Origin of the sequence: Paenibacillus sp. 2TAB26 (assembly GCF_052115145.1) — a bacterium.
Lineage (GTDB): Bacteria > Bacillota > Bacilli > Paenibacillales > Paenibacillaceae > Pristimantibacillus.
The window spans coordinates 230,686-278,033 of the sequence record NZ_JBFRGC010000008.1 but is presented as its reverse complement, the minus strand read 5'-3'; the positions used below and the strand labels follow the sequence as shown (position 1 = coordinate 278,033).

Annotated in this window: 38 protein-coding genes and 1 pseudogene (1 of these 39 running past the window's edge); 28 read left to right on the top strand and 11 right to left on the bottom strand. The window is 45.5% G+C overall.

The features are described from left to right. The first annotated feature begins 406 nt into the window (after window positions 1–406). The 5 genes from AB4Z50_RS11295 to AB4Z50_RS11275 all read left to right on the top strand — a co-directional run bounded on the left by AB4Z50_RS11295 (window position 407) and on the right by AB4Z50_RS11275 (window position 5,934). The gene (locus AB4Z50_RS11295; protein WP_441878861.1) at window positions 407–1,078 is read left to right on the top strand and encodes a hypothetical protein; all 672 of its coding nucleotides are present in this window, start codon (window positions 407–409) and stop codon (window positions 1,076–1,078) included. Window positions 1,079–1,316: 238 nt separating this feature from the next. Beyond that, window positions 1,317–2,243, top strand: coding sequence for a hypothetical protein (locus AB4Z50_RS11290; RefSeq protein WP_441878859.1), 927 nt, complete (start codon window positions 1,317–1,319; stop codon window positions 2,241–2,243). 90 nt (window positions 2,244–2,333) lie between these two features. Next, window positions 2,334–2,696 carry a BlaI/MecI/CopY family transcriptional regulator gene (locus tag AB4Z50_RS11285; protein ID WP_441878857.1) on the top strand — a complete coding sequence of 121 codons (363 nt, stop codon included), beginning with the start codon at window positions 2,334–2,336 and terminating at the stop codon, window positions 2,694–2,696. A 2-nt stretch (window positions 2,697–2,698) separates the two neighbouring features. Further along, window positions 2,699–4,651, top strand: a complete 1,953-nt coding sequence (locus AB4Z50_RS11280) for a M56 family metallopeptidase (RefSeq protein ID WP_441878855.1) — start codon at window positions 2,699–2,701, stop codon at window positions 4,649–4,651. A gap of 572 nt (window positions 4,652–5,223) precedes the next feature. Next, entirely contained in the window at window positions 5,224–5,934 is a 711-nt protein-coding gene (locus tag AB4Z50_RS11275) for a lysoplasmalogenase (RefSeq protein WP_441878853.1), read from the top strand. Between the two features lie 94 nt (window positions 5,935–6,028). Here the strand turns inward: AB4Z50_RS11275 and AB4Z50_RS11270 are convergent. Continuing rightward, a pseudogene (locus AB4Z50_RS11270) lies at window positions 6,029–6,238 on the bottom strand (carbonate dehydratase); the annotation flags it as partial. A gap of 233 nt (window positions 6,239–6,471) precedes the next feature. Here AB4Z50_RS11270 and AB4Z50_RS11265 point away from each other — a divergent pair. Beyond that, window positions 6,472–6,942, top strand: a complete 471-nt coding sequence (locus AB4Z50_RS11265) for a hypothetical protein (RefSeq protein ID WP_441878851.1) — start codon at window positions 6,472–6,474, stop codon at window positions 6,940–6,942. Between the two features lie 222 nt (window positions 6,943–7,164). On the opposite strand, the gene AB4Z50_RS11260 is transcribed toward AB4Z50_RS11265, so the two are convergent. Next, the gene (locus AB4Z50_RS11260) at window positions 7,165–7,488 is read right to left on the bottom strand and encodes a 2Fe-2S iron-sulfur cluster-binding protein (RefSeq protein WP_076268675.1); all 324 of its coding nucleotides are present in this window, start codon (window positions 7,486–7,488) and stop codon (window positions 7,165–7,167) included. Window positions 7,489–7,855: 367 nt separating this feature from the next. Between AB4Z50_RS11260 and AB4Z50_RS11255 the strand changes: the two genes are divergently transcribed. The 8 genes from AB4Z50_RS11255 (at window position 7,856) to AB4Z50_RS11220 (ending at window position 19,751) form a co-directional block, all read left to right on the top strand. Next, a complete protein-coding gene (locus AB4Z50_RS11255) occupies window positions 7,856–8,782 on the top strand; it encodes an AraC family transcriptional regulator (RefSeq protein ID WP_441878849.1) in 927 nt (308 codons plus the stop codon). Between the two features lie 77 nt (window positions 8,783–8,859). Continuing rightward, window positions 8,860–10,656, top strand: a complete 1,797-nt coding sequence (locus AB4Z50_RS11250) for a sensor histidine kinase (RefSeq protein ID WP_441878847.1) — start codon at window positions 8,860–8,862, stop codon at window positions 10,654–10,656. Window positions 10,657–10,659: 3 nt separating this feature from the next. Then, window positions 10,660–12,300, top strand: coding sequence for a response regulator (locus AB4Z50_RS11245; protein WP_441878845.1), 1,641 nt, complete (start codon window positions 10,660–10,662; stop codon window positions 12,298–12,300). A gap of 124 nt (window positions 12,301–12,424) precedes the next feature. After that, window positions 12,425–14,011, top strand: a complete 1,587-nt coding sequence (locus AB4Z50_RS11240; protein WP_441878843.1) for an extracellular solute-binding protein — start codon at window positions 12,425–12,427, stop codon at window positions 14,009–14,011. A gap of 33 nt (window positions 14,012–14,044) precedes the next feature. Next, the gene (locus AB4Z50_RS11235) at window positions 14,045–15,001 is read left to right on the top strand and encodes an ABC transporter permease (protein WP_441878841.1); all 957 of its coding nucleotides are present in this window, start codon (window positions 14,045–14,047) and stop codon (window positions 14,999–15,001) included. A gap of 16 nt (window positions 15,002–15,017) precedes the next feature. After that, entirely contained in the window at window positions 15,018–15,914 is an 897-nt protein-coding gene (locus AB4Z50_RS11230; RefSeq protein ID WP_441878839.1) for a carbohydrate ABC transporter permease, read from the top strand. 38 nt (window positions 15,915–15,952) lie between these two features. Continuing rightward, entirely contained in the window at window positions 15,953–17,974 is a 2,022-nt protein-coding gene (locus AB4Z50_RS11225; protein WP_441878837.1) for an alpha-L-arabinofuranosidase C-terminal domain-containing protein, read from the top strand. A 10-nt stretch (window positions 17,975–17,984) separates the two neighbouring features. Next, window positions 17,985–19,751, top strand: coding sequence for a glycoside hydrolase family 2 protein (locus AB4Z50_RS11220; protein WP_441878835.1), 1,767 nt, complete (start codon window positions 17,985–17,987; stop codon window positions 19,749–19,751). A gap of 147 nt (window positions 19,752–19,898) precedes the next feature. On the opposite strand, the gene AB4Z50_RS11215 is transcribed toward AB4Z50_RS11220, so the two are convergent. Beyond that, window positions 19,899–20,744, bottom strand: a complete 846-nt coding sequence (locus tag AB4Z50_RS11215) for an AraC family transcriptional regulator (RefSeq protein WP_441878833.1) — start codon at window positions 20,742–20,744, stop codon at window positions 19,899–19,901. Between the two features lie 177 nt (window positions 20,745–20,921). After that, window positions 20,922–22,457: a sulfatase family protein gene (locus AB4Z50_RS11210; RefSeq protein WP_441878831.1), complete on the bottom strand. Its 1,536-nt coding sequence runs from the start codon at window positions 22,455–22,457 to the stop codon at window positions 20,922–20,924. 258 nt (window positions 22,458–22,715) lie between these two features. Here AB4Z50_RS11210 and AB4Z50_RS11205 point away from each other — a divergent pair, with 258 nt between their 5' ends. Genes AB4Z50_RS11205 through AB4Z50_RS11195 form a run of 3 tightly spaced genes read left to right on the top strand, consistent with a single transcriptional unit; the run spans window position 22,716 to window position 24,890 of the window. Continuing rightward, window positions 22,716–23,333 (top strand): chromate transporter, encoded by a 618-nt coding sequence (locus AB4Z50_RS11205; protein WP_441878829.1) that lies wholly within the window; start codon window positions 22,716–22,718, stop codon window positions 23,331–23,333. 24 nt (window positions 23,334–23,357) lie between these two features. Continuing rightward, window positions 23,358–23,888, top strand: a complete 531-nt coding sequence (locus tag AB4Z50_RS11200) for a chromate transporter (protein WP_441878827.1) — start codon at window positions 23,358–23,360, stop codon at window positions 23,886–23,888. Between the two features lie 27 nt (window positions 23,889–23,915). After that, window positions 23,916–24,890 carry a formylglycine-generating enzyme family protein gene (locus AB4Z50_RS11195; protein WP_441878825.1) on the top strand — a complete coding sequence of 325 codons (975 nt, stop codon included), beginning with the start codon at window positions 23,916–23,918 and terminating at the stop codon, window positions 24,888–24,890. A 132-nt stretch (window positions 24,891–25,022) separates the two neighbouring features. Here AB4Z50_RS11195 and AB4Z50_RS11190 read toward each other — a convergent pair whose 3' ends face one another. Then, window positions 25,023–26,759: an ABC transporter ATP-binding protein gene (locus AB4Z50_RS11190; RefSeq protein WP_441878823.1), complete on the bottom strand. Its 1,737-nt coding sequence runs from the start codon at window positions 26,757–26,759 to the stop codon at window positions 25,023–25,025. A gap of 217 nt (window positions 26,760–26,976) precedes the next feature. Here AB4Z50_RS11190 and AB4Z50_RS11185 point away from each other — a divergent pair, with 217 nt between their 5' ends. The 4 genes from AB4Z50_RS11185 to AB4Z50_RS11170 all read left to right on the top strand — a co-directional run bounded on the left by AB4Z50_RS11185 (window position 26,977) and on the right by AB4Z50_RS11170 (window position 32,554). Next, window positions 26,977–28,419 (top strand): ABC transporter permease, encoded by a 1,443-nt coding sequence (locus AB4Z50_RS11185; protein ID WP_441878821.1) that lies wholly within the window; start codon window positions 26,977–26,979, stop codon window positions 28,417–28,419. A 14-nt stretch (window positions 28,420–28,433) separates the two neighbouring features. Then, complete coding sequence (locus AB4Z50_RS11180) at window positions 28,434–29,942, top strand: ABC transporter permease (RefSeq protein ID WP_441878819.1); 1,509 nt, start codon at window positions 28,434–28,436, stop codon at window positions 29,940–29,942. Between the two features lie 222 nt (window positions 29,943–30,164). Further along, the gene (locus AB4Z50_RS11175; RefSeq protein WP_076268688.1) at window positions 30,165–31,997 is read left to right on the top strand and encodes an ABC transporter substrate-binding protein; all 1,833 of its coding nucleotides are present in this window, start codon (window positions 30,165–30,167) and stop codon (window positions 31,995–31,997) included. A 101-nt stretch (window positions 31,998–32,098) separates the two neighbouring features. Then, a complete protein-coding gene (locus AB4Z50_RS11170) occupies window positions 32,099–32,554 on the top strand; it encodes a hypothetical protein (RefSeq protein ID WP_441878817.1) in 456 nt (151 codons plus the stop codon). 175 nt (window positions 32,555–32,729) lie between these two features. Here AB4Z50_RS11170 and AB4Z50_RS11165 read toward each other — a convergent pair whose 3' ends face one another. Then, window positions 32,730–33,935, bottom strand: coding sequence for an S-layer homology domain-containing protein (locus AB4Z50_RS11165; RefSeq protein WP_441878815.1), 1,206 nt, complete (start codon window positions 33,933–33,935; stop codon window positions 32,730–32,732). A gap of 386 nt (window positions 33,936–34,321) precedes the next feature. Between AB4Z50_RS11165 and AB4Z50_RS11160 the strand changes: the two genes are divergently transcribed. Beyond that, window positions 34,322–34,648 (top strand): ArsR/SmtB family transcription factor, encoded by a 327-nt coding sequence (locus AB4Z50_RS11160; protein ID WP_441878813.1) that lies wholly within the window; start codon window positions 34,322–34,324, stop codon window positions 34,646–34,648. A gap of 62 nt (window positions 34,649–34,710) precedes the next feature. Next, window positions 34,711–35,244, top strand: coding sequence for an SRPBCC domain-containing protein (locus AB4Z50_RS11155; protein ID WP_441878811.1), 534 nt, complete (start codon window positions 34,711–34,713; stop codon window positions 35,242–35,244). A 178-nt stretch (window positions 35,245–35,422) separates the two neighbouring features. On the opposite strand, the gene AB4Z50_RS11150 is transcribed toward AB4Z50_RS11155, so the two are convergent. After that, window positions 35,423–38,890: a discoidin domain-containing protein gene (locus tag AB4Z50_RS11150; protein ID WP_441878809.1), complete on the bottom strand. Its 3,468-nt coding sequence runs from the start codon at window positions 38,888–38,890 to the stop codon at window positions 35,423–35,425. A 751-nt stretch (window positions 38,891–39,641) separates the two neighbouring features. Here AB4Z50_RS11150 and AB4Z50_RS11145 point away from each other — a divergent pair. The 3 genes from AB4Z50_RS11145 (at window position 39,642) to AB4Z50_RS11135 (ending at window position 42,422) form a co-directional block, all read left to right on the top strand. Further along, window positions 39,642–39,830 carry a CsbD family protein gene (locus AB4Z50_RS11145; protein ID WP_339209488.1) on the top strand — a complete coding sequence of 63 codons (189 nt, stop codon included), beginning with the start codon at window positions 39,642–39,644 and terminating at the stop codon, window positions 39,828–39,830. Window positions 39,831–40,114: 284 nt separating this feature from the next. Then, entirely contained in the window at window positions 40,115–40,831 is a 717-nt protein-coding gene (locus AB4Z50_RS11140; protein ID WP_441878807.1) for an ABC transporter ATP-binding protein, read from the top strand. Next, a complete protein-coding gene (locus tag AB4Z50_RS11135; protein ID WP_441878805.1) occupies window positions 40,815–42,422 on the top strand; it encodes a hypothetical protein in 1,608 nt (535 codons plus the stop codon). The genes AB4Z50_RS11140 and AB4Z50_RS11135 overlap by 17 nt, the downstream gene beginning before the upstream one ends. 120 nt (window positions 42,423–42,542) lie before the next feature. Here the strand turns inward: AB4Z50_RS11135 and AB4Z50_RS11130 are convergent, their stop codons facing one another. Next, window positions 42,543–42,746: a DUF378 domain-containing protein gene (locus tag AB4Z50_RS11130; RefSeq protein ID WP_339206614.1), complete on the bottom strand. Its 204-nt coding sequence runs from the start codon at window positions 42,744–42,746 to the stop codon at window positions 42,543–42,545. Window positions 42,747–43,098: 352 nt separating this feature from the next. Here AB4Z50_RS11130 and AB4Z50_RS11125 point away from each other — a divergent pair, with 352 nt between their 5' ends. Continuing rightward, window positions 43,099–43,854, top strand: a complete 756-nt coding sequence (locus AB4Z50_RS11125) for a YheC/YheD family protein (RefSeq protein WP_441878803.1) — start codon at window positions 43,099–43,101, stop codon at window positions 43,852–43,854. A gap of 52 nt (window positions 43,855–43,906) precedes the next feature. Here AB4Z50_RS11125 and AB4Z50_RS11120 read toward each other — a convergent pair whose 3' ends face one another. The 3 genes from AB4Z50_RS11120 to AB4Z50_RS11110 form a co-directional block, all read right to left on the bottom strand. After that, a complete protein-coding gene (locus AB4Z50_RS11120) occupies window positions 43,907–45,019 on the bottom strand; it encodes a LysM peptidoglycan-binding domain-containing protein (RefSeq protein ID WP_441878801.1) in 1,113 nt (370 codons plus the stop codon). A gap of 353 nt (window positions 45,020–45,372) precedes the next feature. Continuing rightward, on the bottom strand, window positions 45,373–46,347 hold the full coding sequence (locus AB4Z50_RS11115) for a hypothetical protein (RefSeq protein ID WP_441878799.1): 975 nt from the start codon (window positions 46,345–46,347) through the stop codon (window positions 45,373–45,375). Next, complete coding sequence (locus AB4Z50_RS11110; protein WP_441878797.1) at window positions 46,308–46,862, bottom strand: RNA polymerase sigma factor; 555 nt, start codon at window positions 46,860–46,862, stop codon at window positions 46,308–46,310. The genes AB4Z50_RS11115 and AB4Z50_RS11110 overlap by 40 nt, the downstream gene beginning before the upstream one ends. Window positions 46,863–47,215: 353 nt before the next feature. Between AB4Z50_RS11110 and AB4Z50_RS11105 the strand changes: the two genes are divergently transcribed. Beyond that, a protein-coding gene (locus tag AB4Z50_RS11105) for an ABC transporter substrate-binding protein (protein ID WP_441878795.1) crosses the window boundary here: on the top strand, window positions 47,216–47,348 show its 5' portion. Its footprint extends 860 nt past the window's final position; only the first 133 of its 993 coding nucleotides appear in the window; its start codon is at window positions 47,216–47,218; its stop codon lies off the right edge, out of view.

The following is a 47,348-nucleotide window of genomic DNA, read 5'->3' as shown; positions in this document are numbered from 1 at the left end:
ATTCAATGGCTTTCATTTTTGTTTCCACTGGGTAACTTACTCTTGTTGCCAACGTAAAAACACCTCCAAGGTTGTCTCCATATCTTACGACATGGTTGCATTTTCTTGAAGGTGTTTTAATTTGTCTCACGCTAAGGGGTCAGTCCCAACTCATGCGAGTTGCTTCCCGGCTTTTTGTTTTGTATGTCCACACTAGATTGAATGTTTATAACAACCGAAGTGTCTAAGACCTTCGCTAGCGGTTGTCCATTTAATCATTCAATGGAAATAGCGTTGACACCTGGGTCAACGGTTGTATGATGAGAGGGTGTATTTGAGTGGGAATGGTGCATCAACTGCTGGTGATGATCTTGGAGCAAGAAGAATCAGATCGTCGTAGATACTTCACTCATTTGGAGGTGGACGTATGAAGAAGGAATGGGAATGGAATGTTAATGTTCGCTCTGTAGAACGGGAAGAAATCTGCTTTGCCTCAAATACTGCTTGGCAGGTGCAGGCGCAAGGCTATCGGCTATATGTTAATACGGATCTGTCAGCAGAGCTACGTGCGCAGGATCAGGTTCGAATGACTGTTGGTGATTTAGGTAAACCCGACTGGGCTGCTTTTATCGGAACGGTTGTGGATTGCAGTTCTGATTCCATCCTGCTTTATACGAGTCCCCAATATGAGTCAAGTCTAATGAACACAAGGCAGCTTGAACGCCTATTCTCACCGCTCACTTCTATAGAGGGAGCTCAAAATGTAATTGATAAGCTCGGTTTCTTCCCCCCGTTTCATTACGATATAATAACGAAGGTCCGTATGGAAGCTGCAGGACTGTGTGGCAATCAGAAAAACTTGTATGTAACGATCAGCCATACATCCGCAGGTGGGCTGGAGCAGCCTATTGCTTTGTATTTCGAAGACATCCAGCATGAGAAAATAAGCCCAGCCGAGGAGTGCAATATCTGTTTGCAGCTGAGTCTCGCCTATGAAGGCGATCAGATTCGCGTCGAATGGGATGCCGTGTCTGGGTTTGAAGCATCGTTTCTATGCCGAAAAATGATTGTTCAATTTCACGATGAGAGTAAGAGCTGAGAAACCTCATAGGTCAGACACTGAAAATACAGTGCATAATGGATCAGTAATTCATATGCGCTGTATTTTTTGATGCCTAAAAAACAAACCTTGCTAAGGTCAGGTTTACATGACCTCATTTAACACATTTTCCTTTGCCATACTTTCGCCATGTTCAGGAGCGTTCTGCTCAGACATAATTCAGTTAGTAAGTACAGAAGTTAGTTTGTTTTATAGCTGTCTTTAAGGAGGAATGGGCATGTTTAATAAAACGGTGGCGCTTCAACCTTTTGCTGATATTTCTGCGTATACGGAGGGTTTCAAGATTGTCTCGGCACAAATTGGCTCCGATGGCTGCATGTATGTTTTGCTCATTAACCAGATCCCAATACGGGAACGAGGTATGTTCGTCCCATCGACTCTAAAGAAACCATATACCTACAAGGTGCTGCTCGTAGAAAAAGATTATGTTGATGAAGTAGTGTTTGCGGATCAACATTTCAATTATCATTATGTTCAGCCGATTCATAATCGTCTACTGTTAGTCGGAGCGCGCTGCTCTTACTATGGCGTAGGCAAGTATGATCTGAACGCTAAAGTGTGTGATTTTAAAGGGAATACGATCCGAGAGTTTTTGCTTGGAGACGGCATTCAAAGTGTTCAGGTGACGGAGAAAGGGATCATTTGGACCAGTTATTTCGACGAAGGCGTGTTTGGAAACAACGGGTGGGATAAACCTATAGGTGCGCAAGGTCTTCTGGCTTGGGATGAGAACGGCAACAAATTGTATGAGGACCAAGTGTCGGATATCGCCGATTGTTATGCGTTGAATGCAGCTAGCGATGAGGAAGTTTGGTTTTATTATTATACGGACTTTTTGATGGGCTGTATTTCCGGCGGAATCGAGCAGCCCAAGGTCACCTTTATAAATCCTGAGATTTCCGGCTCTTCGGGGTTTTGTACGGATGGTTATCACTTTCTGTTCGATGGCGGTTACGGAAAACACGGAACTTATATTCTTAAGAAAAATGAAAAACCGGGGAGTTTATCCGCAGGGTGCCGGATCCATTTTCTGAATGAAAAAGCCGAGCCGCTTGTCCCGTTAACACAGGATTTTCGAGAGAATCGAGTGCTTTTCAGTGAAGGAAGCTTATTGTACCTGGTGTCGGTTGAAGAAGTGGTTTAGCCTTACTCTCCTATTTTCATTGACTATTCTGGTTTATAGTTATAAACTCGTTACATGGGTTTATGATTATAAACCGGATAGGAGGTTATTATGAGTAACTTGAAGCTGTGTGAAAGTGATTATCGATTTATGCTTGTTGTGTGGGAGAGTGAGCCGGTGGCATCCGGGAGGCTGGTAACTTTGTGTTCAGAGAAGCTCGGATGGAAGAAGCCAACCACCTATACTGTGCTTCGGAAAATGTGTGAAAAAGGACTTCTTAAAAATGAGGATACAATTGTAAGCTCCATTATTCCAAAAGAGCAGATCCAGGCGTACGAAAGCGAGCATTTTATTGAACGGACTTTTGAGGGCTCGCTGCCCCAGTTTCTCGTTTCTTTTTTCGGCAATAAAGCTCTCTCCAATAAGGAAGCTGATGAGCTAAAGTGTCTAATTGATGAGCATAAGGAGGGTTGAGTATGGAAACGTTGTTTCTAAAAATACTCAATATGTCCCTGACTGCGTCTTATGTCATTATCGCCTTGCTTCTCATCCGTCTGCTGTTGAAACGGGCACCAAAGAAATATTCCTATTTGCTATGGGCGATTGTACTGTTCCGCTTAGTTTGTCCGGTGTCTATTTCCTCTGAGCTCAGCCTCTTTAATGCTCCCCCCTTTGATATGACCGCAGCGCAAAAGAGCGGCGAAGCGGCACTGAGCTACGTCCCAGCGGACATCGGCTATATGGAGAAGCCGGGGATGACGGTAGGCATACCGACCGTAAATGTCATGATAAGCGACACGCTGCCGCAAGCGGACCCGACTACTAGCGTAAATCCATTGCAAATATGGATACAGATCGGTACAGTTCTTTGGTGTTTAGGTGTTCTTGCGCTGCTTGTTTACAGCTTGGTGACCTATTTCCGATTGAAACGCCGCATGGCTACAGCGGTCCTACTGGATAAACATATATTCGAGTCCGACAACATCCGGTCGCCATTTATTCTCGGCTTTATTAAACCGCGAATTTATATTCCCTTTGGGCTTCAGGAGCAAGAACGAGTCTATATTCTGAAGCATGAAGCCTACCATTTAAAGAGGAAAGATCACTTAATCAAGCCGCTCGCCTTTGTGGTTCTTGCTTTTCACTGGTTTAATCCGCTTGTTTGGCTTGCCTTTATATTAATGGCCAAAGACATGGAGATGAGCTGCGATGAAAAGGTGCTATCGGAGACGGGTTCGGGAATCGCGAAGGATTATTGCACGTCATTGCTCTCCTTTGCGGCAAACCGCCGCTTACCGTCTGCTAGTCCGCTAGCCTTTGGAGAGACAGGCATCCGTGAGCGCGTCAAAAATATACTACGCTTTAAGACGCCAAAAAAACGGGTGATCGTATTCTCAGCCGCTGCTTGTATTATTGCTGTTGCCGTCTGTGCAACAAATCCAATCGTGAATGGGGCGCTGCAAGAGACTGGAGAACCGTATGGCAGCTATCGCTTTGAGGAACAGGTGTATATGAATTTACTGAGCTCGTTTGTAGCTGTCGATGGGTTTAAGGAGTACTATACATTTACCGAAAACTCGCTTATTATAACCGACGGAGCCGGCAATCAACAGAAAATGAAGGCTGTTTATGAACGGAAAGCTTTAGATGTGCAAAAGTTTAATGAAAGCTTTATGCCTAGCATTAATGTTCCTAATATTTTAGGTTATAAAGAAAGATATGAGTATGTACTAACCGATTCGGCCGCTGATCCTGAATATCGTCTTTTTCTACTAGATGATGAGGTGTGGCTGGCAAAAACACATAAGGATAACGTCAATACTCTAAAGAGCGAATACATTTGGAGCATCTACAAAATTTCGAAGCTAGACGAGGAAATAGTAGAATCAGAATCTATAGTGGGAACTCAGGACGGTGTTGATGCTTTTTTAGCTTTGCAAAAGGATTTTAATTCAGGCTACGACACAGATAAGTGTTATAACATCACACCACAATTTATTAGTGAAAACTCTGAGTATAGTATTTTCAAATATGATAAATCTGCCGCATCATTTTTGTTATATAAAGGAGTGGTCTATCCGCTTGGCGAGTGGTTTGGCGGGTTTGGCGTAACAAGTATGGCTCTGGCCGATATAGACAACGATGGGGATTCGGAATTGTATTTTACATATTCATGGGGTTCTGGCCTTCATCGCTCTCATGCAGCTTATTTTAGCCCATCTGCCAAAGAAATTGTTACCTTACCCTACACAAATATAAATAAGGACATGACCCTCGTGGATCATGGCGACGGCAGTCTATCTCTATATGGGGCAGACATATCAAATCTAATGGATTTTGCTCATTTTGATAGGAAGAAAACTGATTTTATATCGGATATTGTATATGAGAAAGGGCAGATCTTATTAAGTGCAGCAGCTAATGAGTAAAGACTGATAGATATTATAAAAGCCTCATATGCATAGAAGGTAGAAGCTCAGATCACGGTAATTGAGGATGCAGCTTTCACTGCTATGATCCAATTTCCATCCCAAAATCATTTTTCTAACGAACCGTATTGCCCTTATTATGTAGAAAAGTACAACTATATTATTTTAACGAATCTGGATAACGTTATATCATGCTTTATTAGGTGTTATGAGCTGTTTTTCTCGAATTAACGATTCTGGAGTTCGTTACGATTTTAATCGACTACCAATGGCTTAAATAAGAGCTATAAGGTTCGTAAGCCATTGGCATGGTAAGAGAAGGATATCCTTCTGCGTAAGCTCCATCAAAAAACAAAGCTGGGTCTGTTTCAAGCGTAGGTAATCCTACTTTTGGGACAGCCCTTTTTTAAATTAAGGTATGGCGATAAGTTACGAAAAAAGGCTGCTCTTTCTCTATTTTTGTTTATTTCATTCCTTTGTTCTACTTTGAATAAGCAAAAATATTCATGTTTATGTCAGCGTTTACATCGTATCTAGGTTCGGGTAAAGTGATGGAATAAGGGGGATCGCATATGCGTAAGAGTTGGCTGCTGGGACTTATTGTGTGTACAGGTGTAATTCATCTTGCGACGTTATCAGTGGACAGTACGGTGCTGCATTGGATATTCAAGCTTCTGCCAATTGCGCTCATTATTACGCTCGTTGTTTGCAGTGTACCAGATGGACGCGGCCAAGCGGTTTATAGGAAGCTGATTCTGACAGGGCTGCTGTTTAGCCTATTGGGAGATGCGTTTCTACTGCTTCCTGATGATCCGTGGTTTGTGTTCGGGTTGGGTGCGTTTCTAACGGGGCATTTGTTTTATGTGGCTGCAATGGTTGCTCGTTGGTTTAAGCAGCAATCGCTTATGAGCTGGTACGGTGTGCTTGCGGGCTTGATTATCGTCATTTACTCGGTGCTGCTGGGCAGTCGCTTTTATGAGCGTATTTCGGGGGATGAAAGCTTAAGCGGGTTATGGATTCCCGTCGTTGTCTACATTACCGTTATTGGAGCGATGTGCTTTACGGCCATTATGAGCCGCAATGCGTTTGCCATTGTTGGTGCGATCCTATTCGTTGCATCGGACTCGATACTGGCTTGGAATAAGTTTGTCGCAGATGTGCCTTATTCAGGTCTCCTTATTATGTCTACTTACTTCGCAGCCCAAATGTTGATTGCTTCAAGTGTACAGAAGGTCAAGAAAGTTGAAGCGGCGGCCGCTAAGCCTAAGAACATCCCTCTGTGATTAAGAATACGAACTTGATGATTGTGAATCAAATTGGATCGAGAACAGGTGTCGCCTGACACCTGATCGAACTTGGAGCATTGTTCAAACTAGATCATTTCAACAAGCGCTTGCGATCGTAGGAGATCCCACAAGAACAGCGATGAGTACCGAAAAGCGAGTTATAGGATGGAGGAAACTCGCGATTTACACGGCGAACCTCGCACGAGAACTCTCTGCTATCTCTTGGAACTCTACGCAGCTTGTTGGCCTTTGCTTGGGTATCGATATGTGCTCCGGGAGGAACGAACCGATTGGGGGCAATTAGACGCTGATGGTTTCCAAAGCTTAACATTATTCCCCATGTCTTATTCTCCTCATGAGCAGTTTATATGCCTTCCAATTAAACTATTCAGCATGTCTGTGAATGTCACAAGATTTTCAGGTTATCTATCAGGAGTATGCCTTCCCAACCCATTGAACTGCCGTATACACACCAAAATCTATTAATCTCCATATGATAGTAGTAATTCTACTAATATTAAGGAGATGATAGGAATGATGAGAACAGGGGGAAGCAAGAGCGGAGGAGACCGAAGTTCAGGTTGCACATGCTCAAAGAACAGGAGCCATGGCGATAAAAGTGAAGGCCACAAGAGTGGAGGCCACAAAAACGAAGGACATAAAAGCGAAGGCCACAAAAATGAAGGTCACAAAAATGAAGGTCACAAAAATGAAGGTCACAAGAGCGAAGGCCATAAATGCTGCTGCGGTAAAAGCAGTGGAAGCAACAGCAATACTTTAAAAATTCTTTTGCGAATTGGTGTAGGAACACCCAATGTTCGGATTCATTTTGATGGAACATCGCATGTAGGCGTTTATTTGGGCATTTCAGATGGCAGCGTCATTCTTAATGTAAGAGGTGTCGTAGCATATATTAAAATAACTTCTATAACGGCTGTAGAGTTAGGTGTTAAAGTCAATAGAAAGTGTAAGAGAAAACAGTCGTGGAAATGCAGAAAAACATAAGCTAAATGTGTGTACTCACTGGATATAACAACCGTACTGTTAGCAAGAAGGCCGTGTTCATTTCCTGGTTTGAATGTCATGGCTTTTTCAGTATTCCTACCAATACAAACAAAAAAAGGGCTAGAAGCCCTTATTGCCGTAGATATGACCCAGATGGAGTTAGTTCACTTATTGTTATGATCGAAGTTTGCTTTGCCACCATCTTATAACGGGGGGAAATGATTAATCTTGGGGACGAGTGCCGGGCTCCAGGCCAGTAGAAGTCGCTGTCTTAATAAGCCGGACCGATAGGTCGCTATGCAGCCGAATTTGGCAGGATAGCCGAATAGCTGCATCCTCGATTCCTTTGTTGCGAAGAACTGTCGCTTCTGCCTCGCTCATCTCGCCTGCATCTCCAGAGAGCACTTCTACAGCGCATGTCGTACACTTAACGTTCCCGCCGCATCGGTGCAGGACGTCGACTCCATTATCCTCTAACATTAGCACAAGCTTTGTGCCTTCAACTGCCTGAATGGCGTTTCTTCCTTCTACTTGAACCGTTGGCATTTGCCATTCCTCCTCGAATTGTTCATCCTCATATTACCTAACCAGCTTATATTAAACCATTATCTTATAGAATAAGTCCAATTCTATAGCCAAACTCTTTTTATAGTACGAAAACCCACAAGAGGGGGGCGATTTTCAGAGTATCCTTCTTAAAAGTAAAATAGCTGAAATAAAAAGAATCATAACCATTAAGATCATTCATCCAACGGGTTTCGGTTCTTTAATATCGCCAGCTTAGCTGGATGCAGCGGCCACCCAGTGGCTTTTTTTCACTTCTAATGAAATTAGCATTATGTTAGGTGAACTAGACAAGAGCAATCTACTACTATTATTATAATTATTATAATCATACGATTTATTTTGAATTGTGAGAAATGATATAGTTGTCATTATGTTATATGCATGTGGAAATGATTATGGGATGGGAGTGATGGCTGCGATGCAGGAATACGAGTATGAGTTTGCTGATTTCATTTACTATACGCCTGGGCAACTGGAAAAGGAATGTCGTATATGGCCGGTTCGAGCGGGTCGCAGTTTGGCCAAGCCTAACTATAAAGTGGGACCCAAGAGGATAGAGTGCTACAGTCTTCACTTCGTGCAGGAGGGAATGATTCGGCTGCAGTACGAAGGCAAGCAGGTGGAGCTGGAGAAGGGCGACGTGTTTTGTTTATTTCCTTATCGTAAATATTTCTACGACATGATTCCCTCTGATCGGCCGCTTCAAATGAGCTGGTTGGCGGTGGATGGCGATAGGGCAATGGCGTTGCTAGAGCTTGCGGGTTTAACGCATGAGCATCCGTTTCGCAAGAAGGCGCTGACCTCACGAGTCAGAGCATCGGCAGACCAAGTCATTCATACGCTTGAAGGCGCTCAGCGGTGGAATCCGGCAGGTGCACTTGAGCTGCAAAGTCATATTTGTGCCTTATTCGCCGGGTTGATTCCGGAGTCGGTACCTGCTCAAGAGGCTGAACTTGCTGGTTGGATTCATGAATGCATGAAATACATAGAGCTGCACGCCTCAGAGGGAATATCCGTCCAACAGGTAGCGGATTTCGCGGGTGTTCATCGTTCCTACTTTACCCAAGTGTTTACAAGCCAAGCCGGCATGCCGCCAATGAAGTACATGCAGAAGATCCGTATGGACAAGGCGAGGCAGCTGCTAATGGATACAGACGCAACGATAACGGAGATCGCTCTGTCCCTTGGGTATCCGAATTTGTATACGTTCACCAGAGCATTCAAGACTTATTTTAAGGAATCCCCCTTAACTCTAAGAAAGACAATTGGATAATCTCAAGTAGGTACAATATATTTGAAAACGATTACACGATAAACACTTCCTTATGTTCAAAAAGGAGATTTCGCGACATGAAGTTATCCACCCTTCAACGATGGATATCACCCCGTTTAAGCATCCAAGGGAAGATATTCATCGCATTTAGTCTAGTCGCCCTGCTTTCCATATTATCCGTATCTGGCATTGTCTATTTGAATATGCGCGAGACGATAAAGGATAACGCAGTTACTTCGGTATCGGATAGTATTCGCCAGGCGGATGAATCCCTTAATATTATGCTGGAAGAGATCGACCGGCTGAACACGGTAGTAGTGACTAACAAAAACACGGTGATCGATACACTGCTCAGTCCATCGGAAGAGATCAGCTACGAATGGTTTTTAGAACAGAAGCGGATTGAAGAATTTCTATCGGTGCTGATCGATTATAAGCCCTACATTTCTAGGATTGCCGTTGTTGGGTTGAACGGAAAGGTTTTTTTCTCCGGTGGTCCATGGCTGGACCGGACGGTCCTTGGGTCACAGATGATGGATTATACGCTTGGAAACGGATCGCGCCATGCCTATTTGAAGCAGACCGGCGTGTCGGATGCCATTACCGTAGGCAGAGAAATCCGTTATAACCGCGAAACAATCGGCGTAGTCATGGTGGATTTAAACTATGATTTCATCAAAAAAACGTATGGAGTGAAGCCGACCGCCGATAGCATGCTGTATGTGCTCGATAAAGAAGGCGGATTCGTGTATCAGTCCGAATCAGCGCCGTCTTTTGCTCCTCCTATTGAGAAGATTGTAAGCATTAAGCAGGAATTCAAAGGCCCTGGCGATGTAGCGGAAATGATCATAGATGGAAGAACCTACACCGTTGTTAGACGTTCATCGGAATATACGGGCTGGACTACACTGGCGCTAATACCGATGGATTCACTGCTTAGTGAATCTGCGAATCTTCGCAAGCTGATGGCTGAAGTATCGGTATTTGTTTTGGCCATCGTGTTAATCTGCTCACTGCAGGTGTCCTCCCGGATCACCATAAATATTCGGCGTCTGAAGTCCATGATGATGCGGGTGAAGGACGGGAATTTGGAATTTCCAATGAAGGAAATCAAAACGAAAGACGAGGTAGGCCAGCTGTACCACGTCTTTATCGGTATGGTGGAGGAATTGAAACGGCTGCTGGAAGGAATTCGAATCAGTGAGAAGGAGAAGCGCGAAGCGGAGTTGACGGCTCTTCAGGCGCAGATACGTCCACATTTCCTATACAATTCCCTAAATACAATCAAATACTTGGCCAAGCTGAACGGTGTGCCCAATATCGAGGAGGTATCCGGCTCTTTAATCGAGCTGATGCGCGGGGTTTTAGGTAATTCCAATGAATATCTTACGGTTCGAGAGGAACTGGACTATGTAAGAAGTTATATCTCCATCGTGAAATATAAATACATGCAGCCAATTCCGGTGTATGAGGAGATTGAGGATGAAGCCCTGCTGGAATGCCGGGTGCCCAAGCTTATGCTGCAGCCTATCGTGGAGAACGCCATCATTCATGGGATCGGCTCGCTGGAGGAAGGGGGAGCGGTCATGATTCGCGTTTGCGAAGAGAATCACAACCTAAAAATCGAAGTGACGGACAACGGCAAAGGTATGACTCTGGAGCAGATGGATTTGCTGCTGGGCGAGCATAGCAAAGGAGAGGCTCCATCACGTTTCAGTGGCATGGGAGTGCGCAATGTGCATGAACGAATTGTTCGCATAAATGGAGAACCTTATGGTGTCAAGCTGTACAGCGAGCTGGGACTATATACGAAGGTCGTAATTACACTTCCCGTTCTACGGGACACGGAAAAATTAGATTATGAGGTGATATAGGTTATGTTTCAAGTGCTGTTGGTTGATGACGAGCCGCTGGTCCGCAACAACTTATCGACGCTAATCAATTTCCGGAAATACGGCTTTGAAATATGTGGTGAAGCGCACAACGGAGTCATGGCCTTGGCATTGATCGAGCAGTCTCCGCCGCATATCGCCATTATAGACGTAAATATGCCCGAAATGAATGGTGTGGAGCTAAATCGAACGATCAAAGAAAGATATCCTGCCATTAAGACGATTATGCTTAGCAGCTTTGACGACTACGATTATGTGCGTGAATGCCTGAAAAATGGCTCCATTGATTATTTGCTGAAGCATCGTCTCGACGGAGCAACGCTGATTGACCTGTTGAACAAAGCGGTTCTTGCACTRCAGCAGGAGGATCGGCTGTTGGAGAACCGCAATGATCAGAAAGCGATGGCAGAACGAATGAATCCGGTGCTCATCCGTGGTTATATTGCCGATTTGGTAAGAAGGAAACCGCAGTCCGCCCAGGAGCTTGAAGCCTTTGCACGGAAGAATGGGCTATATCCTCAAACGGTGAGCTACGCTGCAGCGTCTCTACAAATTGTCCCTTTCCTGCTGCTGACGCAATCCTGCAGCGACGTACAGACCAATCGGCTCGTCCAGCAGGCTGTTGAGATCATGCAGCAGAGTCTAGGTGATATACAAGAACGTACAGCCGCCTACCTTGAGAACGGACGTATGGTTGTCGTTTTTTCGTTCAAGGAACGAAGCGAGCATGCAGCTGCAAGCGAGGCTGACCGAATGATGAGCAAGCTTCGCCACGCGCTGGAGCTATTCCTGAATTTAAAGTGCGTCTATGCCATCGGACATTTATGCAGCAGCCTGTCACTTCTTAGAACGAGTTACGGTTCCGCAGAGCGACTGCTTGATTTTTCACCCAATGAGGAACTGACTGGCCAAGTGAATGGAGGGGGAAATGGAATATACGGTCAGCGGGTCTCTTTAACCATCGAGGAGCAGAAACAGCTGCTGCTCTCAATCGAGATGCTCGATAAGGACGGCATGCAGCGGCTGATTTTATCCGTATTCGATTCGATTAAGGGGCAGCCCATTCACTCTCATTCCGTGCAAATGATCATCAGCGAGCTTCTGCATATCGCGGATAAAGTGTTGAAGAAATGGCTGCCTCAGCATGGCTCTGCGATGGATAAGCTTCCTGCAAGGAGCGAATTGGGCAGATTAGACAGCGTCGGAGAGATGGAGCAATGGCTGCAAGCCTTCTATGCCAGCCTGTTGAGCCTGCTCAAGGAGACACATGCAGTGGGACCGTATTCACGGCATGTATCGCAAGCGATAGGATTCATTCTGGAAAGATATTCAGGCAGCGTCACTCTGGAGCTGGCAGCGGACGCCATCAGCCTGAATCCATCGTATTTAAGCAGACTATTCAAAGAAGAGACGAAGTCGACGTTCTCAGAATATTTAAACCGGATCCGAATCGATGCAGCGCGCAAGCTGCTAGAGAACGGTCAATACTCGCTCAAGCAAATCAGCAGTCAAGCGGGCTTTTCTTCCTACAACTATTTTTTTAGAGTGTTTAAGGAAATGACCGGCGTGACGCCCCAAACGTATTTGAACGGTTTAGGTGGCGGGGGAGCTGAAGCGAAGTTGTAAAATATGTGGAGTAAATAGTCATATTATTATAACTTTGTGGCGAAACGGGTGAATTATAATGAGTGGACACCGCTGGCAAACGGTTACACCATTCGGTGAATAGAACATTGGAGGTCACAGATTTATGCGTAGACACTGGGGAAGAAACGCACTAACTACGATGATCGTTTCCGGTCTGATCCTGACCGGCTGCAGCAACAACAACGGAGGCTCAAAGACAGAGAATCAGCCTTCGCCTGCTTCTGAAAGCGCTGTTAAAGCGGAAGGATTCCCGATCGTGGAGCAACCGATCAAGCTCAAGATGTTCACGCGAATCGCGCCTGCTAACGGGCCGTTCAAAGATATGCCGGTGTTCCAAGACTATGAGAAATTAAGCAACATTCAGGTAGCATTTACCGAAGCTCCTACAGACGGATTCGCGGAGAAAAAAAATCTATTGTTCGCTTCCAACGAGCTTCCCGATGTATTGTACCGTTCGGAACTCAATCCGCTTGAGACTATTCGCTACGGGACGGCCGGACAGCTTATTCCGCTTGAGAATTTAATTGAGCAGTATGCACCAAATTTGAAAAGCCTAATGGAGCAATATCCAGAGATCCGCTCGGGCATTACGACTCCGGAAGGACACATTTACTCGATCCCCGGCATCGTAACGACCGGCTCGGCGCGTACGGACAAACGCTGGATCAATAAAGCGTGGCTCGAGAAGCTGAACTTGGAAGAGCCCAAAACGACGGATGATCTATATAAAGTGCTCCTTGCTTTCCGGGATGGAGATCCGAACGGCGACGGCAAATCGGACGAAATTCCTATGACTGCGCGTAAGGCGGCAGCGGGGATACCTATCGTAAATATGATGGCCGGATCGTTTGGCTTGGATTTGCAGCTCGGCTATAACATCAACATCAAAGACGGCAAGATCAATATTTGGAGCAGCGACGAGAAGCACAAAGAGTTGCTTATGTACTTGAACAAGTTGTATAAGGAGAAGCTTCTGGACCAGGAAATCTTCACGCATACGGAAGCACAATATCTTGCTAAGCAAGGCTCAGGCAATACGGGTCTTTTCTTTGACCAGACGAACAACAACTTCTTGCCGATCCAGAATCAATATGTCGGCACCGCTCCTCCAGTTGGTCCGCATGGCGACCAGATGCAAAGCCCGGTAGCGCCGGTGCCACGCGACTTCGGAGCGTTCGCTATTACATCTGTGAACAAATATCCGGAAGCGACTATACGCTGGATCGACTATTTCTACAGTGACGAGGGCTCCACCCTGCTGCGCTTTGGCAGAGAGGGCGAGCATTACGAGCTGAAGGATGGCATGCCGTATTACAAAGAGGATTTTCTGGCAATAACAGGTGCGCAGGGAAAAATGACACCGTACGCAGGCGGCGGCGCGCCTCACTTGATCAGCGACAAGGTAGCGTCTTTCATCAATCCACCGCAAGTTCAAGAGGCATACGCGAAGCTGGAGCCGTACATGCCGAAGATTCGTTATGCTGCTCCGATGTTCAATGAAGAGAACGCTCAGAAAGTTAACATTCTGCGCAACGACATCGACAAATATATCGACGAGCAAAGCACGAAGTTTATCGTTGGCGCGATCAGCTTCGATAAGTGGGAGGAATTCCAGGCTACTTTGAAAAAAATGAAGATCGACGAGCTGGAACAGCTCTATCAAGAAGCTTACGACAAGATGGAGAAATAAGACCGAGACCGTATGAATAAGGAGTGAATGCTCATGAAGAGCGCGCAAGAAGGTGCAGCCGCTCTGTCCCATATCCAGCCGAGGCGCGGATCCAGCCTGATCAGGAATATAGCCAAACGGTATGATCTGTATCTTATGCTGCTTCTGCCGATAGCCTGGTACTTAATCTTTAACTACGGTCCACTGTACGGCCTGCAAATCGCATTCAAAAATTTCAATCCGGCAAAGGGCATTTTCGGAAGCCCTTGGGAAGGCTTTGGGCATTTCGAACGGTTTTTCGACTCGTATTATTTCTGGAGGCTGTTATGGAACACGGTGTCCATCAACTTGTTCTCTCTGCTCATCGCATTCCCGGTTCCGATTATGCTCGCTCTAATTGTTAACGAAATCCGAAGCAAAACCTTTAGCAAATGGCTGCAAAATATTACGTATATCCCTCATTTCATTTCGGTTGTCGTTATCGTAGGCATATTGAACGTATTCCTATCACCGACAGGACCGATCAATATGATGATCGAGGCATTCGGCGGCACTTCAGTCCGATTCATGGAGGCAGCCGGCTGGTTCAAGACGATCTTCATCAGCTCAAACATATGGCAAAACATGGGGTGGCAATCGATTATCTACATTGCGGCGCTCAGCGGAGTGAATCCGCAGCTATACGAAGCGGCCAAGATGGACGGGGCATCGAGGCTGAGGCGCATATGGCATGTCTCGCTTCCAGGCATAGCTCCGGTCATCGTGATCCTGCTCATTCTGGATATCGGCCATTTCATGAACGTAGGCTTTGAGAAAATTTTGCTCATGCAAAACAACTTGAATTTGGAATCAAGCGACGTCATCTCCACGTTTGTCTATACGACAGGCATATTGAAGGGAGAATACAGCTACACGGCGGCTATCGGACTGTTCAACTCGGTCATCAATCTCATCCTGCTGCTGATGGTCAACCGGTTCGCACGCAAGACGTCAGAGACGAGCTTATGGTAAAGGAGAGAACCCAGTCATGTCGAAGCAACAAGCCATAAGAAAACCGTCGGATGAACGGGCGTTCGACTTCGTTATATACGTGATCGCCGCAATCATCATTATTATTGTGCTGTATCCGCTGCTCTTTATTGTCAGCGCTTCGTTCAGCGATCCGTCCAAGGTACTGAATGGAGAAGTATGGCTGCTTCCGAAGGGCGTGACCTTGGAAGCGTACAAGAGCATTTTGCACAACGATAAAATTTGGACAGGGTACCGCAATACGATCGTTTATACCGTGGTCGGCACGCTCATCAATATCATCATGACGATACTGGCGGCGTATCCATTGTCTAGGCCAGATCTTCCCGGGCGCGGCAAAATTATGGTCTTGATCACGCTCACTATGTTTTTCGGCGGCGGATTGATTCCAACCTATATGCTGGTTAAGGAACTGGGGATGGTGAATACCATGTGGGCGCTGATCGTTCCGGGGGCGATCGCCACGTACAATTTAATCGTTATGCGGACTTACTTTCAATCAAGCATTCCATGGGAGCTGCAGGAGGCAGCTCACATGGACGGCTGCTCCAACTGGCGATTGCTGTTTAGCATTATATTGCCTCTATCCAAACCGATATTGGCTGTTATGGTTCTATTCTATGCGGTGGGTCATTGGAATTCGTACTTCGCCGCGCTGATCTATATCCGCGACGAGGCTCTGCATCCGCTCCAGCTTGTGCTGCGTGAAATTCTCATGATCAGCCAATCCGCAGGCATCGAGGGCGGAAGTGTCGGGCTGGAGGATCAAATTCTGCTTGCCGAGAGCATTAAGTTCGCGGTCATTATCGTCTCTACTTTGCCGGTATTGATCATGTATCCATTCGTGCAGCGGCATTTCGTCAAGGGCGTTATGATCGGATCGCTTAAAGGTTAACATCGTAACCATTATGACAAATCAGTTGGAGGTTTATTTTGAAAACTAACGCAAAGATTACGATTGATTGCAGCCATGCGAGCGAGCATGCGGTTAACCCTTACCTGTTCGGTCATTTCGTTGAAGATATTCGGGATCATATGGAAGCGATGCTTGCGTTTCCGCTTAAGGATATGGACTTCGAGAGCGAGGCCGTGTCGAAGAAAGAGATTTCCGGTAGCTGGTACGCCTATACGAATGGGCGGAACACCAAGTACGCGTTGGAGGCGCCTGCACCGAAGCATTCGGGGCGCGCCCAGCGCATTCGCCTTCTGAGCGATGATGAGGCCTATGCGGGAATCGCGCAAAAGACAGCGCTCAAGGGGCCAGCCGATTACGCGGTCAAGCTTGTGGCCCGTGCCTCCGTCGAGTTGAAGACTATTATCATTGCAGCTGTCGATCGGCGCTCGGAAGAGCTCCTTGGACAAGTCCGGATCGAGCTCGACAGTCACAATTGGCGTGAGTACGAAGCGCAGCTGTCTATTGCTCGCGAATGCGTCGACGCCGAACTCAGGGTATACATTCCGGATGACCACCAGAGATGGTGCGATCACGTGTCCACCGGTATGCTTTGGATTGACCATGTATCTGTATTGCCGATAGATTGCATCGCCATGGTGAAGCGTGAAGTCATCGACATGACGCGTGATTTGAACGCGGGGATGATGAGGCTTGCCGGCAACTACATCAGTGCCTACCATTGGGAGCACGGTATAGGTCCTGTTCTCGAAAGACCAGTCATGTACAACGAAGCATGGGGTGGCTGGACCAGTAAATATTTTGGCACGGACGAATTTATTCGGTTTTGCCGGGAACTTCAAGTGGAGCCGCTCATCTGCGTAAATGACGGATCGGGTACGCCCGAGGAAGCCGCTCAGTGGATTGAATACTGTAATGGCGGCGTCGATACGCCAATGGGTGCGATGCGTGCGGCGAACGGAAACCCCGAGCCTTACAATGTCCGCTATTGGGAGATTGGCAACGAGGTATGGGGACAGTGGCAGGTAGGTACGTGTTCTGCAGATCAGTTTGCAAGGCGTACGGTTTCCTTCGCCGAAGCTATGAAGGCGACAGATCCCTCCATCGTCCTGCTGGCTTGCGGACACTTCGAGCAGGAGTGGAACAAGACCGTCCTTGATCTAGCTGGTGAACATTTTGATTATCTTACCTTACATTTGTACCACGGCTATGGACCATTCGGCATGAACCAGAATACGCCGTCGGAGGATCGATATAAAGCGATTGCTGCTTATCCCGAGTTTACCCGTCACCACATCACAAAGACGACAGAGCATATTCTTGCGAATGCGAAGCATAGCCATGTGAAGCTGGCGATTACTGAATACAACACGATGTATTATCCGAACACGATTCGGAAAGGGCTGCCGAATGAGCATACCTTAGGTGCGGCAGTAGCCAATGCTGCTAACCTGAACGAAATGATACGCTGCAGCGATATGGTTCATATCGGCAGCTTCTCCGATCTGGTAAACGGCTGGCTCGGCGGATGTATTCGCGTTGGCGATTATTATGCCGATCAATATTGCGGCAAGGAGCCCGGTTGGAGCGGCTTACCCCTTACCGTATTCGGAACGCCAACGTATGAAGTGATGAAGCTGTACGCAAATTGTGATGTTCGGCATCTTGTTCACGCCACAGCCGACTGCGGAAATTTTGCTGTTCCGTCACTCAGGGAGACTCCTATCTCTCTGGAGGCGCTGCCTGATCTCGATGTTGTGGCAGGCACGAACAGCGGTCGCACCTCCATCACCGTGTTTATCGTAAACCGCAGCTTAAATGAGGTGAAAGCGACGCTTGACCTGCAAAACTTCGAGGCTTCGGAAGAAACGATTTTATATGAAATTACGGGAGATTCCTACGACGATATCAATTCCGTGTTTGAGCCGGAACGCATTATAAGTAAGAAAAAAGTCGTCCCTGCCGAAGAATGGAAGCTAGGCTATCCGCTGCGCCCTACATCTGTTTATGTACTGGAAGTTTTGGCGAAGCACAAGAATTAGGAGGTACGGCATGACAACAAAGGCATATATCAAAGACTACCCCAGACCACAATTTGTACGCGACAATTGGCTAAGCTTAAATGGCGAATGGAACTTCCGCTTCGATGACCGCGGTTTGGGAGAGAAAGAAAAGTGGTACGAGAAATTCGAAGAGACCCACAAAATAAACGTGCCCTTCACGTACGAAACCAAAGCGAGCGGGATTGGAGTCGAAGAATTCCATCCGCAAGTATGGTACAACAAAGCTGTTCACATCCCGATGGAAGCTGAAGGGAAACGGGTTATCCTTCATTTCCAAGCAGTGGATTACGAAGCTAAGGTGTGGGTGAATGGAACGTTAGCAGGACAGCATATAGGAGGCTACGCGGCTTTCTCGTTCGACATTACTGATTATCTCGCATTCGGAGCTGATAATCTAATTACGGTGAAGGTGGTAGACAGCAATAGCTGCTATCAGCCTCGAGGCAAACAGCGCTGGACCAAAGACAATTTCGAATGCTTCTATGTCCAGACGACCGGGATATGGCAGACGGTATGGATGGAATACGTGGAGGAACAGAGACTTGACGCCGTCAAAATCACGCCGGATTTCGACCGTTCCATCGTCCGTTTCGATTTTGAGGTGCATGGGGTGGAGGAAGCGGGAGCCGGTGATTTAAGGCTGGAAGCTATCGTTACCTTCAAAGGCAAGCTTGTGAAACGGGTTAGTCTAGCGATCGATCGCCCTTGCCTAACCGTTGAGGTTGATCTGCTGCATGAGGCAAACGGGCCTTGGAAAAGAAGCTTCTGGTCTCCGCAGCATCCGAACTTATACGACGTGGAATTTGTGCTGTATGCGAAGGATCAGGCTGTAGACAAGGTGTTCTCCTATTTTGGCATGCGAAAAGTTTCTATTAAGAACGGCAAGGTGCTGCTAAACAATGTTCCCATCTACCAGAGAATGATTCTGGATCAGGGCTATTGGACAGAAAGCCATCTGACTCCACCAAGCGAGGAAGCCTTAATTGAAGATATCGATCACATTCTAGCAATGGGCTACAACGGCGTGCGCAAGCATATGAAGATCGAGGATGCCCGCTTTCTCTATTGGTGCGATGTGAAAGGTTTGCTTGTGTGGTCGGAGATGGCGGCTACCTTCGAGTTTCATGACCGCGCGGTCGATGCGTTTACAAAGGAATGGCTGGAGATTGTGAGGCAGCAATATAACCATCCAAGTATTATTACTTGGGTGCCATTTAATGAATCGTGGGGCATCCCCGCTATTCTGCGTGATAAACGGCAGCAGAAGTTTACCGAGGGCATCTATCATTTGACTAAATCCATTGATCCTTATCGTCCAGTCATCACGAACGACGGCTGGGAGCATACGGTATCCGACATTTTAACGCTGCATGACTATGTAGCTACAGGTGATGGTTTCCTGAAGCGTTATGCGGACAAGGATGCGATTTTGGCCAATGAAACGACTTGCAATCAATGGAAGTATGCGTTAGCCGAAGGATACGAATATCAAGGTCAGCCGATTATCATCAGTGAATTCGGAGGTATCGCGTTCCAGTCGGACAAAGGCTGGGGCTATGGCGATCAAGTGGCGTCGGAGGAGGAATTCATTAAGCGTTTCCGCGGCATTACCCAAGCTATTAAGGACGTTAAGTATATTAGTGGTTACTGCTATACGCAGCTTGCCGACGTTCAGCAGGAGATTAACGGGCTTCTGACTGAGGATCGAAAGCCGAAAATACCTTTGGATACAATTAAAGCTATTAATTTAGCCTGAATGAACTTATAAAGCTCAGTCATTATCAAATATTTCTTTCATTAATATATAAATCAATGAATATTTGATGCAGTCAGTTAGATTGTCGAGAAACCCGAGTCTTATGGAGGACATCGGGTTTCTCTTTTTAGGCTGTAAGTTAGGTTATTATGATTTCCGGTAAGAGCTTGGCGAGTGTCCATGGTATCTTTTAAAAGCATGTGTAAAGGAGTACACGTCTGAATACCCGAGGGATAGGGCGATATGAGAAATCGGCAGTGCCGTCGTTTGCACTATTTTCATAGCTTCCGTCATGATTAGATTCGTCAGGTACCGATGCGGCCGGGTGCCGACTTTCTGGTGAAAGACATTCGAAAAATGCGAACGATGGATCCCGACATGTTCAGCAATGTCTGCAACGGTTATCCCTTCCTTATAATACAAATGAATGTAGTCGATGCTTGTTGCTACCCAGTCATCGGTGGGTGAGGCTGCTTTCATCGGTTTGGATAATTGAATGATCTGATTCAATAAAGAGTAGAACCCTTGCGTTAACGAGAAGTCATCCTGTCTCACGAGATGCTTCCATTCGGAGGCGAATCGAAAAAAGGATCGCTCAAGATCCTGGTTGAAAAAATTTTTAATATAGGGGTGTTTGAGCGTAAGCCCAAGGCGGCGGGTGACCAGCGGCATTTGTTTACCTTCGGCAGCAACCCAAAACATCTTTAGAGCGGGTTCTTCACAGGAAGTAATGTAATATTCATGAATGCTGTTAGGGAATAGAACAAAAAGATCGCCTCGCGTAAGTGTTGTCTCTTCCTGATTCATGCACAGTGTAACCTGGCCTGCAAGAACGAAATGCAAGCTATAGTAAGCAATAAAGCGCGGTCCTATATGATAATTTGGCTTTGCCTCGTTATAGCCAATACGGATGGGTATAACTCCGTTATGCTTCTCCAAGGCATTGGGGGTGTGGTACAAATGTTCCGCATATTCATGGGTGAACTCTATCATGCAGACGACCTCTTCCGAAGTTAAAGTTGATGAAAGTCACTATCATTTTAACATCGCCCGACATAGGTGAATAGTAACCGTCATTCATGAGAAGGGCCTCAAGTCTGCCTGCGGCCTAGTACGATGATGCAAATAGTACCTGCTTGGTTACAGACTTGAGGCTTCGTGATGGACAGGCTAAGCGTGACAAATTCTAGGCATCGGCATAGGTTCTTTACCAAGCTCAGCCCATACATATTTCAGCAGGAGCTCTGTTTTTAAGCTGGAGTAATTAGGGTTATCCCACAAGTTGTGAAGTTCGTTAGGATCCTCTTGCAGGTCAAAAATTTCACCGTATATCTGGTTATAATAAACCGTGATTTTATATCGTTCATTTACGAACGTTTTCTGATGGATGGTAGTTGCCTCGTGCCGGAATTCACAAATGGCATGGTCTCTTGCTTGATCAGACCTGCTAAGCCACACTTCCTTCTGGTCTACTCCTGTCATTGCATGAGGGATAGGCAGATTTGAGAACGAAAGGAAGGTAGGAGCTAGATCAACAAGTGATTGAAATGCAGTAGAGGTTTTGCCAGCCGCAACGTGCCCTGGGTACCTCACGATGAACGGCAGCTTTATCAAATCCTCATAATGGAAGCCGCCCTTAGCTTGCAAGCCGTGCTGTCCAAAGAAATGGCCATGGTCGCTTGTGAATACGACTAGCGTATTATCAGCTAATCCGAGTTGGTCTAATTTATCAAGAATAGTGCCAATATATTTATCCATCATGCTGACCATGCCATAATACACAGCGACCAGCTTTTTCTTGTCTTTTTCCGTCAGCCTGAATTTGCTGCCGTACTCATAGTAATGATGGGAGCGATAACCGTGAATGTCGAATTCGCTCTCTCGCAAGAACGAGAAGTCTGGCGCCTCTTCTTGAGTCATTCGAAAATGCGGCGGATTATTATCGTGTTCACCTGGTACCATGGCAGGAATGGTTAGCTTATCGGGATCATACATTCTGTCCCATGGCTCAGGAACCAAGTATTCAGGGTGCGGGTCAAAAAAGCTGGACCACAAGAAAAAGCTGTCATCATTTTGTTTATATTGTTCCAATAACAGATTCGTTCGTTCGGCGATCCAGGTATTATAGTGGTACTTCTCAGGAATTGGCCATGTGTAAGTCTGGTTAGGATCCATGGTGCCTGTCGGCGGCAAAAAATAATCTCGCCAATTGGTGCATCCTTTATCCTCCAGCCATGCTGCATAGTGCTGCCCAACATGCGCTTCATTGGTATGGTTTCGTGCTAGCTCAACATGAGAGAAGCCGTAAAAAGAGTCCTTGTTCGTTCTCCAGTAATCCAAATCCTGCAGTATGGGATACGATTCGAGTGATGGATATTGTTCTGTTGAACGCAAAGGTTGAAAATGTGCCTTACCAACCAGCGCAGTTTTATAACCAGCCTGTTGGAAGTCCTCGCCAATCGTATGTCGATCTTCGAGCAGCTTCGTGCCAAGCGTCCAAGCTCCGTGTTGGCTTGGATACATGCCGGTAATAATGGATGCACGGCTAGGTGTACAAGTAGGATTGGGACAATAAGCTCGGCTGAAGGTTGTACCTTCACGAACTAGCCGGTCCAGATTGGGAGTATGGACTTCATTGTTAAATGCGCCTATCGTATTCCAATGCTGCTGGTCGCTCGTAATCAATAGAATATTTGTCTTTTTCATAGATTCATCTCCTTTCTGCTTTTCATTATAGACAATAATGGTAATGAGAAGGATGCTCTAATGTGTCCTTACTATTTGTTATTTTGTGAGGTGGATCGAAAGGATTGTTTTTATCATATTGGGATTAAGGTGTAAGATTAAAGCGTGAGAGATGCTTTGAAATCACTCCCTCATTTCGGATTTAGCTATGCTTATTTCAGATTGGAATAAACAAAGCTGCGAATAGAAGGTTAATTATTAGGAAGGTAGTGTTGCGAAGTGAATCGTTCTGAATCGAGTTCTCCTCGATTAACATCCCTATTTTGGAGCTTTCTAAAACTTGCGCCTATTTCTTTTGGCGGTGGATACGCCACTTTTCCTGCGTTGGAACGGGAGATTGTTGCGAGCAGGAAATGGATGAATGAAGAGGAATTACAAGAAACGCTTTCGCTTGCGGCAGCGGCCCCAGGAGGCGTGGCAATCAATGCTTCTTTATTGATCGGGTATCGTCTAGACGGGGTGAAGGGGGCGGTCGCAGCAGCAATGGGTGCCATCTTACCGACCTGTCTCATCGTTATCGGCCTTTTTCTACTCTATAACAAGTTCAGTGACAGCTTGAAGGTAATTGGAGCGTTAAGAGGAATCGGTTGGGGAATTGTTGCAATGATCCTCTATACCGTTTTTAGGCTGGGGAGGATATCAATTAAGGATACACTTTCGTTAGCAATTGCGATTATAAGCCTTGTACTTCTTTTTTTGGAGACACATCCGATTTGGCTTATAACCGGAGGTGCTGCTGCCAGTGTCGTTGCAACACATGGCGGTCGGAGTGCAAAAAGCTCGCAGACACGCCAATTCAAGGATAGTGCCGACAATTCATATATGTATTTTATTTAAGTCATTCATCTGGGAGCTGAAGTCATGGTGCAGTTATTTTGGTTTTTTCTGCAAATGGGATTCGTGTCGTTTGGCGGAGGGTATGCTTTGATCCCATTAATTGAGAGGGAGACGGAACGCCAAGCCTGGATGAGCAGCGATATGCTTGTAGACGTTATCGCAGTTGCAGGAATGTCTCCTGGTCCCATCGCCGTTAATTTGGGTTTGCTTGTCGGCTATCAAGCCTACGGGGTGATTGGCGCCATTGCTGGTGTGCTAGGCTTACTGCTGCCTTCCATGCTGATGACTGCAGGAATGATTTACTTCATTACCCGTGACCATAAAAATTATCTCAAGCGCTGCATGTATGGCGTGCAGCCTGTTGTTACAGCTCTTATACTTTTTGCCGCTTATCAACTCTGTGTGGTCCATTTATCTGCTAGCTTGTCTATCAACGAGCTCCTACCGGCCTTCCTTATTGTAGCTGCATGCTTATACATGTTATTTCGTTTACGATTGCATCCATTTACGATTCTCTTATTCTCGGGGATTAGCGGGGCAGCATTCTATGCTTAATAGGCTGGGAGAGGGGCAAATAATGATATGATACCAGGAAAATCTTGTTGTACGGCAGGCAGAGAACAGGTAGCAGCCGCCAAAATAAAACGAATAGACGATCCATTGCTTCCCACAAGATCCACTCACGCACGAGGAATCAGTCAGTTGGTAAGAATTGATGGGGGCACTTTCAGGATGGGGACGAGTGAAGCGGGCGGGGTCGCGTCGGATGGAGAGGGACCGGCTCGTGATGTGCATGTCGATTCCTTCCTTATCTCTCCGTATGCCGTAACAAACGGTGAATTTCGCTCCTTTGTTGAAGAGAGCGGCTACGTTACAGAAGCCGAACGGTTCGGTTGGTCATTTGTGTTCCATTTGCTGGCCTCCGAGCTGACACGAGAGCGGGTCAGACAGGTCCCGCAGCAAGCGCCATGGTGGCTTGCTGTGGATGGTGCCTTTTGGGCGAAGCCGGAGGGGCCGGATTCAACTATTGACGAGAGGCTTGACCACCCGGTTGTTCATATCACTTGGCACGATGCGATGGCATATTGCGCCTGGGCTGGGACTCGTTTGCCGACGGAATCCGAATGGGAATACGCCGCTAGAGGCGGGCTCACAGGCAGAACCTACCCTTGGGGGGATTTGCTGAAACCAGAAGGAAAGCACATGTGCAACATTTGGCAAGGCAAATTCCCCGTGAAGAACAATGCCAGCGACGGTTATGTAAGCACCGCGCCCGTTGATGCTTATGAGCCTAATGGGTATGGATTGTTCAATTTGTCCGGTAATGTATGGGAGTGGTGCTCTGACTGGTTCAGCCCCGAATACCACCAAGTGACATCCGAGAGAAACCCGAGGTTCATGGAACCGACCGGAATACGTGCCATGCGCGGCGGCTCTTATCTATGCCACCGTTCCTACTGCAACCGTTACCGCGTCGCAGCTAGAAGCGGAAACACACCGGACAGCTCTACCGGCAACTGTGGTTTCCGTGTGGCGGCGGACATTATGGACGGATAAACAAGGGTAAACGATAGGGATGTATATCCGTCGTTAGGTTGCACTTGAAGGAAGTCCAACGTATCAATAGTCCAAATAAAAAGAACCGAAACCCGCTCATCTAACGGGTTTCGGTTCTTTAATATTGCCAGCTTAGCTGGTTGCAACGGCCACCCAGTGGCCTTTTTTCACTTCAACGAATTCGGAGTGTTCTAGCTCGTAGGGATCAGCTTTGGCAGCTTCCTCATGCACTACCAGCTTCTTCTGCGATTCAACCTTGGGATCGGGTACTGGGATTGCCGCCAAAAGTGACTTCGTATAAGTATGGATCGGATTCGCGTAAAGCTCCTCGCTTTCAGCAAGCTCAACGATCTTCCCTTTATACATGACCGCGACGCGGTCGCTAATATGCTTCACCATCGATAAATCATGGGCGATGAACAGGTAGGTCAGACCAAGCCTTTGCTGAAGCTCCTCGAGCAGCTTCACAATCTGTGCTTGAATGGAAACGTCAAGTGCGGACAATGGCTCGTCGCAGACGATAAATTCAGGCTCTACAGCGAGCGTCCGCGCAATGCCGATCCGCTGCCGTTGGCCGCCGGAAAACTCATGCGGGTAGCGCATAGCATGAGAAGGATCTAGCCCAACCATCTCAAGCAGCTCCTCGACACGTTTCTGACGATCCCGTTTGGAGGTCGTTATTTCGTGTACGTCAAGCGCTTCGCCAATAATATCAATGATGCGAAGCCTTGGATTTAGTGACGCGTACGGGTCCTGGAAGATCATGCCCATATGACGTCTCATCGTCTTCATCTCCGAGCGATTTAATTGCTGAAGCGGTATTCCTTTGAAGAGCACTTCGCCGCCCGTCGCCTCATTTAAGCGAAGAATTGTGCGGCCGGTCGTTGACTTTCCGCTGCCCGATTCACCGACAACTCCGAGAGTTTCACCTGCCTGTATATCGAAGCTGATATCATTAACGGCCTTAACAATCTGCCCTTTGCCCATATCAAAATATTGCTTCAATGAACGGACCTGCAGCAAAGGCACGCCTTCTTCCCGCTGAATAATCGCAGGGATGGGCTTCGGTTTTTTCTTCTCGTCTAAACGAGGCAATGCATGGAGAAGCTTAACAGTGTAAGGATGCTGCGGATTGGCAAAGATTTGCTCCGTTGTTCCTGTCTCGACGATTTCTCCGTCCTTCATGACGACGACGCGATCACACATGCCGGCTACGACACCTAGGTCATGCGTAATTAAAATAATGGAGGTTCCTAGCTGCTTCTGTATATCCTTCATCTGGTTAAGGATCTGTGCCTGTATGGTAACGTCAAGCGAGGTTGTCGGCTCATCTGCGATTAGCAGCGAAGGACGGCATGCCAGCGCAATGGCGATCATGACCCGCTGACGCATCCCGCCAGAGAATTCATGAGGGTACTGATGATAGCGGGCTTCGCTGTTCGGAATGCCTACGAGCTTCAGCATCTCGATCGCTTCAGTACGGGCTTGCTTCTTGTCCAGCTTTTGATGCTTGATCAAGCTTTCTTCAATTTGGTTGCCGATCCGCATGGTCGGATTGAGCGATGACATGGGATCTTGGAAGATCATCCCAATATCTCTTCCGCGTATGGCTTCCATTTCTTTATCGGTTTTAAAGGCTAAATTTTGACCTTGAAAAAGCACCTCACCGTTCTTCACCATGGAAGGGGGAGAGGGCAGCAGCCTCATAATTGTACGCGCGGTAACGCTCTTTCCGCTGCCGGATTCGCCTACAATGCCGAGCGTTTCGCCTTTACGGACCTCAAAGCTGACGTGACGTACCGCTTCTATTTCTTTGTTACGGGCGAAAAAAGAAACCGATAAATCGTTAACTTGTAATAATGTATCCATATATGCACCTGCAATTCTGTGGTTTTCCAATTGAGATTAGGGTAATTTAAAGAGAGATTCTTATTTATACCTGATATTCCTTATATCATGTATAATGAAAAAAAGTAAGTAACAAAGTTATAAGTTATTGACATATTCCAGTCCATAAAATAAAATCTACTATATTGATCGGAATAATGCAATTTAAAATTACTAGATGGAAAGGAAGCGGACTAGCTTGAAAGGGCACGCAACTGCTACGGGTAATGGCTTTGTTGATCATATCGCCGCCATCTACCGCAAAATGTTATTACATCCAGCCTACAGTCTGCTTATATTGCTGTTAGGAGCTCCTGTATCTGCCATCGTGTATGGCGTTCATCAATATCGTAAAACTAAGTACGGCTACAAAGCAATCGCCGAGGAGACAAGGAGCAAGCTGCTTGCAACTGGGCGCCGGGATAAGCTGCTTATCGAGGCTAAGGAACAGCTTGTCCGCAAGCATCGTTTCTTCGGGCAAACCGTCAGCGCAGAGCAAACCGAGCTGGAAGCGAACCGGTTGGCTGAGATCAAATTTAATGAATCGTTCAACCATGAGCTGGACAAACGGCTTGCCAGCGAGAACGGGCTGAAGTTTTCATTTGGCGATACGTATCATGCGTTAGCCTTAAATCCGGCTTTCTTCATCTTATCACTCATTATCGGTTTTCCAATGTATGTGTTGATGGCCATTTACTCGATGCCTTACTTGAAATACGTTGCGGAACGAATCGTGATGTCAGTATTCGTTATTTTGGGCGTCGCTTTTCTTGTTTTTACAATCCTGTATATATCGCCGATGAATCCAGCGGCTAACTTATTAGGAGAGACAGCGACTGCCGAGCAGATCGCAGCCTTCAACCATCTGTACGGATTGGATCAACCTTATCTTGTCCAGTTATGGGACACAATTAGAGGTATATTTACATTCGATCTCGGCAAGTCATTTGCAGGCAACGAGAATGTTACGGCAGCTATCGCGAATAAATTTCCGGTGACGCTCACGTTAACGGTTATCTCGACGCTGATCGCAGTATTGATTGCTTTGCCAATCGGCATTATTTCGGCTACGAGACCGAATTCCTTTTTTGATTATACCTTTATGTTCATTGCTTTGCTCGGATTGTCGATTCCGAACTTCTGGCAGGCGCTTATTTTTATTTTGAATTTCTCAATTAAGCTTCCATGGCTGCCTGCAACGTATAACCCTGAGAACTGGCTGTCTGCGATTATGCCGATTGTCGTTTTAGGAACAGGGCTAACGGCTGCCGTAGCCCGAATGACCCGCTCATCGACGCTTGAAGTTATTCATGAGGATTACATTACGACCGCAAGGGCCAAAGGGCTTGCCCGCAAAAGTGTTATTTGGAAGCATGCCGTTGGCAACGCGCTTATCCCCATTATTACTGTCATTGGCTTGCAGTTCGGCGGTATGCTCGGGGGAGCGGCGGTTACAGAGAAGGTATTCAATATTAGCGGTATCGGCAGTTATATCGTTGATAAGCAGTTCATTCCCGACATTCCTAGCGTGATGGGCGGGGTCGTCTATACAGCCATTACCATCTCGATCGTGAATGTTATCGTCGATTTGATGTATGCGTTTTTTGATCCTAGAATCCGCTCGAAAATGAAACAATACTAAAGCAGGTGCTACTCTTGACGAATCCTACTATCAGCAAGCAAGAAGTCAAGTTCAGGCTGAAATCGAGCCAAGAATACAGTCAGGCAAGCTTCGCTGGCATCGTATCCCTGGCGCTTGGTCTTGTTCTTCTGCTAAACAGTTATGTTCCCGGTGACGGGTCATTTAAGCCTGCAGTACTCATTGCAAGCATTGCATATTTTGCCTTCGCTCTGCTCGAGCTGGCGGTATGGGCGCTCATTCGAAGCGATCTTATCCGTTTTGGCGCAATCAGACGTTCCACAAGGATGCTTGGTTATGTACTGCTGTTAAGCCTTCTAACCGCGAATGTATTCGTGGCAACCACGGCGTTCCAGCTCATCAAGCAGAAAAAAAGCGCGGCGTATACGTTAGCTGTTTATTCGCTCCTTACGACTCTGCTCGTATTCGCAGTATCAGCCCTTAACTTGTTTAAGCCTTATGTGGCTAACGGGTTTATGATCGGTATGTTTCTATTGATCGTTGCCGCGCTCCTGCAGCTCGCAGCATTGCTGCTGGTCGCTAAATATGCAGATCAAGCAGCGATGCCGCGCTGGATGGGAATCGTTGCTGGGATCCTTATTTTAACTTCGGTATCCGGCAACTTGTTCGCATTATTTCTTGGGTTATTGCTGATTGCGAAGCTGCGGGACAAGGGGTATTCATCCGGCTCTAAGCTTGGAGAAGTTGTGGAGCGTCTGTCGAGAAGCTCTACTTCCATGCTGGGACTGCTCTTTATCCTGTTCCTGCTCACGCTGGCCATAACCAGTTACCTGACCTTTGATTACGGCCTTGCGGTTGAGAACAACTACAGCTTAATTCTTCAATCGCCTGAGCTGGCTTACCCGCTAGGAACGGATAACTTCGGAAGAGATCTGTTCTCGCGTATCGTCTTCGGCGCACGAATCTCTTTGGCAGTTGGCTTGTTGTCAACGCTCATCCCCGTCTTGATTGGGGGCGTTCTAGGTGCAGTCTCTGGCTATTATGGGCGGCATACGGACAATATTATTATGAGGATATTAGATATCCTCTATGCGATTCCTGGCATTCTGCTTGCCATTGCGATTATTGCGGCATTTGGCGCAAGCACGGTCAATCTAATTTTGGCATTAAGTGTAGGTGCGATTCCAACTTATGCTCGGACAATGAGAGCCAATGTCATGCTCGTATCTACGCTGGAATATGTACAGGCTGCTAGAGCTTTCGGCTCCAGTGACCGAACTATTTTGTTCAAGCATATCGTACCTAACTCCATCGCGCCGATGATTGTAAAATCTACGCTGACGATTGGTACTGCGGTCATCTCGACCAGCAGCTTGAGTTATTTGGGGCTTGGCGTCGAACCGCATATTCCGGAGTGGGGAAATATATTAAAGCTCGGAAGCGCCTATCTGGAAACGCATGCCTATACGGCTGTTTATCCGGGACTTGCGATTATCGCGCTTGTACTCTCATTCAACTTTCTTGGCGACGGCTTGCGCGATGCGCTGGATCCGAAGCTGGATTAAAGATTTCATCCCTTTTTTAAAATATAGGAAAGTATAAGCTTCACATTTATACTCCGCCTATATTTTGCGAGAAACTTCTTGTCCTTAAACAAGGACGACGAAGTCGTTTCTTCTTAACCTCATTCATATTCCATCGACTTCTACGTTACGAGACAGGAATGGGCGATAACTGAATGTGAGTTAACATACAAGATAAAGATAAAACAGGAGGAGACTACTATCATGAAGAACAAAGGCAAATTCGCCGCACTGTTGCTAATCAGTCTTTCGATTATGCTCAGCGGATGCAAATTAACAACAAAGAACGACGTGAAGGAATCACCAGCACCAACGCAAGGAACAGAGGCAGTCGTTGACAGTAACCCAGTAGATATAGAATTGCTTGGCATGAGCTCAAACGAGGCAGACCTTAACATTGTTCGCGATCAGCTTACCAAAAACGGCTTTAAAGTGAAATTGAATCTACAAGCTGATTACGGCAGTTTCAAATCACAGCAGGACGCTGGTAACTATGACATCGCATTGTCCAGCTGGACTACCGTTACAGGTAACCCCGACTATGCAGTACGCTCGCTCTTCAAAACAGGCGGAGACTACAGCATCCTTGCTGATCCAGAAATCGATAAATTGATTGATGCGGCTGGTGCTCAAACGCCAGAAGAGTACACAGAAACGTACAAGCAATTCGAGCAGCAGCTTGTCTTTGACAAGGCTTATATCGCGCCGCTATACAACTCATTGAAAGCACAGGCCTTGAATCAAGACGTACTGAACAAGGATTCCGTACGCATCTCGAAGTCACGTTCCCTACCTTGGGAAGATGTTGATTTTAAAGACACTTCAAAGCGTGCAAAAGATGCGCTAGTGCTTCAATCGACTATGCCGACGCTGACGTCGCTTGATCCAATCAAAGGCAACGACGGCTCCATCAACATCATTAATACGAATATGTATGTGCGTCTAGTGAATCTAACAGATGATGATAAAATCACTTCCGAAGGTTCCCTATCGTTGAATCATGCGATTGCTGATGGCAATTCCGATTACTACTTTATCCTAAGAGACGATATCAATTTTGCTCAAATCAAAAACAAGCTCGCAGTAGATACTGGCGAACGCGTTGGTGCTGACGATGTAATCTTCTCGTTGAACCGTGCGAAAGACAAAAACTCTGTACCTGACCACCGTACGTTTACTCTTCACGAGCATATCAATAACGTGGAGCTTGTAACGGATGCTGCAGCACTAGATGCTGTTAAGGTTTCCGGTGGCAGCGACACAGTAAAAGCAGCTCTTGAAAAAGGTCTTGGTTCAAAAATTTCCGCTCTTGTATCTGATAAGAAGCAAGCGAACAACAAAGAGGGTAAATACCAAGTCGTTAAGCTTACGACGACTGAGCCTTTCCCACAAGTACTGAACTACTTGGCTCACCAATCGGCAGGTATCGTGTCCAAGAAACAAGTAGAGAGCATCAACACGTACGATGTAGCTAAATTCGATGTGAACAAAGATATTCCTTACGGCGACCAAAATACGGTAACAGAAGGCAGCGCGTATAACAACACGTTGTTTACAAGCGGTCCTTACATCCTGTCCTCCAAAAATGATTATGAAGCGATTTTCTACAAAAACCCTGCGTATATGAAGGGTACAGAAAATGAGCCGAATATCGCTAATATTAAAATCCGCTTTATCAAAGATGCAGACAGCAGCTTGTCCGCGCTTCGCAGTGGTGAGATTCATATCTACTACGGCGTATCCGAGACGAAATTTGACGTTGTGAAGGGCGACAGCAAGCTGGCGCTTCAAACTGTACAAAGCAACGCTGTTTCTTACTTGCTGTTCAATACAAAAAATCGTCCAGTTGCAGAAAGCGCAGACCTGCGGAAAGCAGTTCTATACTCCATCAACCAGGATGAGATCTTGGCATTCTACAATGGCAACAAGTTCAAAGCCGTTTCCACGCTTAGCCCGCTTGTGAATACAGGCATGGAGCTGAAAGCTGATCCGGCGAAAGCGAAAGAATTCCTAAACGCCTACAAAGCAAGCAAGTAACTTTTAATATTGGCAAGAGACTGCCTCCGGTTATCCATGATGACCGGGGCAGTCTCTTTCACATAGGACTGCTCAATGCGAGCATAAAGGAGAGATTACGAATGGCTGACACACTAAAGCCCGAAACGAAGCTTTCACAATGGGATGCCTTGATGCTGGAATCACTGAAGGCTTACGGCTGGCCAAATGATGAACTGATTAGCAAAGTGCAGGCTGGCAATTTGCCGACAGATGAAAGCAAGTTCCATTTCGAATACACCGCTTTAACCGCTTTGGCGAATGAGGAGCAAGATACTTTCGTACAAGCTGTAACGAACGGCTATCAAATCAAGTACAACACGATTCGCGGCATTCATAGCTGGATACTTGTCGCACTGAAGCAAGAAGCAGAGCTTATTCTGGAGCCGGAGAACGAAGCGGTCATCGCCCGCTTGTCAGAAGCTGAAGCACAGCATCTCGCTTCCGTCCTTTCATTCGGCTGGGGCGTATCCCCTCATGATGGGGAGCAAGATTCAGAGGATAGAGCCGCGTATAAGGTGGCACCTGTTAGAGCATAAGGGATAGCTGGGATTGAAAAAGGAATAATTTATGATTTATGGTTTGGTGAACTAAATTGTGACCTATAAGAAGGATGCTTTTTTTAAAAGTGCTTTTCATGTAGGGTTCTGGAACGAATGTTATACCTATACAAGAAACCCAGTACCGCATCGGTACTGGGTTTCTTGTATAACATTAAACATCTTCCCATCCAAAATAAGAATAGGGGAACCAAGAAGTCGAGACATAGACAACAGCATGGCTCTCCTTATCGAATATGAACGATATTGAATACACATTATCAGGGTTGTTAAGCTTATCATGAATGGAAATGTCACGGAAATTTCCGTCGTTGGTCTTCTCGTAGAAATAGGTAGCTGTTTGGTCTGCATTAAAACCAAAAGTTCCATATAGGCGAAGGACATCGAACATGGTGCTTTCTCCAAGGACAATCCCCTTATATGTACGTAATGACGGATTTGTATTGGCAGGTTCAATAGTGTCTTCATCTATTTTCCAAGAATCAATCAGCCCATCTTTGTTGTAGTGTGCTGAGAATAAAGGGTAAATGTTATTATTAAAGACATCCTTTTCATCCGAAACCTCGTATAGATCCTCTATCGTTTCTTTTGAATCTCCTATCTTCACCTCAGTAAAAGGACTATTTCCAAATAAATTGAAGTCATTTCCCGTGACAGGTTCAGCGCTGAAATCTGGAATACGCTGGACGGCTGCAGATGGTAAAGACGGTAGAAGTGTGCGATCCGATGGAGCGGTTGGCCTTGTTAATAGATCCATTACTCCTTTAAAGGTTAGCTGCCTAATCCACTGAATGGCTTCTGCTCGTGTAAAAGAGTCCTGTCCATTGAATTGCTCTGGCGTTATAGCATCACTGTTAGCCATACCGTTTCCAATGAGGTAAACAACGGCGTCTTCGCCTTCATAATGAACCCCTTGCACGGCACAAATGATTTCTGAAGCTCGTGACTTTGTGAGTGGCTCCATTCTCAGCTTATGGTTCGAAGCGCCGGATGTAGGATGATTAAAGTTCTCTGCCAGGCGATAGGGACCATCTGTCCAATCATTATTACCCTCAGGGGAACTTGCGGATGGCAAAGCCATACCCAAGGCTCTATAAAGAGCTTTTAAAAACTCTGCTTCACTTATTGGCTCGTCAGGCTTTAAGCTGCTGTCAGGGTATCCATTTATAATATTTTGTGCCATAGCCCATTGAAACAGACGCTCAGCCCAGTGTCCTTTCATTCCATAGGGCTTGATAATGAGATAATCGTATTTTCCGTCATCTTTTTGATCCTGAGCATGCAAATTTGCTGTTGTTGTTACCCAAAATAATGAAGATACAATGATCAGACATGTGACTAGACGCTTAACCTTAAACATAAAATTCATCCTTCCGAATCCAATTAAATACCGTTTTTTATATTGTTAAAAACTTCCTAATGTTATATCGGAAAGTATAGTATTTTAACTGATAGCTGCGAGTGAAAACAGCGAATTGATTTATTCTTCTTTAAACAGAATTAGATGAGGCGATGTAGGATGAATAAGAACATCGATGTTATTGATGGTTCTTAAATCCGCTGCTCGGTTGATTTCATGGAACATAAGCAAGCTTTGAATATTCCTTTACAGGAATATTCCCGTTGTGGTATATTTAATTCAACAAAAGGAAATACAAGGAGGGAGGGCGTAAAGGATTCGATAAAGCAATGTTTGCTTTAGAAGAAGGATGAATTAATTAAATCAAGTGAATGGATGTTTTTCTTATGAATGCTAACGTTATGAGTGCCTTGGCTGAGCCTAACCGCCTGCAGATTGTTGACCTATTGCGAGCGAGTCCTCTAACGGTTGGGGAGATTGCTGAAAGGCTTGGCCTACGCCAGCCCCAAGCTTCCAAGCATTTGCGCGTCCTTAGCGAGGCCGGTATTGTTGAGGTGCAGGCGATTGCTAACCGTCGTATTTACAAGCTGCGTCCTGATCCGTTTAAGGAATTAGACGCTTGGCTTGAATCATACCGACGTATGTGGGAGGAACGCTACGATCGGCTGGACGATTATTTACTGGAGCTGCAAAACAAGGAAATAGATAAGTAAGATTAGCAATAAGACATAAACGGATTAATGATATAAACTCAAATATGAGGAGGAAGTTTAATATGAATAACCCTAACCTAACTAATCAATTGGTATCGAAAGTGGAAGGCAGCACACTTATATTGGAGCGTGTGTTTCAAGCACCGCGTGAGCTTGTATTTAAAGCTTTTTCGGAGGCAGAGCATTTAAAACATTGGTGGGGACCAAAAGGCTGGACTTTACCTGTATGCAACGTGGACTTCCGTCCAGGTGGAACTTGGCATTATTGCATGAAGTGTGAAGATAAGAACCAAGGCGATTTCTACGGTATGGAATCGTGGGGTAAAGCATTCTATCAGGAGATTACAGCACCGGAGCAGATCGTCTATAGAGATTGTTTCTCAGATGCGGAAGGCAATGTTGCGGAAAATATGCCGCAAATGATGGTTACACTCGATTTTATTGAGCAAGATGGCAAGACGAAGCTAGTTAACACCGCGAAATATGCATCGCCAGAAGCTTTGCAAACGGTGATCGATATGGGAATGATCCCAGGCATAACTCAAACGTTTGAAAACTTGGATGTTCATCTGGAAAAGCTGCAACAGAGCAATTAAGGAATAAAGGCGTGTATTTTCACAAGAAGAATTAATAAAAATAGAAAAGAGACCGTATGATACGTCGCCTTAACTTGGGATTTTAAACTGATACTATTACCTATAAATTGTTTGGAGCTAGAAAAAAACAGCGTACTCGGTTACCCGAGTACGCTGTTTCCTTTTTCATTGCGCTAGATTACCAGTTGTTTCCGGATACTCTTGTCACTGTAAAGTTCGGGCTGCCGCTTTCACCATAAATGGCTGCGACACCTGGATTATTCACTTTCACATTCGTGAAGCTTGCTCCGCCGACAGCTGGCCCTTGGCCTTGTTCTCCTCTGACCACGAGCTTGATGCCGTAGCGGGAAGGGTTGTTGATGTTTACGTTCTCTACGCGAACGTTTTGCATAGCAAGATTCTCTGGCGATTTTGTCTGGAACATTAGACCAAAGTACACGGGATTATTAATGTCCACATTTTTTACGAGAATGTTTTTGAAGGTTCTGTCTCCTCCGAAGAACCAGATAGCGCCAAAGTTTTGATATTCATTGATTTTGTCATCAGCGCCGACGCTGGTCCAGAAATCTCCACCCGTACGGTCTAATGTTACGCCATCAATTACAGTGTCCTTATCACCAAATCCTAATGTGTTGTAACCAAAGCTTAAGCTGCTGATGGTAATGCCTGGATAAGTCAACGTGTCTGCACCATAGAGGTTTTGATATAGGTTATCCGAGCCGCCGTATACGGCAAAAGCTGCTGCACGTCTTACACAGGTTGCCGTAAGATTCGTGTATTTGTTGCCTACATTGTAGGAACCGCCTGCATCAACTGCGCTGAATAAGGCGAAGGCATCGTCACCGGCGCCTCTTGAGTAGTTGTTGTCAATCACGTTATAGGATGAGCCGTTGGTCATATTAATTCCATCTGCGAATGTGTTTTTGATACGATTGTCTTTGAACGTGTTGTTGGAGGAATTCACGCCCCAATACAAGCAGATGAAGTGCTCAACCCAGACGTTCTGAACGGTTACGTTCTGCATGCCGTTGCCATCGATGAATTTACCAGGACCATCAGTTCTGTATACATAGTTGCCCCATGCAGACAGGTCTTTAATCGTTGAACCGTTAGCGGTAGATCCAATATTAAAGCCTACATCCGTATTGGATTGGTTCTGTGGCGCAACCAATTTGGTATGCCATGGTCCAGCACCAATGATTTCGGTTGCACGTCCATAAAGGAATATTTTACTGTTGATCACCCATTCGCCTGCAGGGATGTAAATACCCTTTTTCGTGGAATCCTGTCTAAATTCATTAAGCGCCTGCTCTATGGATTTGGAAGAGGAAACCGAAATATATTTAGTTGTGTCAGGGTTAGCGGCTGGAGGAGCGACATTTTCGGTTTCAATCATATCAACATAGATTGCCGATACGTCACCAGCATCCTTTTGAATTTTGATCTTCGTTCCTGCTGGATACACTTGGTCAAGCAGCAACTGGGAATCTTCATACAGCCAGTAAGCAGTTAATCCTGCCCCAGGCGCATTGTCGTAACCCAGGCGGCCAAGCGTACTTGGTGTTGCATATACGTAAGAGAACTTGGAGGTTACCGTGAATTTGCCTTTACTCACACCGTTAGCATAAATACTAATCGTTCCGGTCGTATTTTCTGCAACTGCGTTGCGAAGGACAAAAGCGTTAGCCGAAGAAGTCAGCGTAAACTCTACATATTCGCCTGTTGCATCAAGATGCACGGCGGACCGTCCAGAAGCTTCACCCGCATAATCGCCAGGCTTGAAGTTCGGAGCTAATTTTGTTCCGTTCGTTGTATTGGAAGAGGACTCTGCTTCAATAATGGTAAACGGCATATTAGCGCCGCGGCCGGAATAAAGGCTTGTTGTATTTGAATTGTTAGCTTGCTTAATGAGTACTTCGTTTGTGTCAGCTGCAACAGTGGAAGTTACTGTGTAGCTGCCATTGACAGCGGTCCAAGTCCCCAGGCTGACATTGACGGATTGGTCTACAGCTAATGAGCCATTATAGGAACCATTTAAGGTTTGAATGGTTGCACCAGCAGCATTTTTAAGAACTAGTGTTATGGCATGAGCACCACCGGCGGAAGCAATGTTTCCTTGGTTTTTAAGATTTACGGTAAAGGTTACTGTATTGCCTGCACTTGGATTGCTTGGATTCCAAGAGGCGGTTGCGATTAGATCAGAGCTGGACACGGCAGCTACGGTTAATGCAATCGGGCTGCTATAGCTGTTGTTAGTCTCGTTCTGCTCAATAATCGCATTGCTCTCGTCGACCTTGGCACTAACGGCGTAGGTTCCAGCATTTTTTGCTCCGGCATTCAGCGATACGGTAGCTGAAGCGCCAGCCGTCAATGCGGCTACTGGAGCAGATCCTGCTAGCTCGTTGCCGAGATAAAAATTGACTGTAGTCGCAGGGGCGTTTGCAGTGCCGATATTTTTAACGGTTGCGTAAAGGGTAATCGCATTCGTCTCTACCGGAGCTGTTGGCGTCCAAGTTATTCCTGTAATCGTAAGATCCGGATTTGGAGCTGGAGCGCCATAGATTTCAAATTCGGCTACTTGGCCAGCAGGAGCGCCGGAGTTGTTCGTTATGTTCAATTGGACCTGTTTCGCCGTAGCGGTTACCGGAATCGTTACCGAGTTGCCGTTAGCGGGGTTAAACGTGTAAGATGCCGCGGAAACCAAGCTGCTGAATGAGGAAGAGTTCTGGGTGTTGCCTAACACTTGAATCGTTTGGGTTCGCGTACCCCATTCGCTAGACGGGTTTAGCTTCACAACAACCGATGTGATGTTGTGATTGGAACCGAGATCGACGGTTAATTGGCTAGGATTGCTGCCGCCTTCCCAGTATGTAGCCGTATTGCCGTCGTTGCCGTTCGTTGCTACGAATGTGTGGACGGTAGAACTGGAAGTGATTGATTTACCTAGAGCTAAGTTGCCGCCAGCAGGTGGCGTTGGTGTAATTGTAGGCGTCGGTGTAATTGTAGGTGTAGGTGTAATCGTCGGTGTAGGAGTTGGCGTTTGTGTAGGCACAGGTGTAGGGGTTGGAGTAGCTGTTGGTATAGGAGTAGGAGTAGGAGTAGGAGTTGGCGTTACTGTGGAACCGTAAATTTCGAATTCAGAAATTTGTCCGGCTTGCCAACCCGTGTTAGCCGTAAAGTTTAAGCGAACATAACGGGTGCTGGTTGCTGTAAAGTTGATTGTCACGGTGTTGCTGCTCACTGCTGGATTGAATGTGTAGGATGCAGAACCAACAATATTAGAGAACGTTGTGCCGTTTGTGCTGCCTTGTACAGCTAAGGTTTGTGAACGTGTTTCCCAGCCCGCAGGCAGCTTTAGTTTAACTTGATCGATGCTCGTATTCGCACCAAGATCGATTTGGAGCCATTGTGGAAATGCATTGTTTACACTCTCCCAATAGGTACCCTGGTTGTTGTCATTAACGTTGCTCGCTACATACACATCGGCATAGCCGCTGGCTGATACAACTTTGCCCAGAGCAAGATTAGGGCCTCCGGCGGCTGAAGATACGGAGGGGTACAGCGTAAGCTGCGACAGCAATAAAACAAATGCCAAAGACATGATGACGAATGGATTTCTTTTTACCAATTCGTTCATTGATAACATAAAAAACCTCCTAGTCAGATGTTTTAACCTCGAATTAATGCGCTTTCAATTTTGCACATCATTACATTCTTTCTTAATCACCTCCTTAAATGTGTGAAGTCATCGCGATTCTAGACCGCAATGCAATAAAACCAATATTTATTTAATATTGGTTTACAAAATAGGCGGATAATGTTGCACGATCAAACGATATTGCAAACAAACTTATAGTACTAGCATAAATCAGTTACACAGCTTGCTGAATATGCATTCCTACGATTATCGTGTGTAATATTATTGTTTAGATAAACGGGGTCTATATATTAGAGGTTTTCAGTTGAAAATAAGCAACTACGCTTTATGAAAAAACTTGCCAAGGCACTGTCTAATGAATTTAACACTGCAAAGCAGGTTAGCTAAATGTGCACATCAGTCAGTAGTAGCTGAATCTAAGAGCATAAATGCACTTATTTAACTAAATATTTTTCAATTTTTCTCAACTAGATGCATTTATACACCTATTCGAATCATTTTCATCTCGTTTGTTAAAAATAGGTGCACTTCTGCGCTTATTTACACTCGACTATTGGTTCACGCACACCACTAATCTCTATATCGATATCAAAAATGACATTGTAAACGAGCTTTATTTTGAGTATTTAATAGACTGAATAAAGGGTAATTCATCCGTAAAACTACCGACTTCCAATATAACCCTGTTTCAAAATCACCCCTTGGAGGTAAGAAGAAGCATACAATTATCGAGGAGATGATGAAGATGAATACAAACGGACTGAAAGATAAAGTGAAGGGTATTGCGAACCAAAGCAAAGGCGAAATGAAGGATAGCTACGGCAAAGCGACAGATAACAAGAAGCTGCAGGCGGAAGGCAAGTTAGATAAGCTGAAAGGTACTGCGCAGGAGAAGCTTGGCGAACTGAAGGAAAAAATCAGCAAGTAGCGAATGGACGATAATGTATGCATCTGAGCCAATCGGTTTGCGGAAGGGCTGCCTAGCGGTGTTCAGGTACCAATCATTATCAGCTGCTTATATATTTTGCAATGAGGAGCAGTCGGCTCTCCCGTCGAAGGGGGCTGGCTGCTCTTTTTGTGCTTACTCCCTGCAAGTAAGTCCATGTATTTACATATAATTTTCGTTCAGCAGCCTTACAATTCGAGACCTTTCGTTCTCATTATCGTACACAATAGGAGATGAAAAAAGTGGGATGAATGGAGGAGCTGTAATTGCGTCTGATTATTGATGATATCGTCAAGCGATTTGAGGATAAACAAGTGCTCCAAGGAGCCGGATTTACTTTTGAGAAAGGAAAAATATATGGTCTGCTCGGTCGAAACGGTGCAGGTAAGACGACGCTATTCGACTGTCTGAGCGGAGAGAAGGACATGGATGGCGGGCAAGTGTTGTTGGAAGTGGATGGCCACACGAGGAAGCTAAGCGAGCAGGATGTCGGATATGTGTACTCGCTGCCGATTCTTCCCGAGTTTCTTACGGGCTATGAGTTCGTGAAGTTTTTTATGGATATTAACAAAGGCAAGCTGCAAATGGATAAGAGCATTGATTATTATTTTGACATGATGAGCATGACAATGGAGGATCGCCATCTGCTGATCAAAGGTTATTCACACGGCATGAAGAACAAGCTGCAAATGCTGCTATTTCTCATAACGAAACCGCCAATTATACTGCTCGATGAGCCTCTTACCTCCTTCGATGTTATTGTTGCTCTGGAGATGAAGAACATGCTGAGGGAGATGAAGAGTGATCACATTCTGATTTTCTCTACGCATATTTTGCAATTAGCTTCAGATCTATGCGATGAGCTGGTTGTTTTGAACAAAGGGAAGTTGTCTGCCGTACCGTCAGAGCTGCTGCATAGCGCGGAATTTGAGCAATCCGTCATTAACCTGCTGAAGGATGAAGCCCATGCTGAGAACGCTTAATACGCTGCTCGCCATTCGAACCTCCATTACGGCAAACATGCTCATTTATTATATTCAGAAGCTGCCGCTGCTCGGCAAGCTGGTGCACAATAGCTTCTACGCCAATTTGGGGCTCAAGAAGGCCGTTTCTATTATAGCGCTCATCATTACCCAGCTGTGGGGATTCATGCTTCGATTCGCGTATTTGGGGATACTTATCTACTTGCCTATAGCCGAATTCGTTGTGGGATTATCTGAGGAAGAGAAGCACCAGCAATTTGTACATATTTTTGCAATCATCAGTTTTGTAGTGGCAGCAATCAGCAGCGCGACCGTGCTCGAACCAAAGCGAGAGAAGTACGTAGCGGTGAAGCTGATGAGGCTGTCTGGAAAAAGATATATGCAGGCGTCACTTGCCTATCGTTATACAACCTTTTTGCTATATCTGCTGCCAGCCATGCTTTTGTTCGGATCACTCGCGGGAGTCTCCATATTGCAAGCGGTTTTGCTAACCATTATGGTCACAATGTGGCGAGTGCTTGCGGAGTATGCACATCTCATGCTTTTTGAGAAAACGGGCATTGTACTGATTAAACAAACAGCTCTCGTATGGATGATTATTTTAATTGGTTATGCCGGCGCGTATTTGCCATTGCTGCTCGGTAAGGTTCCGTTTACGGGTACGTTTCTTCTGAGTCTGCCGGTTTGTATTGTCATTATAGCTGTAGGCTTGTTTGCTGTCTTTCAACTGGCCCGTTATACCGGTTACAGTGGAGTAGTTGATGCTGCAACTAAAAGGGATGACCCTCTGCTCGATCTAGGTCGTATGGTTACAGAGTCACAGAAGAAGAGCGTCAAATCAAAGGATAGCGATTATATTATAGATGTAAACGAGCAAGGCAAGTTAGACGGCAAAAAAGGTTATGCGTATTTGAACGCTATATTTTTTCTCCGGCATCGCAGCCTGATCAGCAGCCCGGTTAACAAACGATTAGTTATCGTTGGTGCTTTCGGTGTGGTGGGTGTTCTGCTTACCTTCCTATTCCGAGAGCAGCTGCAGAGTCTAAAATGGACTGTGGGAATGATATTTCCGTTCTTAGTTCTGATTATGTATTACATGTCCGTTGGAGAAAACATTTGCAAGGCCATGTTCTACAACTGTGATCTTAGCCTAATGCGTTATAGCTTCTATCGCGGCTCAGCATTTGGACATTTCCTCATTCGGCTAAAAAAAATGATGAGCTTGAACCTGAGTATTGCCGCCGCTTTTGGGGTGTCACTCACAGCGATTATCGCTGCAGCGGGCGGGGAGTGGCTAAACAGCGAACTGCTTATGCTTTGGATCTGTGTTATTTCGCTTTCCGTGTTCTTCACCATACATCATTTGTTTATGTATTATATTTTTCAACCGTATTCTACAGAGCTGAATGTGAAAAACCCGCTATATTATATAGTGAATATGGGGATATCAGCAGCTAGCGGGGCATGTATCTTTTTGCGAATTCCGATAGTGCCATTTACGGTGAGTATAGCTGCTTTGACGTTGATTTACTTCGCTGCTGCGCCAGTGCTTGTCCGCAGGTACGGGCCGAGAACGTTTCGAGTGAGATAAGAATGATAATGTTCTTGCTTGCAGAACGAATTTTTAAAAAAGTGCAAGTATCTCCTAGTAAACAACTACAGGCCATGCCTGGCTTAGCCAGGCGTGGCCTGTAGTTACTGCCGTTGTTTGTTAGTCCTCGCTTGTTACCTTTCCAAAAAGGGATAGAGCGTAAAGCGCAGCGACACCGACGACGATATATACAATTCGTGATCCAACTTCTTCTGTTCCCCCAAAAACCTCACTGACGACGTCATAATTGAATAAGCCCACGGATAACCAATTTAAGCCGCCTAGGATGATCAGAATAAGACTAATTACGTTAAGTGCCTTCATCAGAAATAACCTCCTTAATGGGGTTTCCTAACTTTTTTGTTGAAAAGCCTGATGGATGTGCGCTGATTCTTAGTTGTTTACTATAGGATTATGAGTATCAGCCGCATGATATGCCATACAAGCCTCATCCTTTAAACACATGTATCGCATTTTTTACAGTGCTTGACCAAGTTAGAACGGATAGATTTTCTTCGCTTTTCTTCGCACTGCGATGAAGCTGAACGAACATATTAAATTATGGAATCATGCTTCCATTAAAGTGAGCTGCATAGATAATATCACCGACTAGACAAGAGCACGATCAGACAATCATACCTCCTCATATGTTAGGGATAAGGAGGGAATGTACATTATGAACTACAAGAGTACCACGATAAAGAGCAAGTGGACAAAAACGAAATGGCTGCTTAAGAATGCAGATGTAAGAGCGTACGTTCCTAAGACGCTGCGCTTTAACCGAAGGAATCTTAGTATGATCCTTTCTCAATATCCCACTGTCTATTTCAAGCCGACCACTGGTTCAGGCGGCTTTAATATTATACGGATAAAGAAGCAGGGAAATGGTTATCAGATCCAACACAACTCCGAAAAAAATCACTGTTCCACGCTCGACATCCTATATGGAAAATTGAAAAAGCATGCGAGGAAACGTTCTTATTTGCTGCAAAAAGGCATTCATCTTGCCACTGTGAATGGCAACTCTTTCGACATACGGGTCATGGTACAAAAGACAAACAACGGCATATGGAAGAGCAGTGCGCTCTTCACGAAAATAGGCAAGCGGGGGAAAGTTACAACAAACTATCACCAAGGCGGCCAGATCGGATATTTCCAGAATACACTTTCTCAAGCAGGGTTCAGTTATGCTAGAGTAAAAAGAAAGGAAGCAGAACTGAAGAGGCTTGGCAGATCAGTTGGACGTATATTTGATAGACATGGAAGTAGATTTCGCGAGCTGGGCCTCGACGTCGCCTTGGACAAAACCGGAAATGCTTGGATTCTTGAGGTGAATACGAGACCGCAGTTTTATCCGCTGAAGCATTTAAAGGATAAAAGCATGTATCGACGCATTACATCTTATGCCAAGCAATATGGAAGGAAGAAATAGACAAAAAAACGACGCCTCTCGCGAAAGAGGGCGTCGTTTTTCTTTTAGCTAATCATTTAGGGATTTTCAATACCGTGCCGGCTTTTACATTATCAATATCTACGATTTGATTGAAGTCGGCAATAAACATCGCGTATTTGTTAGAGCCATAATAGGTTTTGGAAATGCTGTAAAGCGTCTCACCGTTTTTAACGGTATGATCTACTGTCTCAAAACCTGGAGATACGCCCCATGAGTTATCATCTTCCTCTTTCTTATAATTTTTAAGAGAAGGAATGATGAGATTGCTGCCTGCTTTCAATCCGGCGTTTTTGTCAATTTTGTTTTCCTGCGCAATGTAACTTACATATTCCGCGGATTTATAAAACATTTTGGATATGCTGGAGAGGGTATCGCCAGCCTGTACCAAATAGGTTGCTGGCAGGGTGATTTTGGAATAATCCTTTGACCCTTGCGAGCTGCCGCCTGTTGATCCAGTGCCAGAGGATAATGCCGGAATAGTTAGCTTATCTCCAGCTTTCATATCATTAATAAACAAAATATGGTTATGCTCTGCAAGCAGTGCATAGTGGTCTTTCGATTGATAAAATTTCTCGGATATTGAGCTTAAGGTGTCGCCTTTTTGAACGATATAGGTAGTTGGAAGCTTTATCGTCTCATTGGAGGAGCCTGTTGTCTTGTCGCTGTCCTTCGGTTCTTGTACAGGTTTTTCCACCTTGTCAGGCTTTTCTGTCACAGCGGGCTTAGAAGTGTCAGGTGTTTTAACGGTCTCTTTGACCGGTGGATTTGGATTATTAGTCTCAACAGGTTTGGAACCCGTATTGGTATCCTGCTTTTCTTCAGTTGGTTCTTGTTTTTCTTCATCGTCTACAGATCCTGCGGGGATTAGCTCGTCTACAATCGTTTCAAGCCCGCCATTTTCATTTTTGCTTGAATTCGAGTTAGCGGTTTCATTATTGAGCGCTTGCTCATTTGATTGCTCTAGCTTATTAGCAACAGCGGATTGCAGGTTGAAATCAACCACACTCAAATATTTGCCGTACAGAACTCCGCAGACTCCAATGAGAATAATGATGATTGCCAAGTAGATGATGAGAGTCGTTTTTTTCAAAGATACAAAGCTGCCTTTTTGACGGTTATTGCTGCGTGTAATTTTCTGATTCAAGCACGTTTTCCCCTTTATTCTCAACTTGATTCTATTTTATCCGACATGTTCCAACATGTGGAATGGGACTAAACAGCCATTTCAACAGTATGCAAAATGCTCCGGACGCAGCTCGCATATACTACCAATTTGTGCATAGCGCCAAAAAATGAAGTATTTAATAGAACTTAGCTCAAAAAGACCAGTTTAAATGGCAATATACATACAACAATGGTTATTTTACACTATGCTTCTATACAAGATCTAAACATACGATTCAGTGGAATGAATAGAAAAAAAAGCCGCTCGCCATCCAGTGAATACTGGAGGGTGAACGGCTATTAAACTTGTTTTATTTGACACTGTCTCTAGCCCTAGATCAAGCCTTTTACGACGAGCTTAAATTGCTCTTCTGTCAGGTCTACATTGCCTGATGCTGTCACCTGATAATGTGTTTTTTGCGCTTCGTCATACCATATCGCTTGATAGCTTTGAAAGCCGTGTATACTGCCGCTTGCAAAAATAGTTTCTATGCCGTTTATAGCGACTGTTTCTTGTGTATATTCCGCGGAAAGAGCAACCTCCATGCCAATCATGTCTTTCATGGCTTGGATTCGAATGCTCATGTCGTTTTTCGTGTATTCGAGCTCCGATATATTTGCTTTTGTCCAGTTTACCTCTTCGACGAATAAATCCTGATCCGGCTCCGCAGCAGCCCTTTGTTTGAACAACGCAAGCAATCTAGCGTATTCTTCAGCCAGGGAAGCGTCATGTTCATTCGGAGTGAGCGGCATAACGCTGCCGTACTTGAACGTGAAGCCATCTGGCAAGCTAACTGGCTCCTTAATGACAGGAGCGGAAGTGCGATCGAGAAGCTCCTTAAAATCGTTGTAAGAAGTGTTCGTATTTGTGTTGTGGAGGTACTGTATAGCTAGAGACGAACGATCATTTCTAACGAAGTAGGCCAGCATTTGACCTGGTTTAACTAATTCTAGTACGCGATCTCTATAAGTTGGAAGCGGAGAATCATTTTGATGCGTATAAGGTACGATTTTCGATTCTGACTCTAGCACAATGGATTTAATTTTGACATCTCCCGCACGATCACGAATTTGAATCAGCTCACTTGCAGCATATACGGAGGCAGATGTTAGAAGCACAATGAATAGAATCGTGGCGTAGATCGGAAATCGCTTTGCTGGGTTGTAGCTTCGGACCTTTATGCCTGATTGCGAAGCAGAAATATGGTTCATTACAGCATCTGATAAATTAATAGTATTGATCTGAGGATCAGGTATGGAATGCTGCCTTAAGTCTTTATATTGATCGTCTGATTGTTCTCGTCCCATTTTAGCTCCTCCTGCCATTCCGCCATTTTTTTTCTAACCTTTTCTTTCATTCTGCTTACTCTTTTTTTGGCAGCCTCCGGTTTGCATCCCATAATCTCACCAAGCTCCTCGAAAGTTCGTTCTTCAAAAATGCGAAGAATGAGCATAGATCGATCCTCTGGAGATAACGCAGTCAGTGCATACATTAATTGCGGGCTGAATAATCGGTTGACTATCGTTTGTTCTGGACTCTCTGCTTTCACTTCCGGAGTAAACAATCGAAGCAGCAGACGAAGCTGGTATTTTCGCCTACGCAATAGGTTTAAACAATGATGGTAGGCAATTTTGTACAACCATGAAGAGAAGCTGACCGTGTTCTTATATTGCATAATAGACTCGAAAGCTTTTATAAAAATATCTTGGGCTGCATCTTCAGCATCCTGCTGATTTCCAAGTAACCGCAAGCAGTAGCGGTAGATGGTCTGCTGATACTTTTGTACGACCTCGACATAGTAACTCGATTCGCCTTTTTGCACCCGTACGATGAATTGCTCAATGGTCTGGTCTTCGATGAAATCTCCTCCCTTCGCGAGTGGTGCTTTCTAATCTATATAACACTTGATAACAGTCAATCGGGACATTTAATATTCTCCACAATATATCGTACAGATGACCATGTGTATACATAAAAGGAAGAGAGTCTCAAATGTTAATAGGGTTATAAAACTGCGAGAAAATATACCCAATATATTTCATTGACGCTTCTAATTAATAATGATAATCTTTATCAATAAAAGAGGCGGGTGAGAACTTTTCGCCTAGCATTACTGGGGAAAAGTAAGCTTAGCTGCGTCCGAAAATATACTACACATTACTGGGGGATATCATCTTGAAGAAATACGTATTCATATGCATGAGTATGCTTTTATTTGTATTAGCATTAGCGGCATGCGGGAAGGCAGAAACGAATCCACAAGCAACGTCAAACCTTGAGCAGAACGACGCGGCTTCACAGAATGAGA

Coding starts and splice junctions, on each gene's coding strand:
- AB4Z50_RS11215 (WP_441878833.1), bottom strand. CDS start 20,744: ATGATAGAGTTCACCCATGAATATGCGGAACATTTGTACCACACCCCC.
- AB4Z50_RS11295 (WP_441878861.1), top strand. CDS start 407: ATGAAGAAGGAATGGGAATGGAATGTTAATGTTCGCTCTGTAGAACGG.
- AB4Z50_RS11200 (WP_441878827.1), top strand. CDS start 23,358: ATGGTGCAGTTATTTTGGTTTTTTCTGCAAATGGGATTCGTGTCGTTT.
- AB4Z50_RS11235 (WP_441878841.1), top strand. CDS start 14,045: ATGAAGAGCGCGCAAGAAGGTGCAGCCGCTCTGTCCCATATCCAGCCG.
- AB4Z50_RS11260 (WP_076268675.1), bottom strand. CDS start 7,488: ATGCCAACGGTTCAAGTAGAAGGAAGAAACGCCATTCAGGCAGTTGAA.
- AB4Z50_RS11280 (WP_441878855.1), top strand. CDS start 2,699: ATGGAAACGTTGTTTCTAAAAATACTCAATATGTCCCTGACTGCGTCT.
- AB4Z50_RS11240 (WP_441878843.1), top strand. CDS start 12,425: ATGCGTAGACACTGGGGAAGAAACGCACTAACTACGATGATCGTTTCC.
- AB4Z50_RS11130 (WP_339206614.1), bottom strand. CDS start 42,746: ATGAAGGCACTTAACGTAATTAGTCTTATTCTGATCATCCTAGGCGGC.
- AB4Z50_RS11125 (WP_441878803.1), top strand. CDS start 43,099: ATGAACTACAAGAGTACCACGATAAAGAGCAAGTGGACAAAAACGAAA.
- AB4Z50_RS11115 (WP_441878799.1), bottom strand. CDS start 46,347: ATGGGACGAGAACAATCAGACGATCAATATAAAGACTTAAGGCAGCAT.
- AB4Z50_RS11230 (WP_441878839.1), top strand. CDS start 15,018: ATGTCGAAGCAACAAGCCATAAGAAAACCGTCGGATGAACGGGCGTTC.
- AB4Z50_RS11250 (WP_441878847.1), top strand. CDS start 8,860: ATGAAGTTATCCACCCTTCAACGATGGATATCACCCCGTTTAAGCATC.
- AB4Z50_RS11160 (WP_441878813.1), top strand. CDS start 34,322: ATGAATGCTAACGTTATGAGTGCCTTGGCTGAGCCTAACCGCCTGCAG.
- AB4Z50_RS11155 (WP_441878811.1), top strand. CDS start 34,711: ATGAATAACCCTAACCTAACTAATCAATTGGTATCGAAAGTGGAAGGC.
- AB4Z50_RS11195 (WP_441878825.1), top strand. CDS start 23,916: ATGATACCAGGAAAATCTTGTTGTACGGCAGGCAGAGAACAGGTAGCA.
- AB4Z50_RS11150 (WP_441878809.1), bottom strand. CDS start 38,890: ATGTTATCAATGAACGAATTGGTAAAAAGAAATCCATTCGTCATCATG.
- AB4Z50_RS11135 (WP_441878805.1), top strand. CDS start 40,815: ATGCTGAGAACGCTTAATACGCTGCTCGCCATTCGAACCTCCATTACG.
- AB4Z50_RS11275 (WP_441878853.1), top strand. CDS start 5,224: ATGCGTAAGAGTTGGCTGCTGGGACTTATTGTGTGTACAGGTGTAATT.
- AB4Z50_RS11190 (WP_441878823.1), bottom strand. CDS start 26,759: ATGGATACATTATTACAAGTTAACGATTTATCGGTTTCTTTTTTCGCC.
- AB4Z50_RS11220 (WP_441878835.1), top strand. CDS start 17,985: ATGACAACAAAGGCATATATCAAAGACTACCCCAGACCACAATTTGTA.
- AB4Z50_RS11175 (WP_076268688.1), top strand. CDS start 30,165: ATGAAGAACAAAGGCAAATTCGCCGCACTGTTGCTAATCAGTCTTTCG.
- AB4Z50_RS11145 (WP_339209488.1), top strand. CDS start 39,642: ATGAAGATGAATACAAACGGACTGAAAGATAAAGTGAAGGGTATTGCG.
- AB4Z50_RS11165 (WP_441878815.1), bottom strand. CDS start 33,935: ATGTTTAAGGTTAAGCGTCTAGTCACATGTCTGATCATTGTATCTTCA.
- AB4Z50_RS11210 (WP_441878831.1), bottom strand. CDS start 22,457: ATGAAAAAGACAAATATTCTATTGATTACGAGCGACCAGCAGCATTGG.
- AB4Z50_RS11170 (WP_441878817.1), top strand. CDS start 32,099: ATGGCTGACACACTAAAGCCCGAAACGAAGCTTTCACAATGGGATGCC.
- AB4Z50_RS11290 (WP_441878859.1), top strand. CDS start 1,317: ATGTTTAATAAAACGGTGGCGCTTCAACCTTTTGCTGATATTTCTGCG.
- AB4Z50_RS11265 (WP_441878851.1), top strand. CDS start 6,472: ATGATGAGAACAGGGGGAAGCAAGAGCGGAGGAGACCGAAGTTCAGGT.
- AB4Z50_RS11285 (WP_441878857.1), top strand. CDS start 2,334: ATGAGTAACTTGAAGCTGTGTGAAAGTGATTATCGATTTATGCTTGTT.